55 protein-coding genes and 2 pseudogenes are annotated in these 53552 nt (G+C 65.5%); 24 read left to right on the top strand and 33 right to left on the bottom strand.

What is annotated here, in order from left to right:
* Positions 1-117 precede the first annotated feature (117 nt).
* Together M9978_RS17425 and M9978_RS17420 are read left to right on the top strand one after the other, a co-directional pair.
* Positions 118-396 (top strand): annotated as a pseudogene (locus tag M9978_RS17425) (HEPN domain-containing protein); the annotation flags it as partial.
* A gap of 45 nt (positions 397-441) precedes the next feature.
* Positions 442-864, top strand: coding sequence for a hypothetical protein (locus tag M9978_RS17420; protein ID WP_254295426.1), 423 nt, complete (start codon positions 442-444; stop codon positions 862-864).
* Here M9978_RS17420 and M9978_RS17415 read toward each other — a convergent pair.
* From M9978_RS17415 to M9978_RS17405, 3 genes are read right to left on the bottom strand one after another with little or no spacing between them, the layout of a single operon-like run.
* Positions 861-4604 carry a conjugal transfer protein TraG N-terminal domain-containing protein gene (locus M9978_RS17415; RefSeq protein ID WP_254295424.1) on the bottom strand — a complete coding sequence of 1248 codons (3744 nt, stop codon included), beginning with the start codon at positions 4602-4604 and terminating at the stop codon, positions 861-863. The two genes, M9978_RS17420 and M9978_RS17415, sit on opposite strands and share 4 nt — an antisense overlap.
* Positions 4605-4618: 14 nt before the next feature.
* Positions 4619-6046, bottom strand: coding sequence for a conjugal transfer protein TraH (locus M9978_RS17410; RefSeq protein WP_254295422.1), 1428 nt, complete (start codon positions 6044-6046; stop codon positions 4619-4621).
* Between the two features lie 49 nt (positions 6047-6095).
* Complete coding sequence (locus M9978_RS17405; RefSeq protein ID WP_367305119.1) at positions 6096-6758, bottom strand: hypothetical protein; 663 nt, start codon at positions 6756-6758, stop codon at positions 6096-6098.
* On the opposite strand from M9978_RS17405, the gene M9978_RS17400 reads away from it, so the two are divergent.
* Both M9978_RS17400 and M9978_RS17395 read left to right on the top strand, forming a co-directional pair.
* Entirely contained in the window at positions 6742-6993 is a 252-nt protein-coding gene (locus M9978_RS17400) for an AbrB/MazE/SpoVT family DNA-binding domain-containing protein (protein ID WP_254295420.1), read from the top strand. The genes M9978_RS17405 and M9978_RS17400 overlap by 17 nt on opposite strands.
* Complete coding sequence (locus M9978_RS17395) at positions 6990-7388, top strand: type II toxin-antitoxin system VapC family toxin (protein ID WP_254295418.1); 399 nt, start codon at positions 6990-6992, stop codon at positions 7386-7388. The genes M9978_RS17400 and M9978_RS17395 overlap by 4 nt, the downstream gene beginning before the upstream one ends.
* 47 nt (positions 7389-7435) lie before the next feature.
* Here the strand turns inward: M9978_RS17395 and M9978_RS17390 are convergent, their stop codons facing one another.
* The gene (locus tag M9978_RS17390; protein ID WP_254295416.1) at positions 7436-8290 is read right to left on the bottom strand and encodes a conjugal transfer protein TraF; all 855 of its coding nucleotides are present in this window, start codon (positions 8288-8290) and stop codon (positions 7436-7438) included.
* A gap of 238 nt (positions 8291-8528) precedes the next feature.
* On the opposite strand from M9978_RS17390, the gene M9978_RS17385 reads away from it, so the two are divergent.
* Positions 8529-8972, top strand: a complete 444-nt coding sequence (locus M9978_RS17385; protein WP_254295414.1) for an antitoxin Xre-like helix-turn-helix domain-containing protein — start codon at positions 8529-8531, stop codon at positions 8970-8972.
* A gap of 43 nt (positions 8973-9015) precedes the next feature.
* Here the strand turns inward: M9978_RS17385 and M9978_RS17380 are convergent, their stop codons facing one another.
* From M9978_RS17380 to M9978_RS17295, 19 genes and pseudogenes are all read right to left on the bottom strand, one after another.
* Entirely contained in the window at positions 9016-10023 is a 1008-nt protein-coding gene (locus tag M9978_RS17380) for a GSU2403 family nucleotidyltransferase fold protein (RefSeq protein ID WP_254295412.1), read from the bottom strand.
* A gap of 144 nt (positions 10024-10167) precedes the next feature.
* A complete protein-coding gene (locus M9978_RS17375) occupies positions 10168-10761 on the bottom strand; it encodes a S26 family signal peptidase (RefSeq protein ID WP_254295409.1) in 594 nt (197 codons plus the stop codon).
* Entirely contained in the window at positions 10733-11467 is a 735-nt protein-coding gene (locus tag M9978_RS17370; protein WP_254295408.1) for a type-F conjugative transfer system pilin assembly protein TrbC, read from the bottom strand. Before M9978_RS17370 ends, M9978_RS17375 begins: the two co-directional genes overlap by 29 nt.
* 88 nt (positions 11468-11555) lie before the next feature.
* Entirely contained in the window at positions 11556-12899 is a 1344-nt protein-coding gene (traN, locus tag M9978_RS17365) for a conjugal transfer protein TraN (RefSeq protein WP_254295405.1), read from the bottom strand.
* Entirely contained in the window at positions 12896-13291 is a 396-nt protein-coding gene (locus M9978_RS23425; protein WP_367305118.1) for a hypothetical protein, read from the bottom strand. The genes traN and M9978_RS23425 overlap by 4 nt, the downstream gene beginning before the upstream one ends.
* Positions 13288-14808 carry a hypothetical protein gene (locus M9978_RS17360; protein WP_367305117.1) on the bottom strand — a complete coding sequence of 507 codons (1521 nt, stop codon included), beginning with the start codon at positions 14806-14808 and terminating at the stop codon, positions 13288-13290. Before M9978_RS17360 ends, M9978_RS23425 begins: the two co-directional genes overlap by 4 nt.
* Positions 14809-15020: 212 nt before the next feature.
* A complete protein-coding gene (locus tag M9978_RS17355) occupies positions 15021-16037 on the bottom strand; it encodes a TraU family protein (protein WP_254295403.1) in 1017 nt (338 codons plus the stop codon).
* Positions 16034-16714 carry a conjugal transfer protein TraW gene (locus tag M9978_RS17350; protein WP_436977201.1) on the bottom strand — a complete coding sequence of 227 codons (681 nt, stop codon included), beginning with the start codon at positions 16712-16714 and terminating at the stop codon, positions 16034-16036. The genes M9978_RS17355 and M9978_RS17350 overlap by 4 nt, the downstream gene beginning before the upstream one ends.
* Positions 16704-16931, bottom strand: coding sequence for a hypothetical protein (locus tag M9978_RS17345; protein WP_254295401.1), 228 nt, complete (start codon positions 16929-16931; stop codon positions 16704-16706). The genes M9978_RS17350 and M9978_RS17345 overlap by 11 nt, the downstream gene beginning before the upstream one ends.
* Positions 16928-17263 (bottom strand): hypothetical protein, encoded by a 336-nt coding sequence (locus M9978_RS17340; RefSeq protein ID WP_367305116.1) that lies wholly within the window; start codon positions 17261-17263, stop codon positions 16928-16930. Before M9978_RS17340 ends, M9978_RS17345 begins: the two co-directional genes overlap by 4 nt.
* A pseudogene (locus tag M9978_RS17335) lies at positions 17260-19771 on the bottom strand (TraC family protein). Before M9978_RS17335 ends, M9978_RS17340 begins: the two are co-directional and overlap by 4 nt.
* Positions 19768-20382, bottom strand: a complete 615-nt coding sequence (locus M9978_RS17330) for a TraV family lipoprotein (protein WP_254295399.1) — start codon at positions 20380-20382, stop codon at positions 19768-19770. The pseudogene M9978_RS17335 and the gene M9978_RS17330 overlap by 4 nt, the downstream one beginning before the upstream one ends.
* 32 nt (positions 20383-20414) lie before the next feature.
* Positions 20415-21713: a TraB/VirB10 family protein gene (locus tag M9978_RS17325; protein ID WP_254295397.1), complete on the bottom strand. Its 1299-nt coding sequence runs from the start codon at positions 21711-21713 to the stop codon at positions 20415-20417.
* The gene (locus M9978_RS17320; RefSeq protein ID WP_254295395.1) at positions 21710-22483 is read right to left on the bottom strand and encodes a type-F conjugative transfer system secretin TraK; all 774 of its coding nucleotides are present in this window, start codon (positions 22481-22483) and stop codon (positions 21710-21712) included. Before M9978_RS17320 ends, M9978_RS17325 begins: the two co-directional genes overlap by 4 nt.
* On the bottom strand, positions 22467-23102 hold the full coding sequence (locus tag M9978_RS17315) for a TraE/TraK family type IV conjugative transfer system protein (protein ID WP_254295393.1): 636 nt from the start codon (positions 23100-23102) through the stop codon (positions 22467-22469). Before M9978_RS17315 ends, M9978_RS17320 begins: the two co-directional genes overlap by 17 nt.
* A 6-nt stretch (positions 23103-23108) precedes the next feature.
* Positions 23109-23375, bottom strand: coding sequence for a type IV conjugative transfer system protein TraL (locus M9978_RS17310; RefSeq protein WP_069319539.1), 267 nt, complete (start codon positions 23373-23375; stop codon positions 23109-23111).
* A gap of 104 nt (positions 23376-23479) precedes the next feature.
* Positions 23480-23797: a hypothetical protein gene (locus M9978_RS17305; RefSeq protein WP_254295390.1), complete on the bottom strand. Its 318-nt coding sequence runs from the start codon at positions 23795-23797 to the stop codon at positions 23480-23482.
* Between the two features lie 223 nt (positions 23798-24020).
* On the bottom strand, positions 24021-24803 hold the full coding sequence (locus tag M9978_RS17300) for a DsbC family protein (protein ID WP_254295388.1): 783 nt from the start codon (positions 24801-24803) through the stop codon (positions 24021-24023).
* Complete coding sequence (locus tag M9978_RS17295; protein ID WP_254295386.1) at positions 24787-25044, bottom strand: hypothetical protein; 258 nt, start codon at positions 25042-25044, stop codon at positions 24787-24789. The genes M9978_RS17300 and M9978_RS17295 overlap by 17 nt, the downstream gene beginning before the upstream one ends.
* 412 nt (positions 25045-25456) lie before the next feature.
* Here M9978_RS17295 and M9978_RS17290 point away from each other — a divergent pair, with 412 nt between their 5' ends.
* From M9978_RS17290 to M9978_RS17270, 6 genes are all read left to right on the top strand, one after another.
* Positions 25457-25834, top strand: a complete 378-nt coding sequence (locus M9978_RS17290) for a hypothetical protein (RefSeq protein ID WP_254295384.1) — start codon at positions 25457-25459, stop codon at positions 25832-25834.
* 131 nt (positions 25835-25965) lie between these two features.
* On the top strand, positions 25966-26373 hold the full coding sequence (locus M9978_RS17285) for a helix-turn-helix domain-containing protein (RefSeq protein ID WP_254295382.1): 408 nt from the start codon (positions 25966-25968) through the stop codon (positions 26371-26373).
* Positions 26343-27002 carry a GntR family transcriptional regulator gene (locus M9978_RS17280; RefSeq protein ID WP_254295380.1) on the top strand — a complete coding sequence of 220 codons (660 nt, stop codon included), beginning with the start codon at positions 26343-26345 and terminating at the stop codon, positions 27000-27002. The genes M9978_RS17285 and M9978_RS17280 overlap by 31 nt, the downstream gene beginning before the upstream one ends.
* Positions 27003-27152: 150 nt before the next feature.
* On the top strand, positions 27153-27272 hold the full coding sequence (locus tag M9978_RS23555; RefSeq protein WP_436977200.1) for a hypothetical protein: 120 nt from the start codon (positions 27153-27155) through the stop codon (positions 27270-27272).
* A gap of 52 nt (positions 27273-27324) precedes the next feature.
* Positions 27325-27969 (top strand): lasso peptide biosynthesis B2 protein, encoded by a 645-nt coding sequence (locus M9978_RS17275; RefSeq protein ID WP_254295378.1) that lies wholly within the window; start codon positions 27325-27327, stop codon positions 27967-27969.
* Entirely contained in the window at positions 27969-29714 is a 1746-nt protein-coding gene (locus M9978_RS17270; protein ID WP_367305121.1) for an asparagine synthase-related protein, read from the top strand. The genes M9978_RS17275 and M9978_RS17270 overlap by 1 nt, the downstream gene beginning before the upstream one ends.
* Before the next feature lie 22 nt (positions 29715-29736).
* Here M9978_RS17270 and M9978_RS17265 read toward each other — a convergent pair whose 3' ends face one another.
* The 10 genes from M9978_RS17265 to M9978_RS17220 all read right to left on the bottom strand — a co-directional run bounded on the left by M9978_RS17265 (position 29737) and on the right by M9978_RS17220 (position 39891).
* Positions 29737-30069, bottom strand: a complete 333-nt coding sequence (locus tag M9978_RS17265; protein WP_254295377.1) for a helix-turn-helix domain-containing protein — start codon at positions 30067-30069, stop codon at positions 29737-29739.
* Positions 30053-30433, bottom strand: coding sequence for a type II toxin-antitoxin system RelE/ParE family toxin (locus tag M9978_RS17260; protein WP_254295375.1), 381 nt, complete (start codon positions 30431-30433; stop codon positions 30053-30055). The genes M9978_RS17265 and M9978_RS17260 overlap by 17 nt, the downstream gene beginning before the upstream one ends.
* 74 nt (positions 30434-30507) lie before the next feature.
* A complete protein-coding gene (locus M9978_RS17255; protein WP_254295373.1) occupies positions 30508-32586 on the bottom strand; it encodes an Atxe2 family lasso peptide isopeptidase in 2079 nt (692 codons plus the stop codon).
* A 32-nt stretch (positions 32587-32618) separates the two neighbouring features.
* A complete protein-coding gene (locus M9978_RS17250; RefSeq protein ID WP_254295371.1) occupies positions 32619-35210 on the bottom strand; it encodes a TonB-dependent receptor in 2592 nt (863 codons plus the stop codon).
* 106 nt (positions 35211-35316) lie between these two features.
* On the bottom strand, positions 35317-36372 hold the full coding sequence (locus tag M9978_RS17245) for a FecR family protein (protein WP_254295369.1): 1056 nt from the start codon (positions 36370-36372) through the stop codon (positions 35317-35319).
* A complete protein-coding gene (locus M9978_RS17240) occupies positions 36369-36902 on the bottom strand; it encodes an RNA polymerase sigma factor (protein ID WP_254295367.1) in 534 nt (177 codons plus the stop codon). Before M9978_RS17240 ends, M9978_RS17245 begins: the two co-directional genes overlap by 4 nt.
* 236 nt (positions 36903-37138) lie before the next feature.
* Complete coding sequence (locus M9978_RS17235) at positions 37139-37492, bottom strand: MarR family winged helix-turn-helix transcriptional regulator (RefSeq protein WP_254295365.1); 354 nt, start codon at positions 37490-37492, stop codon at positions 37139-37141.
* A 19-nt stretch (positions 37493-37511) separates the two neighbouring features.
* Positions 37512-38426 carry a phytanoyl-CoA dioxygenase family protein gene (locus M9978_RS17230; RefSeq protein WP_254295362.1) on the bottom strand — a complete coding sequence of 305 codons (915 nt, stop codon included), beginning with the start codon at positions 38424-38426 and terminating at the stop codon, positions 37512-37514.
* Positions 38427-38437: 11 nt separating this feature from the next.
* On the bottom strand, positions 38438-39061 hold the full coding sequence (locus M9978_RS17225) for an acyl-homoserine-lactone synthase (RefSeq protein ID WP_254295360.1): 624 nt from the start codon (positions 39059-39061) through the stop codon (positions 38438-38440).
* A gap of 77 nt (positions 39062-39138) precedes the next feature.
* Positions 39139-39891 (bottom strand): helix-turn-helix transcriptional regulator, encoded by a 753-nt coding sequence (locus tag M9978_RS17220; protein WP_254295357.1) that lies wholly within the window; start codon positions 39889-39891, stop codon positions 39139-39141.
* 158 nt (positions 39892-40049) lie between these two features.
* Between M9978_RS17220 and M9978_RS17215 the strand changes: the two genes are divergently transcribed.
* The 13 genes from M9978_RS17215 to M9978_RS17155 all read left to right on the top strand — a co-directional run bounded on the left by M9978_RS17215 (position 40050) and on the right by M9978_RS17155 (position 53400).
* Positions 40050-40964, top strand: a complete 915-nt coding sequence (locus M9978_RS17215) for a DUF7146 domain-containing protein (RefSeq protein WP_254295354.1) — start codon at positions 40050-40052, stop codon at positions 40962-40964.
* Positions 40965-40996: 32 nt separating this feature from the next.
* Positions 40997-43051 (top strand): ParB/RepB/Spo0J family partition protein, encoded by a 2055-nt coding sequence (locus tag M9978_RS17210; protein WP_254295351.1) that lies wholly within the window; start codon positions 40997-40999, stop codon positions 43049-43051.
* Positions 43052-43253: 202 nt separating this feature from the next.
* The gene (locus tag M9978_RS17205) at positions 43254-47561 is read left to right on the top strand and encodes a strawberry notch family protein (protein WP_254295349.1); all 4308 of its coding nucleotides are present in this window, start codon (positions 43254-43256) and stop codon (positions 47559-47561) included.
* A 185-nt stretch (positions 47562-47746) separates the two neighbouring features.
* Positions 47747-48208, top strand: coding sequence for a hypothetical protein (locus M9978_RS17200; protein ID WP_254295346.1), 462 nt, complete (start codon positions 47747-47749; stop codon positions 48206-48208).
* On the top strand, positions 48201-48698 hold the full coding sequence (locus M9978_RS17195; RefSeq protein ID WP_254295344.1) for a hypothetical protein: 498 nt from the start codon (positions 48201-48203) through the stop codon (positions 48696-48698). Before M9978_RS17200 ends, M9978_RS17195 begins: the two co-directional genes overlap by 8 nt.
* An 80-nt stretch (positions 48699-48778) precedes the next feature.
* The gene (locus tag M9978_RS17190; protein WP_254295342.1) at positions 48779-49267 is read left to right on the top strand and encodes a hypothetical protein; all 489 of its coding nucleotides are present in this window, start codon (positions 48779-48781) and stop codon (positions 49265-49267) included.
* Positions 49268-49582: 315 nt separating this feature from the next.
* Positions 49583-49843 (top strand): type II toxin-antitoxin system Phd/YefM family antitoxin, encoded by a 261-nt coding sequence (locus M9978_RS17185; protein WP_254295340.1) that lies wholly within the window; start codon positions 49583-49585, stop codon positions 49841-49843.
* On the top strand, positions 49818-50249 hold the full coding sequence (locus tag M9978_RS17180; RefSeq protein ID WP_254295339.1) for a hypothetical protein: 432 nt from the start codon (positions 49818-49820) through the stop codon (positions 50247-50249). Before M9978_RS17185 ends, M9978_RS17180 begins: the two co-directional genes overlap by 26 nt.
* Before the next feature lie 125 nt (positions 50250-50374).
* On the top strand, positions 50375-51565 hold the full coding sequence (locus M9978_RS17175) for a DUF932 domain-containing protein (RefSeq protein ID WP_254295338.1): 1191 nt from the start codon (positions 50375-50377) through the stop codon (positions 51563-51565).
* A 177-nt stretch (positions 51566-51742) separates the two neighbouring features.
* Positions 51743-52024, top strand: coding sequence for a DUF5983 family protein (locus tag M9978_RS17170; RefSeq protein WP_254295337.1), 282 nt, complete (start codon positions 51743-51745; stop codon positions 52022-52024).
* Positions 52018-52239 carry a sigma factor-like helix-turn-helix DNA-binding protein gene (locus M9978_RS17165; RefSeq protein ID WP_254295336.1) on the top strand — a complete coding sequence of 74 codons (222 nt, stop codon included), beginning with the start codon at positions 52018-52020 and terminating at the stop codon, positions 52237-52239. The genes M9978_RS17170 and M9978_RS17165 overlap by 7 nt, the downstream gene beginning before the upstream one ends.
* A 34-nt stretch (positions 52240-52273) precedes the next feature.
* Entirely contained in the window at positions 52274-52462 is a 189-nt protein-coding gene (locus M9978_RS17160) for a hypothetical protein (protein ID WP_254295335.1), read from the top strand.
* A gap of 29 nt (positions 52463-52491) precedes the next feature.
* Entirely contained in the window at positions 52492-53400 is a 909-nt protein-coding gene (locus M9978_RS17155) for a hypothetical protein (RefSeq protein WP_367305115.1), read from the top strand.
* Positions 53401-53552: the final 152 nt, after the last annotated feature.

Genomic DNA, 53552 nt, shown 5'->3' with positions numbered 1-53552 from the left:
TCCTTCGGCGATGGGTGCCTGGAAGGACGGTAAAACTATGCCGAGCCGGCTACCTCAAAACCCTGGGAAAACCGCGCGATCCTGCGTCCGCTCGGCATAGTCAGGCGCTCGGCATAAACCCCCCATGTGCACAATCTCGCGTTTTTACGTTCTCAAGCCGAGCGTCTTGATCGTCGATTGTATGGAGTTTGGCCCGTAGGCACTCGTCGAGAGCGCGCGACGTTTGAGAAGCTCAAGGATGCTTACGTAAAAGCGCGCTATTCCAAGCATTATCGGATCAGTTCGGACGAACTGGAATGGCTGACCGTCCAAATTGAGGCCTTAGGACGCGTCGTTCATACGATTTGCGGCGAGCGGATCAACGAACTTGAGACGGCTGCCAACGTCGCGGAATAGCCGCTTAGACCGCGCTCACGCGTCATTCTTGAGTGGAGATGTTGCATGAAAGCCAGCGACAGCCCCGACGCAGTCGTCAAAGCTGAAGTCGTTCACCCCGCAGCAGCCCCACTACATATCGCCGACTACCTTTGGCGACCATGGTACGCCAAAGCTTGGTGGGCTGCGATCCTGCTGTATTGGCTACCGGCAGTTACGGAGTGGGGCCTCACCATGCAAAGATTCTACATGAGCGGATTTGGTGTCATCACCAATATCCTGTTTATGCCGATCACCGCGGGCTTGGTACTCGGTTTTGGCTATCTTCGCCGGCTGCTTAAGGAAGGCAAACCCGTCAGCACATGGTTTGATCACGATGTCGGAGAATACCGCCAACCGGGCATGTCCCATCCCGGCATGGATGAAACAAATCCGCGATCTGGTCCGCAGTGGATCGGCTACTCGTTCCGGGACGAGGACCAGCGCTAATCCCTGCGCGTGCGATACTCTGGATCACCGTCGCCTCGGCTGCGGTCTAAGTCAGTTAGGTGGCGGCCACTTCCCAGTACCGAGGATTGCTCCACCGAAGTAACAGGCGATGAGAAGTCCCACGTTCCGCGCGCGGAGGCGCCGTCTTTGAGATACCGATTGCGCAGCCCGTCCCCCCCGAGGATTTGATTTGATAGCTCGCGCGAGAATGTTGACGCGGGGTCATTCGACTTTGCGGCAGCAGCCTCAGCCGATGCGATTGCGCTCCGCACGTCGTAGTTTGCAATGTCGAGCGAGGACCGCGCGGACGACCCGATAATCCCGCTGTCGCGGCTCTCAAACCCCAGTTGGCCGCCCACTCGTCCGAGGGCACCGCGCTTTTGCTGAGGAGCGGAGCCACGGCCCCGTCCCGTATCATTGTCGTCTTCTCCTGCTGATGCACTTGCACCGACGTTGAGACCGAAATTGCTTGTCATGGTTGTCTGTTTATCGGCGCTACGGCTCAGTGACCGTTGCCAGCCCGTCTGGGCCATGATGGCGCTGACGTCGCGCTGCAGGGTATCGGCGATCTGAGGGGTAAGCCGCCATTCGCCCTTGCGGTCCATCTCAAACCCGCCCTTGAGCCAGTTGGCCATGGCCTGTTGGCCAGCTTCGCCACCACCCATGAAATGCTCGATCGTGTCCGGGCCGGCCTGCTTGCCGGCTTCGAACCGGGTGCTGGTGTCGTTGCGCGCGGATTGCTGGAACGCGCTGCTGCTGGAAACAAGCATGTCGTTGGCGGCGAAGCTGAAACGCGCCTGGCCGCCTTGGGCGATAGCGCCGAGCTGGGCGTCGTTGATGAGCCCGGCCTGGTGAAGTTGCTGCGCGACCTGAGGCGACACGTTGAGGGCGAGGTCGCCATTCTGGGCGAGCGCGAGGTCGCGTTTCGACATGCTGATGCCGTTGGCGCGAAGCAGCCCCTGCATGCGGCTGAGGCGTTCATTTTCGACGATGCGGGTCGTGCGCTCGTTGCGGGCACGGTCGGCGATGCCGGCGGCACCGCCACTTGCCATATCGACCTGATTGCCGGCGGTCTGGCTGAGCGTCTTGATGAAGCTGTCGAGCCGGGCGGCTTCGCGGGTTGAGACGCCCGCTGCCGCTGCGCCCTCCGCGAACCCGAAATTGTCGGCCTGGCGGCGCTGCTCGCCGATACGGGCGGCTGCGCGGGTGCCGCTCGTGCCGACCTCGCGCTGGGCGTCGAGCTTGCCCGAGCGTTCGGCGAAGTCGTAGCCGGCGGCCTCGCGAGTGCGAGCGTAAACGCTGGTGCCTTCGCGCGCCGCCTCGGCGGTGGCGCCGTCGGCGGTTCCGAGGCTGGTCGAAGCGTTGTAGGTCTCGATCGCTTTGAGAACCTGCGCCTCGTTGCGCCCGGTGGCGTGGCTGAGTTGCGAGATCGCCGAGGATCTGGCTTCCCCCGAGAGCGCGTTGATGAACCCGATGCGGCGCGACATCTCCTGCGGCGCGATGCCGAGCATCGCCGCCGCGTCGCGCTGGCCTTGGTTGGTTCCGGTGCGGGTCGCCTGTTCGATCGCGACATTGCTGCGTTCGATCCGAGCGACCTGGTCGCCGGCGAAGTCGCGGCGGCCCTGCATTGCGCCAGCGGTGACCTGCGCGCCGGTCAGATCATTACGCAGCATCTGCTCCTGGTCATAGCTGTTGGCGATGAGCTTGGCGAAGGTCGGGTCGCTCCGCGCTTCGCCGATCACGCCGCTGGCCTTTAGTGATGCGTCCTTCGCGCTGTAGCCCTGCCGCTCGAAATGCCGCTGCGCGCCTTGCAGCATCATGTCATAGGCACGCTGATCGCCGAACGCGCGCCATTGAACGAGGTTCTGGCTGAATGCCGCGAAGGCGCGCTCACCGGACTGGCCTGCGCCGAAATAACTCGTGCCGAGTTTGCGGAGCGCGTCCTTTTCGGCGAACTGATGGATCGCGGTAGTCGCGGCATTTGCCTGCACGTCGCGAGCGACCTGCGGATCGGCGAGATCCTTGGCCTTGAGCGCGGGGGCGAGGGCGCCCATCTGGCGCGCACCCTCGATCCCGCCGAGCGCGAACGCGGTGCCGCCCGCCGTCCCTGGGCGCTCGCCGATAATATGACCGGCCTCGCCGAAGCTGCGGTTGGCGTTGAAGCTGCTGCGTTCGCCGAAATCGCCGAAGCTCGATGCGGCGCTTGCGCGGCTGCGCGTGCCGAGCGCGGACGCCTGCGCCTCCAGCGCCGAGGCATAGCCCTCGCTGGTGGTGACCGGCGCGGCGGCGGCGCTGGCCTGGCTGGTGACGCCGAGCGCGCTGCCGGTGAACGAGCTGAACACATTGCCGCTGAACCGGAAGACGGTGAATACGAACGCGCCGGCGATGCCGGCCGCCGCCGTACGGAAACTGCCGAACACGGCGAGCGCCTTGGTCGCCGCGGAAGGCGCGAGCAGCCAGCTGTTAGCACCGAGCGCGCTCGCCTGCAGCTCGGCCATCACCGCCGACGCGCGCCCCAGGGTGAGTTGATAGATGCCGGCATCAATGACCCCCCAGAGCGCGACGAACACGAACAGCCCGAGCGCGAAGCTTGCCACCCGCAGGTTGATTGGGGTCAGGATGAACAGGAGCGCGACGGGTACCATGAACAGCATGATGCCGAACACCGTCGCGCGGATGGTCGGCATCCATTCATTGGCGACCGACATGGTGGTGAGCCCACTGGTCACCACCGCGCGGTTGGCCATGACCCGGGCGGCACTGGCTGGGCTGTCTTCGAACAATACGTCGCCCACCGTTTGGCCGAGCATGACATGGGTCATCAGGCTTTGCTGGGTGAGCGGGCGGCTGAGCATCGTCGTGCCGAGTGCGCCCAGCTGCTCGCGGCAGCGCGCGAGTTGTGCGGCGTCATCGATGCGGTAGCCGCTGCGTCGGCAGACCTGACGGGTGTAATCCTCGAACAGGTTCGGATCGTTGAGACGCGCCGCGATATGGGTCCAGGCCTCCTCGCAACTGACTGTGGTGCCGCCTTTGTCGGTGGCGGTGTAGACGGTCGAGAAGGTCGCGGGGCCGGCCATGGCGGCGAAGGCCGCGGGCAGGTCGGTTGCGGTTCGGAACAGCTTGTCGTCATCGACGCCGTAGGCGGCCGAGACGCGCGCGACCGGATAGCATTGCCGGACATAGTCCTTGATCGTCGCGTCGAGGAACGTGTCGGTCATTGGGCCGCGCGGGCTGGTCGCGTTGAGAAACAGGTCGAACGCCTGGCCGCCACCGCCGAAGCTGTATTTGGTGGTGGGATCGGGTGTGTTGTCGTCGATCGTCTCGACCATCGCGCGCTCGATCATGTTCGTCGTTCCCGCGATCACGACGAGCAGCACGGGCACGCCGCCGACCGCCTGATGGGCGTTCTTTACCCGGTCGTAGACATGCACCGTGCCGGTGTTGGCGACGAGGCCGACGAACAGCCCGACCCCGACCAGGATCTGGAAGCCGAACGCGATGAGGCCGATGCCGGACCCGCGCGCGCTGGCGAGCAGCGCGCCCAGCGCGATGCCGACCGTTGCCATGATCAGCACCAGCGTCTCGTAGCGAGGATCGGCGAAGATCAGCGAGACGGTGCGGAACGCGTCCACCGTCTCCTGGAACCCGTTATAGGTGTGGAAGCTCGTGTCGAACGCCGCCGCCGGCGTTGCGATCAGCACGGTGGGCGCGGCGGCGAGCAGGCTGCGGTAGTGGCGCATCGGACAGGCGCCGCTCACTGGTTGCGCGCGGCGGCGGTGCCGGCGGCATCGCGTGCATCGCGGTCGCGCTCGCGCAGCAGCCCGGCATAGCTGGTCGAGAGGTTAGCGGTGCCGAGCGCCGCCATATAGGACTGGCGCATCTGCGCGCGCTGGCGCTGCACTTCATCGCGCAGGTCGCGCAGCTGCTCGATCCCCTTGGCGAGGATGCGGGTCTGGCAGACATTCTTGCTGGCTCCATCGGTCACCCCGGCCGCGCTCACGCCGCGTTCGGCATTTCCGACCGCAAAGTCGATGGTGCGGGTAAGGTCGTTGAGCATCTGATAGGCGAGGCTCAACGCCACCAGTTCGTCGGTATCGCCGATGACCGAGTCTACGACGCCTTGCCGCACGCCCCATTCCAGAAGGCGATAAACGGGCAGGGTGCGGACATTGGCGACGAACTGGCGTTCCTCGGCGCTGAGCGCGGCACGGGTGCGGATTTTGGTCGCAATCGTCTGCATCCTTTCGCGCGCCAGCACCAACGCGCCGCGCCCGCCGCCATCCTGCGCGCAATCGGCCCCGGTCGGCGGCAGGCTGAGGCCGCGGCGCTGGACGCGACCGGTCAGGAAGTCCTGGGGACTCTCGGTGTCCTGCGCGGCGCAGGTGGGGATCGCCGAGAAGAGCGGGACCTTGTCGGTGGCGTTCCAGCGCATGTATACGTCGCCGACGCGGGCGCGCATCACCGAGGCCCAGTTGCTCGCGCCGACGCGCGCGGCGGCATTGGCGAGCAGGGAGCCGGTGCGGAAGATCTCGGTGACCTCGGGCGGACAGTTCTCGAGTGCTTCCTTCAGATCCTCGGTCGGATTGTTGTTGTTCGCCTCGATCCTCTCGCGCGACTGCTGGTAGCTCTTGGCAAACCCCTGCTTGACCGAGCGATAACCGGTCATCTCCTCGATGATGCCCGACATATTGTCGTCGCCCTTGGCGATCTGAACCATGCGGTTGGCGCGGCGGCAGTCATTGACTTGGATCGAATTGAGGAAGTTGGTCGCCGCTTCCATCTTCGAGATGATGTTGCCCATCTTCTCGTCGAGCGTCTCGAGCAGATACTGGAACGCGACCGCGGGGGCAGCCTGGAGGATGCTCTCGAGCTTCTGCACGAGATAGTCGGGGTCGAGGAACGACATGCCGCCCAGAAACATGTCGATGCCGCCGCAGCCCGCGCGCACCTTTGGCAGGGTCACGGACATGAGATAGTCGTTATGGACATCGACCCGGCCCGAGATGCCGCCCGCGGTCACATAGCCGCGCGTCTGGTCCTCGAAGCTGCCGGCGCTCGAATAGGTGACATTGTCGAACCAGCTCTCGGCCCAGCTCTGCGCGCTTGCGGGCGAAGCCGTCAGCAGCGTCGTTGCGGCAATGCCCAATGCGAGCGACAGGCGAAGGCGAGCAAGACGGCGCATGGCGGCAGACTTTCCTGATCGAGGGGAGGGGAGGCTGAGCCCGCCATGCTCAGCGCTTCTTGGCAGCAGGCGCCGGCGATCTGACGATGCCCGTGAACTTCGACATGGCGCGGACCGCGACCGCCGGACGCACGCCGGTCAGCATCTTCGCCGACAGATAGAGGTTGCGCACGAGATTCGGCGCGTGATCGGTGCCGATCGCGATGGGGATCATTCGTGCCGGATCGCTGTGCGGCCGCACCCACGCGACCGGATGGCCCACCCATGGCAGACCGAGCCGACCCGAGCGCAGCAATGCTTCCTGTCCGGAGAGCGTACGAACCTGCCAGCCATAGCGCGCCCGCAGCTCATTGAGCCGTGTCCAGAGGTCGGCGCAGGGCAGGCAGCCAGGCGCGGTCGTCATCTCGATCACATAGAGCGAGGATTGAGCGCGCAGGGTCGTCGGTAGGTCGGGCGGAAATTCGCGGGTCACGGGAACTCGGGCGAGCCAGCGACGCATTGAACCCACATCTGTCACCGGATGAATGGCGGCGGCCTGAGCTCGCTCGCGAGTCACTCTTTGCGCTGCTGCAGACGCCGGGATGAGGTTTGCTGCGAACAAACCGAGCAGCGAACCCTGAACGATCCTCTGGCGAATCGACTGCTTGAAAGTAAGGAAAAATTCTCTTACTTTTGCGGTAAAGTGAGGTGCGGCGATGAACGCGATTACCATCAGTGCCAAAGGCCAGGTGACGCTCAGGAAGGAGCTTCTCCAGCATCTGGGCGTCAGGCCGGGTGATAAGATCAGCCTGGACCGCCTTCCGAATGGCGAACTGCGAGTTCGGGCCGTGCGGCCATTGGGAAAGATTGATGGCTTTTTCGGGTCTCTGAAGCGGGAAGGCCAGCGCTCGATCTCGATCGAAGAGATGAACGAAGTGATCGCCAAGGGTTGGGCCGGCGAACTGTGAAAATCGTCGCCGATACCAATGTGCTGGTTCGGGCCGCGACGCAGGATGACCCCGTCCAAGGTCCGTTGGCTCGAAAGCTCATGTCCGGCGCGGAACTGGTCGCCGTCACCTTGCCAGCGCTGTGCGAATTCTGCTGGGTGCTTGGCCGTCTTTATCGATACGAGCCACAGCAGATCGCTGCTTCGCTTCGATTTTTGCTCGATGCTGCCAATGTTGAGATGGATCGAAACGCGGTCGAAGCTGGCCTCGCCGTCTTCGAAGCGGGTGGCGATTTCGCTGACGGCGTGATCGCACATGATGGTCGTTGGCTCGGTGGCGAGACCTTCGTCAGTTTCGACAAAAAGGCCGTGCGGCTTCTCACCGAGCGCGGCGAGCAGGCGCGCATATTGGCGTGATTTGAACGGCGCAGACCGGGGTCTGCGGCCGAATTGCCCGCGGCCTGTCATCGCTCAGGCTCTGGGGCAGGCGGAACCAGGTCGCCGCCGAGCGCGCGCGGATCCGTCGCCGAAACCGGGCCATTTGCGAGCGCATCGAAAAAGCCGTCTTCCTCGCCTGGCCCAGTCATGAACTGTTCGGGTCGAATGTCGCCGCTGAGCAGTCTGGTGGCCTGATACGCCATCTGCGCGAGATTGGGGTAGGTTTCGACGCCGCTCGCGACCACCATCCGTTGCGCGCTACCGCGGCGGATCAGCATCGTGGTCGGCGTGATCTCGACGCCATAGCGCGCGGCGAGATCCGGGCGGCGATCCAGGTCCATCAGAGTGACCTGCCAGCTCATCTCCTCTTGGAAACGCTGTACGATCGGCCACTGCACCCGGCAATAGCCGCAGGTCGAGCGCGAGAACATGACCAGCGCGAACTCGTTTGCCTTGGCGCGCAGATAGCCGCGGCGGATCGCGTCCTTCTGCGCGGTGAGATCGGCGCGGGCGTGGCCGACCATTGGATTGGCCGACTTCGAATTGAGCTCGGGATGCTGCAGCATGGCGAGCTGCGTCACGCCGGCGAATGCCCGCGCCTTTCGCCGGGCGAAGTCCTGCAGGCGCCAGAAATCCGCGACCGCTTCGACCGTCAGCACGGTCGCGGCGTAATCGCGCTGCTGCTCGATCAGCTTGCGGATGCGCGGCGGCGTCCAGGTCGCGAGCTGGGCCATCGGCGGGATCGCTGGCTTGACGAGTTCGTCCGCCGCTTCGGCCGGCTGGGGCGGGGGAGGCGCCTCGTACCACCAATAGCCTTGCTTGGGCTTCGCACTGCCTGAGCCTTCTGGCGTTTGCGCCAATGCGAGGTTGGATGAGAACATCCACGCGAATGCGGCGACTCCAGCGAGCAGACGCCTGACCGTTCGATTGTCCAGACGTCTCCGCAGGCCTGCCTGCTTTCTGCGTCGAGCGGCGAGGAGATGGAAGACGGACACGAGCCAACTGTCCGGCCGATCACGTGCTCGGGCAATGCTGAGGGCATTAACGTGCCGCAAGGGGGCATGACGTACCGTTTGAAGTCAGGTGGCGTCTGTCCGATCGCGCCCGATTCTTGTACTCATGCTCCACCGTGAGAGCTGGAGAACGGTCTTCCCCGAAGCACGTCAAATTGAAGCGGTGCCGCCAGCGTCTGACGCCGATCTCGTCACACCCGACGAGGCCGCTGCCATGTTCCGTGCTGTGCTCAATCTGTTCGAGAAGTGGGATCTAACCGATCCCCAGGCGGCCGCCTTGTTGGGCATGCCGGTAAACCGGTATCGCCGATGGAGGGCCCAAGGTGGCGGGCGCCACTCCAGCGACGGATGCGCGCGGCTGTCCAACTTGATAAGTATCCATCGGGCGCTTCGGGTGATCTTTCCCGAGTCGCGATGCAGATATCATTGGATCAGGGCCGCGAATGAAGTCTTTGGCGGCGCGAGCGCACTGGAGGTCATGCTGGGCGGAGAACTCACCGGCATCATGCGCGTGCGACGCTATCTCGATGCCGAAATGTGTTTCCTATGAGTAGACGCCGATCGATGACGGATTTCGTGCGATATGCCGGCAATCACCAGGCCGAGGGCGTGCGCGACTGCCGCTGTTCTGCCCAGCGAACGAAGTAGGGCGCCAGCTCGCCGGGAAGCGACCGCTCGAAATCGTCGTTCAACGGATAGAGTGGCATCGCCTCGGCCACCGCATTGAGCAGCAGCATCCCCTGCTTGGCATCCTTGCCCCGCTTCAGGGCGTTGCGCTTGGGCTGATCGGCCATCCAGAGCTTCTGGAGCGCAAACCACCGCGGATCTGGCGCGACGATCCGGGCCGGACTTCCGTCGCGGCAGATGACGACATGATCGACCGGGCACCCCTCGAGCAGCCATTCCTGCTCTGGCAGCGGGACCGGTTTGGGCCGGTCGGTGCGGGACATCGTCGCGACTCGCGAGGGCGCGACGAGGATCTCGACTTCATAGGCTTTGGCGTTGCGCGCCTGGAAGGTGCGCTCGGTGTTGACGGTAAATGTCCGGTCGACTGCCTTGAGCATTTGCCACAGGACTTGCTCGCCATCGCTGGCTTCCGTTTCGGCCCAGGCGAGATCGAAATCGGCGGTCTCGTCTGGAAGCTCCCGGATCAGGCCGCCAGCCTCGATCGAATAGGCGGGAACCGCGTTCGTTCCGACCACAAGCAACGCGCCATCGAGAAGACCGCGGCGGTCGGCCTCGCGCAGGATCGGACCTGCCTCGTTCGCGACCATTGGCAACTGCAATGCTCGGCCGAGGCGTCCTGTTTCTTCGAGGGGCGTTCGGCTGCCATCCCTGCGGGTCTTGGCATCGCTTTTTTGCGCGCGATAAGCTTCGAGTCGCACCGCATGCTCGTCGGACCACGCGCCCAGGCTCTTGCCGTTCCCGCTGCGATCCTTGATTTCATAGAGATACGAGCGGCCGCCAACTTCCTTGCGACGCAGGTCATAGGGCAGACCGGCCAAGGTGCGCTCTGCCTCCATCCAGACCTCGTAGCGCTGGCGTAGATTCACCAGTGCGCGAGCCTGTTCTTCGGAGAAGGGCTTGACCACGCTCGCCATTTATTATCCCACAATCTCTATGTTTTATTATATGTGGGATAACCTCAAGATTGCAACATATTTGCGCCTAGCTCGGCCTAGAAAAATCAATTATCCCACAGAATGTAATATCACAAAAATGTGGGATAGATCCTTGAGGCCGTGTCAGAACAGCCGCTCCATCCGCCGGAGCCGCTCGATTCGCACCAGCCCGAAATAGCGGCTGTCGAACCCATGTGGATGGTGCGAGCCGACATAGACAAAGTCGGGAGGGATGACGCCGCCGATGTTGGCCGGGCTCAGCTTCATGCCGCCGCGGCCCATGGCGAGGCTCGTGCCCAGCGAAGCGTCGCTGCAGAAGAATGCGGCGGTAACGTGCTTCGCTTGATCGGGTGGGCGCAGGGCGACCCGGACCTGCTCGCCGGGCATGCACAGCGCATATTTGGTCACGCTCACTGGCTTGGGTCCGGCGACCGGATGGGAGAGGGTGAACTGAACCAGATCGCCCTTGCGGATCGGTCCGGGCGCCGACCGAACCGCCCAGGCTTCGATCGACGGGCTCATCACGAGCGTGACCCGCGGCATCGCCCAAGAAGCGGCAAGCCCGGCCGAGGAGGCGAGCGCGATAGCCCAGAGCAGCCGTCTGGAACTGGCGTCGTTTCCGGGATTGAGCGCCTGTGCGGCCCGGCGCGGGAGGCGGCCAAGCTCGCGCAGCAGCCGGGTAGCCAGCTCAAGGAGCAGACAGACGAGCCTGAACATCCTTGACCTCCATGGCGCCTCCGAGGCGCCGATATTCGTCAATGAGACCGGACAGCGCGGCGTCGCCATAGACCAGGTGGCTGGCGCGCGGACTCTCATCCTCGCGTTCGCAATAGGGCTGGGTGGGATCGCCGGGGATCATCGCCAGCGCGGGCACGCGCGCGACACCATGCTGCCGGAACACGAGCGGATCGACGATGATCTGGACGTCACGCATGACGCACGACGGACCCTCGCAACCCGGATCGAGCCGCAGGATCTGTGCGGTGAGTTCGGCCATCGGGCCGATCCGGGTGAGCCCACCAGGCACACCGCGAAACGCCATCACGCCACGAACCCGCGCGAGTTGCTCGGCATAGGTGCGCAGCACCGGCACCGGCATCGAGGAGGATATGAACAGCACTGGCACCCAGCCCGTTGGGGTCGGGGCTACGTTTTTGGCGATGTCCGTGACCTCGCCGGGCTCGAGCCCGAGCGATTGCCGAAGGCGCTTCGCCATCGCCTCGCGCCGGGCCGCGAGCTGCGCTTCGCCGGCGGCGGCAGCGGCTCGGGCGCGTCGATCAAGCTCCGGCGAACTGTGCTGCTTGCGCAGCGCTTCAAACGCGCGCCGGCGAAGTTGCGGGGCTGGCTCGCCGGGCAGACGCGGGATGGCTGCATCACGCTCGGCTGGCTTGGCCCGCGCCATTGCGTCCTTCAGCCGCTTCATGGCAGGCTCGCCTTGGCGCTCAATCCCCTCCTTGGCGCTGTCCTGAGCCAGCGCCGAAGTGGCGAGAATCGCGAGCGCCGCGGCGAGACTATTCGCCGACCGCGTTGAGATACGCATCGATCTTGTCCTTCATATCGATCTGGATTTGCGACGCCGCGCGGCTTTCGATGTCCGCATAATATTCGCTCAGATCCATCTTTGCGAAATCGAGCGCCTGAAACTCCTCGGGCGTGAAGCCGCGGCACCTCGGCTTGCGTGGCGTGCCCCAGCCGACGCCGTTGAACGATTTGAGCTGCGGGCGACCCTGTTCCTGGATGATGCGGCCGAGCTTGGTGTTGAAGCAGCAATGGCCCTTGGCCTTTTGCAGGCAGATCCCGAGGAAACTCGCCGTGCAGTAGCTGCCGACCTCGTGGCACATGCCCGACCCGCGCAGCATCGCGGTTTCCATATCCTGCTGGTCGCAGCCCGAGAACAGCAGCTCGACCATGAAGTTGATGGCGAGGCTGATCGCGATCGAGGTGGGATCGAAACCGAGGATCAGCGCATTGGCGCCCGCGCTCGCCGCCTGGTTCGCCGTGGCGCCTGCCTTGAACGCGGCAAATGCCGCGCTCATGCCGTTGAACACGCCCTTCACCACCGCGATCTTGGTGCCGATCGACGTAATCGATGAACCCATCCCATCCTTGATGATCCTGCCCTTGTCCTTGCAGCAATTCTTGAAGGTCACGCCGAGCCCCGGCGGCCGGCAGCGCATGCCGCGGCCGCTGAAGATCTCGATCCGGCCAAGGCAATTGCCCTCGGCATCGACACCGCCATCGGCCGGGGTGCCGGCATCGTCGATCGGTGGCACTTGCTCGACCGGATTGGCCGCGGGATCGGCGCAGAGATTGGGCGAGCAGCTCGGCGCGCCGCCGCCGAGCGGGACCGCGCAACCATGCTGGTCGCCTAGCGGGCAGCTAAACTGCCCGTCCGGTTGAGCCTCGCAGGCCATTTGCTGCAACGGACAGAGCCAGCCAGGCGCGCTGGCGGTCGGCATACAGGCCGCGACCTCGCCGCTGTCGGCGGCATCGCCATTGCCGTTGAGATCGGCGGCGCACAGCTGCGCCGGGGCCGGATCGAACGGCGTGCCGGCGGGCGGCGGCGGTGGCGGCTCGCTGGGCGGCGGCACCGGTTCTTCGGGGAGCGGGGGTGCCGGTGGCAAACCCGGATCGGGCGGCTGCATCGGCGGTTCGACCTGGCCGGGTAGCGGCACCGGCTCGGTCGGCCCAGTTTCGTCTGGCAGCTGCGGGAGGACTTGCGCGGTCCCGGGCGCGGACGACACTAGTTCACCAAAGGCTCGGGCCGACGCCGTCTGCGTGACGATCAGGAAGGTCAGCAAGGCGGCCAGCAGCAGCGCCACCTTTGACGGCGGGAACCAGCTGCGCTCGCTCATTGCGGTGCCGCCGTGCAGGTGAGGTCGGCGCCGGCAAGGCGGACGGTCTGCATCATCACGACCGCCTCCGGGAAATCGTCGAGGCAGCCGCACGCCGAGACCAGCTCCTCGCCGGGGCCGAGCGGACAGACATTGGCGGTGCCGCAGCTATGGTAGAAGGTGTCGAACGAGGCTGGATCATTTTGCTGGGTTCCGATCACGCCCTGCAGGGCGGTTTGGGTGTTGATCTTGGGCGCGCGCGTCTTGCAGATCGGCTCGCACGCCGGCACCGAGCCGCGGTCGGGCAGCGAGAAGGGTCTGGTGGTTTCGGCCGTGCCGCCGGCGGCGGTGCGCGTGCGGTCCGCGAGCAGCGTCTCGGTCGAGCGGCCGAGGATATAAGCCCCGCGGCTCAAGTCCGGTGTGCGGGAACCGCGCTGCTGTCGATCTCGCAGCGATAAATGCGGTCGCGCTGGAAGAAGTCCCGTTGCAGTGTCACCGCGCAGGCCGAGGCGCCGAACTGACGGACTTGTGGCAGCGGGCGCAGGCCCGTGTTGATGCCGTTGCGGAAGGTCTGGACGCCATCGACGAACTCGTCCGAGATGCGGCACTTGGTGTCGCGGTCGAGGATGCCGCACTGGTCGACGATCTGCTCGCGCGTGCGGCAGCTGTCATCGATCTCGATTCCGACCCGGGCGCGCGCCTCACCGCCATCGGCGACCGCGACGCGCAGCCAGATTTCATGATCGCCTTTGGTCAGCCAGGGCTTGAGGTCGAGATTGGGGCTGGCATGAAACGCGCCAGAGCGCTCGCACTTGCCGGGCGGCAGGCCTTGCGAACTCCATGGCGCCGGGCCGGAGGCGACCAGCGTGCCATCGACACGGATCTGCGCCCAGTCATCGGCATAATAGTCGAGTAGGCGCGCGCCAGTGATGCGATCGGGGTCCTCGACCCGGAGCGTCATGCGGAAGTCGATCAGGCTGCAATTGCCACCACGCAGCGAATTGTCCCCGGGCGAGCCCATCAGATATTCGATGGTGTTGCCGGTGCGCGTGGTCGCGTAGCCGCCCAACACGCGCTGCACGATGGCGTCGAGGTCAGCGCCTTCGACCGTGACCTGGCGCTCGATCGTGCAATGGCGCACCTGCTGCGCCTTGCCGAGTCCAGCGGGTGAGCCTGAAAGGGTCTGGAACAGGCCGCTGTTGGCGGCCGCAGCCGCGGCGTCTGCCGCGATGATTTGGGGGTTCGCGCGATAGCTGCTTTGCGGCAGCGCGGGGCTGGCGGTGCAGGCGGTGGTCTGCGCGCCGGTATAGCGGATGACCGGCCCCTCGATGACCGCCTGCGCCACGCCGAGCCGGGGATCGGCTGTGGTGAGCGCACCGATCATCCCGCCGCCAAGATCGCGCAGCACGCCAGCGAGGTTGCCCCAGGCGAGGTTCGTTCCGCAGCTGTTGTTGATGCAATAGCAGCCGGCAAGCTCGGTCAGCGGCGCCGCGCTGAGCTTGAGGTTGCGGTCCGCATCTACGTCCCAGCGGAACGGCTTGCATTGCGTCCAGGTGCCGGGATCGCAAGCGATCACGCCATTGGCGCACAGGCCCGACACGGGAACCGGCAGCGTCGAGCGGCTGTCGACCGCGCCGTCGAGATCGGTGTCGCGCGCGATCTGGACGTGCATCAAATCGCCGGTCGCGCCAGGCTGCGCGATGATCTCGAGCAAGGTCGCGGTCTTCTGACAGGCGAGGCTGGAGTTGAAGTTGCGCTTGCCATCGATCGTCGCGATCGGCTGTCCGGCGAGACCCGGCGTCACATAGTTGCGCTGGATCGCCTCGCTGTCGCTTGACCGGGCGCGCGACGCCGCGGCGGCTGCCTGCGCGCGATCCTCAACGCTCTGCGTCTCGGGTTGTTGCTGCGCCTGAGCTTGTGCGTGAAGCACAATAAAGACCAGCGCGGCCGCAACGGGGCGGGCCTGGGAGAGGAACGCGCTCCGTCGGAGGGGCGCGGCCGCGCTGGCCAGGGGTGGAGCGGCGCCGCGGGGGCGATGCGGCGCCGCTCCTGTCTCGCGCACCAGCCAGCGGCCATCCAGGCCTTGGCGGGCAGACCGAACAACACCGGCCGGATGCGCGCGACATGGGGGAAGCGATCGGCTCATGGCACCGGGATTCCGGCGCAGCAGATCACCTTTTCGAAGAGCATGAATTGGGCGTTGTCCTGGCCCGGGGCGTGCTTGCCGCTCGTCCAGAGCGCGCCGGGCCGGCCGATATTGACGCACTTGCCGCCCTTGACCGGCTCCATCAGCTGGAGCTTGTAGCGCGACTTGGTCCAGATCGGGCTTGGACGGAACGAGCAGCCATCGCTCGAGCTGATCGTGAGCGCGCCCAAGCGCCCCATCATGAAGGTGCCGCGCGCCGCCAGCCCCGCCCACGCCTCGACGCTGTCGCCGAAATGGATGTCGCCCGCGATCGGATAGGTCGATCCCCAGCTCCCCATGCACCAGAAGAGCGGATCGATGACCTTGCCGGCGGCCGCCGCCGCGCTGTCGGCCATGCAGGCGAGCCCGGCGGCGGGATTGCCGAACAGGATCGCCTCGGGCTGGATGATCGCGCCCAAGGTACCCGACTGCCAGGTCGGCAGCACTTCGGTGATCAGGGCGACGTCGAAGCCGTCATCCTCGATGCACGGCAGGTCGGTGAACATGTCGAGCATCTTCCAGACCGGCGAGATGTAATAATGCATTTGAGCGAACATCTTGCGCGTGTTTGTTCCATCGGAAATCGAACTCTGGCTGCCCTGCAGCTTGCCGTCAGTCGCCATGATGTCGGCGCCAAGCGCCATCATGCAGCCGGGCTCGGTCACGACATCGACCATCCGGTTGGGCGACCAGAAGGAGACTTTGACGCCGAACCAGAATTGCGCGCCCTTGCGGCAGGCGCAGAGCGGTGCCGAAGCCGATTGCGCGTCGAGCGCCTTGTCGAGCTTGTCATGGCTGCCGATGCGCACCCCGCCGATGGTGATCGGGAAGATGCAGTTCCAGCGTACCTTGGTGATCGGGTTGAACATCGTGCTGGTCGGGCATTTCGAGGCCTGTGCAGGCTGCGCAACGAAGAGCGGCGCGGCGACGCCGAGTGTCAGTGCCGAGAGCAGGAGGCGGGCGCGGCGGATCATTTGACGGTGCCTGCCTTGAGGGTGGCGGCACGGCTGCGCGGGCCGAACTCGGTCAGGACGAGCTTGTGGCCCGACTGGGCGACGATCACCGGAGCGACCGTGAGCCCGAGCCGGTCCTTCATCCGCTCTTCGAGCAGGTAGATCGCGCGGCCGGTACGTTCGCCAAGCTCGATCGCATCGCCGGCGGTGACGATTACGAAGTCCGATGGCCGTGCGGCCTCGAGCGCCCAGGCGAGATCGCGTGGATGCGCGATCACCAGCCGCTGCGGCAGCTTGACATAGGTCAGCGGATTGAAGCTGTAGCCCTTGGGATAGAGCATGCGCCCGTCGGGCAGCTTCACGTCGAAGTCGAGCGTGTAGAAGGGCACCACGGTGCGGACCCGGTCGGCAGGCGCGGGATCGAGCGCGGCGGCGCGAAGTGCCGACCAGTTGTTGCGCGGCCCGAACTGCGCGCGCATATCCCTGGGTTGCTTCGCGACCCTGGCGGCGATCTCGGCCATCGCGTCGGGTTCGGCGATCGGCCAGGTGCGGCCGATGGTCGAAGTTGATGCGGGTTGATGCTGCGCCGGGGCGGCGGCAGCACCGGCCACGCCGATCAGCATGGCGCCGGCGAGCAGCGCGGCGATGGTGCAGCCTTGCGCTATGACGATCCAGCGCGGTGCGGCGTCAGCGTTCATCGCCGCCTCCGAAATCTTCCGGACGGGGCAGGCCGCACAGCGCGATCATGAACGAGGCGCCCGAGACGAAGGTGACCAGCCAGACGATCCAGCGCAGGTCGAGCGCGAGGTCCGGCCGCAGCATGGCGAGATAGAGCTCGACGAACAGCAGCACATAGCTGCCGACCGCGAGCCGCAGCGCGGCGGGCGAGGGCTCGGGCGAGACGAGACCGTTCATTGCGGCCTCCCGCGGCGCAGCCGCGCGAACAGGCGCGTGCCGGAGAAGGACAGGCCAAGCAGGAGCATGCCCGCTGCGAAGCAGGAGGCGCCGACCAGGACTGCGGCCCGCACTACAGTGTGGATAGGCTGGCCCAGCGCGAGACCAGCCATGAGCACGAGGCTGGCGAGCAGCAGCGTCTCGATCATCACAATACGCAACCGCCAGCGAAACGCCTCGGCCTCGAACCGCTGCGCGACGCGGCGTTCAATCAGCCGCTCGAGCTCGGCCTGGCTGTCGAATTGCAGCGGCAGCTGGCCGGGATGGACATGGGATTTCTGGCGCATGGTCATGCCCTCCCGATGTTGAGCTGATGGCTGGTGCCGAGGATCGTGGCGGGATCGACCCCGGCCAGCGCGCAGACCGATTCGAGCGGGGAGAGCCCCTGCCGGATCAGCGCGTCGAACGCGGCGACTTCCTCGGGCGCCGAGGTGTTGATCCAGTAGGAGAAGGGATCGACCACGAGCCGCGCGATGCCGAGGCCCAGCGGGGAGTCGATGAACACCTCGCTGTAATTGGGCTTGGAATTGCGGACCGATTTCAGGAGTTCGAGGACGAAGCCCGAATAGTCGAGGATCTTGTTCTCGACCGCCTTGTCATAGGTCGAGCCCTGCAGCAGAAACCGGGTCGCGGCATTTTCGAGGATGACCTGACCCGTGCCGCCGAACAGCTGGAGGTCGTTCATCGACTGCAGCACGATGCCGAACGAGCCGCGATATTTACGGGCGCGGCGATAGCCTTGGCCGAACGCCTCGGCGAGCCTCGAGAGGTCCTGGCCATCGGTGCGGGTCATGAACTGCGCTGCCTCGTCGCACAGCACGAAGCGCGGGCGGTCGCGTCCGGAAAGATAAAGTTCCTGGGTGACCGCGTTTACCACCACCATCACGATGACGTTGAATAGGTCCGGCATCGATTTCAGGCGCTCGAGTTCGAGCACGACGAACTCGTCGTTGCGGATGTCGAAGGTCGAGGCGCCGTTGAAGAAATGGCCATAGGCGCCGTCCGACCCGAAATCGCGCAGGTTGAAGGCAAGCTCGCGCGCCAGCGGGACGAGATGGTCGACACGGTCGAGCTCGCTGCTGGTGTTGGCCGGATAGGTGCCGAGCCATTGACGCACCGCATCGACGCCATAATCGGCGCGGCCGGTATAGATCGTCCATTGCACCGCGGATTTGAGCAGGTTCCACTCGGAGGTGGTCACGCCCTTGCGCGTCGAGGCGTTGGCCATCTCGGCGACGATCGCCACGGCCATAGTGATGGCGGACTGCTTGTCGTCGCCATCGAGCGCGAGCCCCATGTCGAACGGGTTCAGCACCATCCGCTCCTCGCCGATATCGATATAGCGGCCCGAGCAGAGCGTGCAGAGCTTACGGTAGCTGCCGCCGATATCGATGATCCGGATCAGCGCCGAGCAGGCATAATATTGCTGGCAGAGATTGTTGAGCAGGAAGCTCTTGCCTGCGCCGCTCTCGGCCGAGACGATGAAGTTGTAATTGTTGATGCGCGGGTCGAACAGGTCGAGCGTGACGAGCTGGCCCTTGCGGCCGGTGTAGAGCAGCGCCGGCCGGCCGCCGCCGCGAAAATCGGTCTGGATCGGCGCCATCAGCACCGCTGCCTTGACCGGCATGCGGAAATCGCGCTCGAGCATGCGCAGCGTGGTGCGGTCGGCATAGAGGCCGAACGGCAGGCTCATCACCAGCAGCGTCGGGTTGAGATAGCTCTCCTCCTGCATCGAGAAGGGCAGCGGCTCGCTTTCCCAGAGCCGCTTGGCGCGCGCGGCGAGTTCGCGCGCATGATGGCGGTCGCGACCGAACACCCAGAGGCACGGGATGACTCGCACGAACTTGGAGTTGCCGGCCTCATCCAGAATCCAGCCGATCTCTTCGATCTGCTTGCCGACCTCGACCGCGAACGAGCCCGCCGCCTTTTGCGCCGAGAGGATTTGCGCGCGCTTGTGGATCTCGAACTGCGAGTGATCGAACAGGATGTTGAGCGTGTAGAGGAACGGGCCGCCGATCTGGTCGCTGTCCTCGGCGCTGCCGCGCATCCCGCCGAGCAGCCGGTTGGCGCGCTCCGCCGTGATCCGGCGCGCTGGCGCCTTGGGCGTCAGGCAGCGCGCGACCTGGTTGCCGAGAAAGACCTCCGGGCCCTCGAACGCGAGATCGGGTCCGGCATCGATGATCTGCTTGGAGATCGGCGGCGCGTCGAGCGTGGCGCCATCGGCGAACACGCCGGGCGCGGCCTCGCTGACCCCGTTGAACACGCGCCGATAGAAGGCGATCATCTCCTCGGGCGCGAGCCGGCGGATGCCGAGCTTGGCGAGCTGCTCCTCGACCTGGCGCCGCAGATCCTCGTCGAGCGGGCGGCGCGTCTTGATCGAGAGGAAGGTGCGGAAGTTGCGCACCGGGATGTCGTGAAGCGCCTTGAGCCCGTCGCGGCCCGCGCTCAAATAGGCGCGCGTCTGCCGCGCCGAAGCCTGGATCAGCGGATCGTCGCGGGTCTTGAGATCAAGGAACGCGTCGAGCGTATCGTCGATCAGCGGGTCGGCGAAAAGTGTGCAGCTGCAGCACCGTCCCGTCGGGGAAATGCACGTTGAGCAGGCCCTGCAGCGCGCCCTGCACATGCGCGAACATGTAGGCGCTGGGGATGATCTCCCAGCCATGTCCCCAGCAATCGTCGACGCACAGAAACGCCTCGCTCGCTTCGTCCCAGGCGATCAGCGGCAGGAAGTCCGAGAAGCTGTCGCGCCGCACGCTGTTGCGCAGCCGGGCATAGCTGAGGCTCGAGGCGCGGGCGCTCATCGTTGCGGCTCCAGACCCTGAATGGCGGGGCTGGCGGGGTTGGCCACGTCGGGCGCGTCGTCACCCTGCTCGCGCACCTGACCGAGGATCGGCGCCTGCGCGGCGCGCGAGGGCGAGGAGATGAGCGTGCCGCCGACCACCCAGGCGGGCCTGTCGAGGATCGAATAGATGTAACGCGGCATATAGAGCCGGTCGGGCCGCTGGCGGTCGGCATAGGGAAGGACCAGGGTCCGCACCGTGCGCGCGGGCTTGAGCATCGGCGTGACCGGCGCTTCGAGCAGGCCCTTCAGTTCGCGATAGACGCTGTCGCGATAGCTGCCGAACGCGGTCGGGGCGGCCTTGCGGCGCTCGCCGGGTAGGGTGGGCGAACCCTGCTTTCTGAGTATTGCCGGGTCGTTGGTCACAGCCGGGTCTGACTTCGACGCGATCCCGGCAACGGCATCGTCGTGCGCCCGTTCGGGATGGATGCACTGGCCGTGATCGTCATTCTTGCAGCTGAACTTTTCAGAATAGGGCGACATTACTGAGCCGAGCGTGGCGCAGGCCGGGGTGAGCAGCGCCGCTGCCAGTGCGGTCATGCAGCGGGTTCGGGCGGCGAGCTTGGGGCGCATGATACAGGTTCCAATGGGAAGATGGGCGGGCATCAGAATTTGCTTCCGACGGTCGGCTTGATCTCGAGCGCGAGGCCTTCCTGGATCACCACGACGACATCCTTGGCGGCGCCGACCTCGACGACGGGGCCAGCCTGACGGGCGAGGTCGAGATAGAATTCGGTCAGCTTGTCGGAGGAGCGGGCGAAGCCGCCCGCGATCCCGGCCTTGGCGGCGTCCGCCGGATCGAGCGAACGCACCGAGCCCAGCGCCGAGGTCGAGACATCGCCGACGCTGCTCTCGACGGTCTGCGCGATGCCGGCGATCGTGCCGGCGATGAAGGTACGCGCGAGCGTGGCGCCGGCGCGGGTGACGACCTTGCCGGATAGGCCTTTCTTGCCGTCGGCATCGACGAAGAAGCCCTTGATCGGCTGATCGACGACCGCGCGCTCCTCGAAATCGATGCACGAGATCGACACGAGTTGGACCTCGACACGCTCCTTGGCGAGGCTGCCGGTGGCGTTGCCGACGACGAAGCAGCCGGCAAGGTTGGCCTTGACCTCATTGGGGAGCACGGCGGGGGCCTGCACACGCGCGATGATCGGCTCGGGATTGCTGGTCGCATCCTTGCTCGCCAGCGCGTCGATCCCGGTGAGCAGCCGGGCTTTCATGAAACCAGGTGGCAAATAGATCGTGCGCAGCTTTTTTTTTGAGCCTTCGGCGCCCCCGCCGTTCTGCGGCGCCACCACTGCGGTGGTGGCCGCGCCGATCGCGCCGACCTGACGCTCGACCGGCGGGGCGGGCGGCGCTTCGGGGGCCGATGGCATGGGCGGGATCGGCGGCGCATTGTCGCCCGCCGGGGCGTCGGGCGGCTGCGGCGGAAAAGCCGGAATGTCGCCGGGGAATGCTGACGGGAGAGGACCGGGCTCGCCGGCCTTCGTTCCGCCAGCTGTCGTTGGGCTCACCTTGCCTTCCTCGATCGCGGTCACGCGGTCGCCGAGCAGGCCCTGTCCCTCGAGGATCTTCTTGAGGTCGCCGCGCAGCTTGACCTCGAGGCTGTCGCCGCGCAGCCCTGCGCCCATGTCGAGCTTGGTCGCCTTGGCCGCGGTCTCCACTGGCTCGGACGAGCCTGAGCTCGCGGTGTAGAGCGCGAAGCCGGCGACGCCGATCATGCCCGCGATCCCGACCTGCTTGGCGCGCAGCTTCTGGTCGGAGGTCAGCCGCTGCCACTGCTTGCGGAAGTCGAGCAGCGCGGGGCGCTCGCTTGTCACAGGCTCACCTGCATATTCGCCGCGGTGGGGACGGCTGCGGTCATAGGCGGGCTTGGGCTTGGGATCCTCGCCGGCGGTCACAGCCCGGCACTCCGGCGGATCACGACGAGCCGGGCAGCATCGCCCGCGGCGAGGGTCAGGCGGTCGAGCGTGACCGCGAAGATGTCCGCGCCAAGCGTGGTGTCGAGAAAGGCGCGTTCGTCGAGCGTCACCGCTGCCGGCGAGGTCACCAGATATTCGCTGGCGGTGAGGCCCGCGCCCTCGATGGCGAGGCGGCGGCGCTCCTCGACGACGATGCCGGGCAGGTCGGCGATGGCGAGCCGGGCGCGGCCCGGCGCGATCTCGGTGAAGCTGCCGGGCACGCGGTCCTGCAGCAGCGCGAGCGCGATCGACACGGCGCGCTCTTCCTCGACCAGCGGGCCGAGCAGCGCCTCGTTGCTGCGCGCGCGCTGGGCAGTGCCCGGCACGAGCGTCACCGTCTGCGCCGGAATGTCGGCGGGCTCGGCATAGAGTGGGTAGATCGCCCCGTTGCACGACACATAGAATTCGGCGGGCTGCGTTACGAAGCTGCGCGTCTTCATGCCGGCTTCGTCGACTTCCCTGACAAGGAACTTGATCCAGGCGTCCGACCCGCCGCGTTCGACCGCAATGCCTTTCTCGGCCGAGAATTTGACGTCCTCGATCTCGCCGCCGACGCACACGAGGTGATTGACGTCGCGGTTCGAGAGCCGAAGCCGGCTCGTCTGGTCGGGTAGCGCCGCGATCGACTGGGCAAGGACAGGAGCGGGGAGTGCGGCGCACAGCGCCGCCAGGCCCGAGGCAAGCCTCGAGCGCTTACCGGGGATCGGCATTGAAATCTTCCTCCTGGAGGGCGGTCAGCCAGAAGCGGCCATTGTCGATGAAATATTTGATGCGCAGCGTGCCCTGGAACTTGCGGATCACGCCGCCGATCACGCGGACCTTCTCGACTGGCACCACGATTTCCGTGGTGGTGAACGTCACCGGTTTGTCGTTGCGCACATAGCTGGCGATCGACAGCGTCGGGTTGCGCGAGAGCTCGTCCAGCAACTCGCTCAAACTGTCGCGCAGGCCGTTATAGGCCGAGGGGTGGACGAGGCTCAGCAGCTCCTGGAACTGCTGGTCGGCGGAATAGGCCGAATAGGTCCCTGACAGGCTGACGATGTTGCGCGTGATCGTGCGCAGATATGCGTCGGACGGCTTGTTGCCGGTGACATAGAGGTCGCCGCGCGCGCCGAATGGCACAATCACCGTGCGCTGGTTGAGGTTCGAGGTGTAGAGCAAGGTGCCCAGCACCGCGGTGATGCCGAACAGGCCGGCGATCGCGAATTTGAGCAGCCGGTTCTCGTCGAACAGATTGGCCGACCCCAGCAGATAGCGGTGGAGGTGCCAACTCGGCCTCGTGTCGCCGATTATGTCGGGGGGCGCCCTGCGCCGGAATGGATGTGACATGCGCCGCTACTCGTAGAAGCGGGTCTGGGTCGGACCCGGATAGTGACGGAAGCGCAGCAGGCCCCAGCGCCAGGCGGCATGCGGGATGAACCCGCGCGGTTTGGTGCGCTTCCACGGGATGAAGAGGAGAAGCGCGCCGATCAGCGCCCACCCGACCAGCCCGCCGACGATCACGGCGACAAAGATGGTCGACATCACGACGATGAACTCCTGGCTGTCGAACCAGAGGATCTGGACCGGCCGGTGCAGGAACTGTGGAAGACGCTCGTCCATGCCCTTCTCCCTTGCTTGTTGATGCGCTTGGTGGATTTCCGGGAGGCGACCCTTCGCCCCCCGGCGCTTCGCGGCCGCCGCTTGAGGCGCGGCGGCGCGCGCCTTCAGATCACCATCCCGAAGGTCTGCAGGATCGAGTCGGCCTTGATCAGGCAGACCGCCGCCACGATCGTCGGAATGCCGATCATGATGTTCGAGAACAGGCGCGAAACGCCGAACAGGAAGGCCGCCACGCCGCCGACAAAGCCGAGCGGACCCTTGACGCCCTGGTTCACGACGATGTTGTAGATGTCGTAACCCAGGTCGCCGACCTTGGGCTGGGCGAAGGCATGGGCCGCGCCGGCTCCGGCAACAAGCGCCAGGACCAGCAGCAAGGCGGCGTCCGCCGTCTTGAGGCCGCGCGCAAAAGTCAGTTTGAACATCGATGGTCTCCACGAAGATGGGAGCTGTCCGAAGCTATGCCTGCCGGCACGATGAGGATCGTTTCCGGCCGGCGGCGGCACTGGACGGCTCCCGCGGGGGGCGTCGCCGCCGGCATCCCGGTGCTCGTGTCGCCGGACGGACGCGTGGCGCGCCATGGCCGGGCAGGGCGCGAGACCCGCCAGATGGGTGGAGAAGTGGGATCGGCCCTGAGGCGCCGAACCCTTACGGCCGCGCATTGCCGGCCTGCTGCTTTGCGTCGAGAAAGGCCTCGATCTCGGCCTGCTGGAAACCGGAGATCAGCTTGCCGTCGGCGAACAGCGTGGGCGTGCCGGACACGCCAAGCTTGCGCACCATCTCGGCATGCGCCGCGACCTTCGTCGCGCCCTCTGCGCATTTGCCGAGCGTCTTCGGGACCGAACCCGAATAGACCGCTCGGAATGCAGCCTCGGGATCGGCGGCGCACAGGATATGCTCGGCCTTGGCCGCTGCCTGGGGATGGATGCCGCTCACGAAAAAGACGAGCCGCCGCACCTGTTTGCCCTCGGCCGCTTTCGACGACCAGAAGCGGTCGAGCGCCTGGCAATAGGGGCAATCGGGGTCGGTGAATTCGATCACCACCGGCGCGGATTGAGGGCCGATCGCCAGCGCCTTGCTGGTGTCGATCGCGCCGAGCCGTTTGCGCGCGCTGGCGTCCTGCGCCAGCGCCGTGACGTTGACGCCGTTGCGGTCATACACCGCGGCGAACAGCAGGTGGCCGCTCTCCGGCGCGAAATAGATCATTCTCCCGCCGGCATTGGCTTGATATAGCGGACCCTTCACAGGCGCCGGTCCGAAGTCCTCGAACTGCAGGTTCGTGAAGGTCTGGCGTAGAGCTTGTTGCGCGTCCCGTGCGGCTGCGGCGAGCGGTTCCTCGGAACTCGGCGAAGCGTCCTGCGCGAGGGCAGGCGCGGCGAGCAGCGATGCGCTGAGCGCCGCGCCGAGCGCCAGTTCAGCGAGGCGCCGCATCGGTCACCTCCGTGGCGCTGAGCGTGCCGTCGAGCAGGGCGCGGTCGACCTTCAGCGTCGCGCCGATCGCCACGCTGGCGGGCCGCGCCGCGCTGATTGCCGGGACCGGTTCGCGGCGCGGTTCGATCACGAAGCCCTGCTCGGTGGCGGCGACATCGAGAGGTACGCGCTTGCTGCACGGATAGCCTTCGGCGTCGGGGCGATAGCTCTGTGCCTGCGCCCAAGGCGTCAGGCATGGCACAGTTGGGAAAAGGGCAAGGGCAGCTATGCACCATGACCGCATCGGCATGACGTTGTTCTCCTGCTCGCGCAGGGCACTGCGCGCGGTTCGATTGGACCATCCGGCAAGCAAACCGTTCGTTCGGGCCGCCGGAGACAGGAGGGGGAATGCGGAAGGTGGCGGCGTTCGACAATCGTCAGGGCACTGAACAACCGGAGCGGCAGGCAATGCATCTCAAGTCCTTGCGGCGCCGCAGAAGCGCTCAATTGTTCATCTCGGGTCCGCGTCAGGTTGCGGGGGGCAGTGAAGTGCCTTCGATCCTTGTCGCGCTGGCTCATTCCGCCGCGAGCAGCGCGGCTGTGTTGGCACTTGGGGGGAGGGGCCGGTGACTCGCCAATCACGAACCTTCAAGCTGCAGCTCTCGCCCGCCGGGATGGACCTCCTGATCGAGGCGCACTGCCATTTGATCCGCTCGACGCGGCAGATGCTGGCTTGGGGCACGACGCTACAACTGGCCGTGCTGCATCTTGAGACGATCCCGACGGCCACGATTGCCGCGAAGCTCCGTCGGCTCCCGTCGGCTGGACTGAACGGCAGCGAAAAGTTCTTCCTGGGCGCGCCCAAGGGCCTGGGTGAGTGCGCGGCTGGTATCGCCGCGCAGATCAGCATCGATGGCGATCCGCCCACGATCGTCAGCATCTATCTGGTCGCGCTGCAGATCTCGCTCGATGCGGATCCGCCCGAATTGTTGGCGGCGCTGGAGCGAGCCCGTCGAACGACACCGGCCAGACTCGGTCCGAAACGGATGTAGTCGCTTAGGCGAACACGTTGTGAATTCTGGAAATACTTGCCGCAGTTCAGTTTGACCGAGGTGTGTTGCACACCCTACCACGCGTCGCATCAGCCCTTGGCGGGCGGACGCTCCAGGATGGAGACGCGTGCATGTCGCTCGACTGCGAAGAGCCCGACGCGGATGGTCCGCTTTGTTTCGTGAAGGAACGGTCCGGCCGGCGGATCGAGCAAACGCGCAAGCGCGAAGGGATTACCCAGCGCGAACTGGCGAAGTCGCTCGGCATCGGCGTGCGCTGGCTACGCGAGATCGAATCCGGCAATCCCAAGGTCCGGCTCGATGATCACCTGCGCTGCGCCTACCAGCTCGGCATGTCGACCGGACACATCCTGATCCCACTGATGTTCGCCAGCCAGAAGATGGCGTTCCCACGCCAGCTGGCTGGCGACCTGCGCGAATTCGAGCGCCTGTGCGTCGAGATCATCGCGAAGCATCAGCTGGAGCAACTGACTGCGGCCCTGACACCGAAGTGGCGCACGCCCTTCGCCGCTTCAGGCTGACCATGTCGGTTGAGACAAGCACGCAGGAACGGGTCTATCGAGCGCTCAAGGAAGAGTATCTCGATGGCGTGTTTCACGCTGGGATGCGCCTCGACCTCCATGCTGTCGCCGATCGGCATCGCGCGAGCACCACGCCGGTGCGCGAGGCGATACAGCGCATGGTCGGTGAGCAGCTGTTCGAGGCGCATCCGGATGGTGGAATCCGGGTCGTGCGCCCCGATATCGACGCGCTGGCCGGCCTGTATGTCTGGAACGCGCAGCACCTCCTGGGAACATTGCGCCTCGCGGACGCGGCCCTGCTGCGCGGCTCGCTACGATTATTTAGGGAACGAATGCCTGGCACCGCCCCCGGCGATCACGCGGCATTCACTGCGATCCTGTTCCGCGCGATCGGCGAAGCCACGGGAAATGCCGAGTTTTCCGATCAGATCCAGCGCATGAGCGAGCGGCTTCACTATACGCGACTCGCCGAAGCACGGCTGTTCGACGACCCCGATCGTGAGCTCCGGACATTCCTCCGCAACGGAAATATCGACGTGCGGACGAACCTGCGCAGGCGCATCATCGCCTATCACCGCCGTCGAATTGATCATGTCGGCTCCATTTCCGACGCGCTTTGGCAGCGATGAGCCGGGCTAGAGAGCATCCGATCGAGGGTTTACTTGGTAGCGATCGATATATTCGGCAAATCTTGCGCAGAATATCCCACGGCGGGTGACTTCCTGCCGACTTATACTTGCGGTGCCGACATTCCGTCGTGCCATGCAAGGAGAAGTACCATGCAGAAGGAAGTGCTCGAGCTGGGCATCGCCAGCCAGGAAACCAAGGGCGATCCGGTCATCGGCGAGCCGGACACGTTCGAGCTGCAGAAGCTCGTCTCCGGCCTGTCCGCCGACTGATCGAGCGGGCGCACGGCATCTGCCGTGCGCCCTCTTTCCGGAGCGCCCGCTTATGCATCTCACCAGTCCAGATGGTGTTTATTTCTGCCTGCTTGGCGAGCGCTCCATTTTCCTCGACGTCGAGCGCGATCGCTATTTCGCGGCTTCGCCTGAGACGACGCAGGCGCTGATACGCGCGATAGAGGGAACCTCCGTCTTGGGCTCCGACGAAGCCAAGCTTCAGCCGCTGCTCAACGAAGGCCTGCTGTCGGTAAGCCGCGATATCTCGCGGCCGCTCGGCGAGATCGTCGTAACTCCGGCAATGCGCGACCTGAGGGCGCAAGGCACGGCCCGCGCCGGGCTCGCCATGCTCGCGGTCCTGCTGCAAGTTCGCGCGCGACGCGAACTTCGCCGCTCCGGTTTGGCGGCCGTGATCGCCAGGCGCGCCCAGGCGAAGCCGCGCCACCGCCATCGCGAGATCGAAGCGATTGCCGCGGCGATGCGTTTCTCGAATCTCATTATTCCCGCGCACGAACGTTGCCTCATGAAATCGATCGGCCTGTTCGATCTCATGGTCGCAAGTGGACATCGGCCGACGCTGATATTGGGAGTCCGGGATTGCCCGTTCACGGCGCATGCCTGGGTCCAGCTCGACGCCCTGGTGATCGGCGACGAGCAGGAGCATGTCACGCGCTACCGACCGATCCTGGCGGTCTGATGGCCTTTCGCTTTCTCGCCGTCATCGAGCGCCGCAAGGGCACTGGCGCAGGGATCGAGACGCGGCGTCTGGCAGGGCTGGGCCTGGCGGCCGTCCCGACCATTGGGCAGTTGGCCATCTGGGCGAATGAGCCGGCGCGGGTGATGACCGCTCCTTCGGGCCGGGCGCATCTGCTTGGCCGATTGTTCACGCGCTCGGACCGGCCTGTCCGGGTGACGGCGCTGGAACCGCAGTTCGATCGGCACAGCGAGGTGCCGGCGATCCTGACGAACCGCTTCTGGGGCCAGTATGTCGCCATTTCGCAATGCCCGCTCGGCTCGGTGCAGGTCTATCGCGACCCAAGTGGCGCGCTCCCCTGTTATGTGCGCGAAACCGCCGATGCGATCTTTCTCCTTTCGGATCTCGATCTCGGTATTGCGGCGGGCCTGATTGATCCGGAAATTGACTGGGATGCGATGGCCGCCGCGCTATTGCGACCCGCGCTTCGGCGCACCGAGACGGTGCTGCGGGATGTCTATGAGGTTCCGCAGGGCTGGATCCTCGGCATCAGCGGCGCGCGCTACACCGGATTGACGCAGCATTGGTCACCCTGGGACTATGTGCGGCCGAGCCGCCTTGCTCCCGCGGAATTGCGTGAGGCGCTGCGGGCAACGGTGGTGAGCACGGTCCGCGCGCTCGCCAGCGATTTCGGGCGCGTTCAACTCTGTCTGTCGGGCGGCCTTGATTCCTCCATCGTCGCGGCGGCGCTTGCTGACACGAGCACGACCTGTCTCAATCTGGTCTCGCCGGGACCCGAAGGCGACGAGCGCGGGTTTGCGAGGCTCGTCGCCGATCATGTCGGGCTGGAGCTGGTCGATCGAGATTACCGGCTGGACGATATCGTGATCGGCACCTCTAGCGCGCTGCACCTGCCGCGGCCGGTAGGGGCGCCGGGACGGCAGGCGCTCGACCAGGCCAACCGCCGCGTCGCGAGCGAGATTTCGGCCGAGGCGATGTTTTCCGGCAATGGCGGGGACAATGTGTTCTGTTTCACGCAATCGGCCGCACCAATCGCCGACCGCATCAAGTCGAGACGCCAGCGGATCTCGGCTTGGCGCACGGTCGCTGACGTCTGCGAGCTGACCGGGTGCAGTGCCTGGGAGGCTTTGTCGCGAGCGATCCGCAAATTGCCGAGGGGTGCTGCTCGCCATCGCTGGCCGAGCGACCTGCGCTTTATTCATCCCGACCTGACGGAGGCGATAGGATCGGCCGAGGCAGAACATAGCTGGTTGGAGGTCCCCGACCATGGCTTGCCTGGACGGGCGGCGCATATCGCGGCACTGCTTCGGCCGCAGAATTTCAGCGAGGGCTTTGCGCGCGACGAGCCGCTCGAGTTGATCACGCCGCTGCTGGCGCAGCCGATTGTCGAGCTCTGCTTGTCGATCCAGACTTGGCAGTGGATCGAGGGTGGCCGCGATCGTGCGGTCGCCCGAAATGCCTTTGCCGGGCAACTCCCGCACGCGATCGCAAGGCGTCGGACGAAAGGCGGACCAGGGGCGTTCTATCGCCAGATCGTCGAGCACAATCGGGCGGCGATCATGCAGAATCTGCTCGAAGGGGAGCTGAGCGCGCGGAAGCTTATCGATCGCACAGCGGTCGAGGCGTTTTTTCAGCGCCCGGTGGATGCACAAGGCGACGCCTACGTGCGGATCCTTACGCTGAGCGATGCCGAAGCCTGGGCGCACGCACGAGGAACAGGCTACTGACGCCCTCAGCGTGAGACCTAAATCAGGCGATGGCCTGCAGCCCCTTGCGCTGAACGATCGAAAGCAGTCGAAGCGCGGGACCGCCCGGCCGCTTCACATTGCGCTCCCAGTCCGAGACCAGGTTGCGCGACACATTGAAGTAGGCCGCAAATACGGGTTGTGAAACGCGCTCGCGTTCGCGCAAAGCGCGGATTTCCGCGCCTTCAATGACGGGAATGGGCGCAAGGCATGCCTTGTCGAAACTGCGCAAAGTCTCGAGCGAAACAACGCCCGCCTCATGGGCGCCGCTGATCATCTCATGCACAGCGCCGGCAATCTCGCTGCGATAGGTCTTGGCCTCAGCTTTCTTCGTCATCGTCCATCTCCACCAGTGCGCCAGAGCGCACCAACGCGTCTAGATCTTCTTGCTGCCATCCCAACACCTCGCTCGCGGTCTGCTTCAGCAGTGCAAGGTCGGCCTTGGAAATATTGTCCCGGGCCGACTTTGCGAACCCGAACAGGAAAACAGCCCGGTCGCCACTGCGGAAAACGATGATCGAGCGATATCCGCCCGATTTGCCGCCACCCGGCCGGGCGATGCGCTGTTTGATAAGGCCGCCGCCCAGATCGGCGTCGATCAGGCCCGCGTCCGCCTGTTTGACAGCAGTGATCAACACCTCGTTGTTCAATCGCTCCTTTCGCGCAAAGCGCTCGAACCAGCCGTTCTTGAAAATTCGCAACGGCCCGGTCTCCTTGGTCTGGAGATATCACACAAGGTGTTATGTATCAATTGCCCGCACGAATGCTCCCGCCGCTATGGCGCAGGTTGGCGACGAGATGCGGATCGCAGCGTAGCCCATCGCCCGAGGTCCGAGGGCATCGCGTCCGGTGATGAGCTACCCTTGAGCCAGAAGCTGAACCAGGCGATGTTGCGGCGATAGACGGCAAGCCGGTGAGCAGGTTGCCATTTCGTATGATGCTCGTCCGGAAAGACGATCAGGTCGATCGGCGCCCCGGCTTCGCGAAGTGAGGTGAAGGTTTCCAGGCTGGCGAGATATTCATCGTCCGATGACTGCACAAGTAAGGGCGTGCGGAACCGCTTGGCGTTGGTAGCGATCGAATAGGGTTCCCAGAATTCCGGTTTGTCTTCGGTGTAGGCTGGGTAAAGATAGGTGCGAAGCCGGGCTGACCCGGTCAGTCCCAGCAGGGGCGCAAGCGTCTTGGGTTCCTCGCAGCAGCCGCTCAGGGCTGCGGCGGCGAACAGCGAGCTGTTCACCAACGCGAACTGCGCCGAGACACTGCCATCGCTGAGGCCCGTGATGCCAACCCGCGCCGGATCGATGAGGCCACGCCGGTCGAGCAGCGCGACTCCGGTCGCATAAGCCGACAGCACGCTCCTGCGGTCAGCCCAGCCGCCATAATTAAGCTTGGCTCGTTCCGCGAAATTCGTGCCCGGGGTTAGGCTCGATACATAGTCCGGCCGTTCGAGGCTGAGCACGGCGAACCCTTGGGCGGCAAGCGCGAAGATTGGATATTCGTCGCCCGTGCCGCCGCGAAGGAAGCCACGTGTGCGGTACTGTACGATGATGAGCGGCACCCGTTCGCCAGGCTTGCGCGTCGGTGGTAGGACCAGATCGCCATAGATCTCGATGCCTCGATCATTCGTCCACTGGAGCCGCTCGACGGGGCCGAGCCGGAAGCCTGCGAATTCGGGATTGGGGTCGAAAATCTCGCTGATCTCGCCTGTTTTCGTGTCGACGCTCACGATTCGGCGGGGCCGCGCGGACTGCTCGAGCGCGCAGACGAGTCGCGTCCGGGCAGGGCGGCAGCCCAGCAATTCGTCGCGCGTGGTCAGGAGATGACGCGGCGAGCTGTGGCCGGGTTGCCAGCTGTAGAGCGAGATCTGGCTATTGCCCCAGCCGGTACGGCGCAGAAACCAGACTTCCCTTTCGTCACGGCTCCACCAGAGGGCCGTGAACTGCCCCGCACAGGCCGCTGCGGTGCAGGTAATTTGCTGCCGGCCGGTGCGACGAACCCGCAACCGGCCATCGTTCCAGGGGCTGCTCGGGTCATCGGGCGCGATCCAGGCAACGGCAATAGGGGATGCCGCCGTCCAGATCGCGCCCTCAGGCACGGCTTCATGCCGACCGAGCGCCTCGCGCTCGTCCCCGTCGGCGGGCCGCACCTGTCCGATGAGGTCGATTCGCTCGACCAGCGTTGCGGTCGGCTCTCGATGTGAGGGCCGATTTCGAGCGAGCGGTGACCAACGCTCGTCGAAGACGAGACCGGATCCGCCCTCGTCGTCGATCGCCTGCAGCGCCTCACGCCGCTGCGGCCGGGTGCGAAACAGGATCGCGCCGTCGCTCGTCCAGTCGAACGCCTCCACATCGGCATCGGCGTGGGTCAATTGTCGGCTGCCCGAGCCATCCGCCGCCGCGACCCAGACCTGAGTTCGGCCGGCGATGCGCTTGAGAAACCCGATATGGCGGCCGTCCGGCGACCAGATTGGCGTAATGAGCTGTGGTTCTCCGCTCGGATAGTTGGACAGCGGGCCGCGCTGGAAATGCACGCGGATCAACTCGCCCCCGCGATCGACCACAATCTGCTTCGCTGGTGCATCCGGCTCGATGACCAGCACGGCGTGACAATGGCTGTTCGTGCCAGGATCCGCACGCCGTGCCTGAAACGCGATCTGCTTGCCGTCGGGAGATACCCCGATTGGGCTCCGGTTCAGGAACGTGACCGCGCCGGGCCCGATATCGCGAAGGCGCGCGAGATCGATAGGCTCGATGTCCCGCGAGTCGCGCGCGCCGGCCGGATCGGCGGGCACCACGTCCTCGCAGGATGCCCGCGCCGAGGTCGTGGCCAGCACGATCGCGGCGAGCGAAATCATGCCGCCCTTGGCAATCCGGCGCGGGCATCTGCTCACCATTGCTTGCGGATCGTGAAGCTGAAGAATCGGCCGACCGGCGAATAGTTGGTCGAGTCATAGGTCGGATCGGTGGCGAGCGAGTTGCGGATCGTATCGGGCGGCGCATTGAGCAGGTTCGACGCTGCCAGCGACAGCTCGAGCCGATGGAAGGGCGAGCCTTGCGCCTCGACCCGGTAGGTGATCGCCGCGTCGAGCGTGGTGAACGATCCCACATCGACAAATGGCGAGACGCGCCGGTCTTCGGTGCCGCCGACATAGTTGAGGTACGAGGTGACGGTCAGTCCGCCTTCTTGCCAGCTCACGCCGCCGCGCGCGCGCCAGTGCGGCGCCCGGAAGATCGTACCTGCCAGCTGGACCGTGGGCTGGCCTGCCACCAGCACCTGCTCGCTCTCGATATAGCTGCCGCTACCGAGCAGGGTCAGCGTGCCCGTAGCCCCGACGCCGAACGCATAGCGCAGGCTGAGATCGATACCCTTGATTGCCTGGCGCGACGAATTGCGCTGCCGGTTGTCGACGATGGCCACCACGCGGGACGCGTCGAACGGAACGCCGGCCTGGTTCGACAGGCCCGTCGGCGCATTCGCCAATGCCGCGGCGATCTGCTCTGGGGTCGGGGTGCGCGTGATCAAATGCGCATAGACCGGATCGGCGAAAAGGCCGAGCGTGGAGCTGATCGGCGCGACGATCCGGTCCTTGTAAGCGACATCGAAATAGCTGGCATCGATGATCGCTCCGGGCAGGAAGCCTGGCCGCCAGGCCAACGCGAGTGTGAGGTTTTCGGCACGCTCGGGCTGGAGGCCGTCAGGGTTGCCGCCTGACAGGTGCAGCACGGTCGATCCGGCCGGGAAGGTGGACGTGCCGTATGCTGTCGCCAGGCGCAGCGCGACGGACTTGTACTGGAACTCCTGATACAGCGTCGGCGACTTGAACGATCGCCCCCAGCTGGCTTTCAGGTCGAGATCGCGCACCGGCGAATAGAGGATGCCGAATTTGGGCGTCGCGACCCCGCCGAGCACGTCATAATGCTCGTATCGAACCGCACCGCTGAGCGTCAGCCGATGGATCAGCGGCGTCGAATTTTCGGGCTCGATAAGCGGTGCGCGGACTTCGGCGAACCCGTAGCGGCTATCCCGCGCCCGAGCGAAATCGCCCGACACGCGCAGTGTCCCGCCCGTGATCGAGCGGGTGAATAAGTCGAGCGTGTTCGATCGATAGCCCCCGCCCAACGCGACCCTCAGCGTGCCGCCGGGCAGCGATGCCAGCGAGCCTGTGATGCCCGCCTCGCCGGTCTTGAGGATGTTGTTGTAATCGACGAGCGCCGTCAGCGCCAAGGCGCCTGCCGAATAGAGCCGGGTCTGCACGCCGGTGCGGCTCTCGCCATAGGTGCCTTCGAGATAGGCTTCCCAGCCCGGCGCAACGTCGATCGCCAGTGACGGCGACACCGAAAAGCTACTGATTTTGGGCTCGGCTGTCGCGCCATTGGTTAGATAGCTTGCCGTGGTCGACGAGGCCAATTGGAGGCGTGACTCACGGCGCATATATGTCGCGTCGATTTCGAGACGCGCGGCACTTCCGAGTTCCTGATAGCCGCTCAGGATCGTGGTATATTGCTTGAGCTTTGGAACGAGCGTCGCCGTCGGGTGAAGGGTCCGCGTGACCTTTCGGTCGCCGGCCAGAATCGCGGTCGAGCGGCTGAAATCCCCGGTCACGAGGAATCCGCCCGACTGCCAGTCGGTGCCCGCTGCCAGCGAATATTGCTGCTGTTCATTGCCGCCATCGGTGGACAGGCCGAACCGGGCGGACGTCTGGACGCCCTCGAAGCTTCGCTTGAGAATGATGTTCGCGACACCGGCGACCGCGTCCGAACCGTAGATGGCCGACGCGCCGTCGGTGACGATCTCGATCCGGTCGATCGCGGCCAGCGGGATGGCCGAGATGTCGACGCCCTGGGCGACGGCGTCATAGGGCAGCCGGTGACCGTTCAGGAGCGTCAGGGTCGCATCGGGACCGAGGCCGCGCAGATTGAGCGTTGAAGACGATGTCGTGTTCTGGTTGGTCCCGCCCTGATTGCCGCCGCCGGCGACGGTCGGGTTCTGCCCGCCCGAATAATTCTGCGGGATCGAGCGGATCAGATCACCCAGGTTCGAGAAGCCCGCATCGGCGATCTCGCGCTGCTTCAGCACGATCGTCGGCGAAATGGGCGTCGGTCCCGCGATGCGAGAGCCGGTCACGACGATGCCGTCATTCTCCGTCGGGCGGTCGTCTACTTCGCCCGACGCCTGCGCTCGCCCCTCGATCAGGATCCCGCCATTGTCATAGCGGGCGACGAGACCCGTGCCGCGCAGCATGCGGTCCACCGCTTGCTCGAGGGTGAAGCTGCCGCGCAGCGGCGCGGTACGCTTGCCTTCGACCGCGGCCGCCGCGAACACCACCTCCTTGCCCGACTGACGCGCGAGTTCCTTGAGCGCGACACCCAGATCCTGCGCGGCGATGCCGTAGGTCTGGCGTTGGCCGCTTTGTGCCGCCGCAGCCGTGCCCGTCAGAATCAGCGCATAGGCCGCGCCAGTCAGCAGACGACGCCGCATCGAGTGATTTGCCATTCCAGCCCCCTCATTCGCGAGCCACGGCGGCTCGCTTCAGAGGACAGGACGCGAAATTTCCTCGACTACGGGGTGGGCCCTGAAAATTTATTCAGCGGGCCGACAGCGTGATCTGCTTGGGATCGCTGCGGTCGGCGCGCAGATCGAGCACCTGGGCAAGCCGCCCTGCGAGCTTTTCCGTGTCGTCGATTCGGAAGCTGCCCGACACGCGCATATTGCCGAGACGTGGCTCGGCGAGACGGATCGGCACCGGGCCATAGCGGTTGGCTTCGGCCGCAAGATCGGCGAGCCGAACGCCGGTGAAGTCGCGCAGCGCGGACGTGGGTTCGATAGCAGTTGTGGCAGAGACCGATGGCGCGTCCGCGATGGTGGCGGCGCCCGGCGCGAGCTGCGCGACCATGATCGACTGGCCGGGCCGGAGCCGCATCGTCGTAGCCTTGGCCGAACCGCGGGCGGGTGTCGTCACATCGACCGCGCCGCGCAGCAAGTTCACCGCTACGCGGTCCTCCGGCGTAATCTCGACGTCGAACACCGTTCCCCGCGCGACGACCTGCGTACCATTGGCGATCACGGTGAAGGGCCGCGCCTCATGCGCCACCTCGAAGCGGGCGCGGCCCTTGATAAGCCAAAGCGTACGCCGGGCCGCTTCGAGCCGGACGTTCAACCGGGTGTTCGGACTCAGCGTGAGTTTCGAGCCATCGACGAGCGTCTCGACCTCGGGGGATGTTTCGGCGGCGAGTTCGAGCACCGCCAGTGGTAGCGGTGCGGCCTGATCACCCGCGCGTCCGGCAATGTCAGATCGCGATGTCGGTGCGGTAAGCAAGCCTGTCTGCCAGGCAATTGCTCCGGCCGTAGCAATCGCGATGGCGGCGAGGCCGGCGAGCGCGCCTTTGCGCGCCGTCGATGGGCTACCGCGCTCGTCGTGCGCGGACTCTGCCCCGGGTTCCGCTTCGAGAAACTTGCCCATGCTGAAGATTTCTGCGGCGCGGTTGTAGGCGCGTCTGTGAAGCGCGCCGCGGGCGAGCCATGAGTCGAATTCGGGTCGGTGTGCTTCGGCCTCGGGCCCGCGCATCCGCGCGAACCACATTGCAGCTTCCTCGGTCAGCTGTCCGGCGGGCCGGTCGTGAGGTTGGGATGAGTCGGTCATGGTCGGTCGAGCGCCTCGCCAATCTTGAGGATCGCCTGGGCGACATGCCATTCGACGGTCCGCGTGCTGATGTCCAGATCGGCTGCAATGTCCTTCATGCTTTGGCCCTCCACGCGATGGAGCAGGAACACCTGCCGCGTGCGGGGCGGCAATGCGTCCACGACGGTCCGATACCGCGTCTGCAACTGCGCTAACTCGATGCCATCGGTCTGGTCGGCCCGGATCTGCGGCTCATGATCCTCCAGATCGACAAGCTGCGGCCTGACCGCGGCGCGGCGCTTCCGGTCGATGAGGAGATTGCGGATGATCCGCTTGAGATAGGCTTCGGGATTTTGCAGTGTCGCGAGCGAGCCACGCCGCGCCAGCCGTGCGAACGCGTCATGCACGAGGTCTTCGCCATCGGATCCGCGAAGCCGGGACCGCAGATAGCGGGTGAGCTGCGGCGCCCGTTCGCGATAGATGGCGGCGAGGCGCCGGTGACTGTCTTCATCCTGCGTGACGCCGCATGCCGGCCCGAATGGATCGAGCATGGCGTCACGCGCCGCCACGGCGGATAAGGACGTCGATTTGCGCGACGTCGAACGACGAAAGAAACACGAGCCCAGCATCCTCGGGATGCCGACATAGAAGCCGATGCTTGCGGCGAACCTTCGCGGTTCAGCGCTCGTGATGCCTGGCGGAAAATATCCGGGAAGCGGCCGCCGGCAGAACCCGCTTCGTGTAACAAATCTGCCTCAGAGATTTGAAAGAGGCAAGCCCGGCGGCGTCACCGCCACCGGTCCTGCCATAGGATCGCCCGCAGATCGGCGCAGCAGGCGTCGAGCAGTTCGATCCCCGCCGTCGACAGGCGGATATGAACGCGGCGCCCGTCATCGGGGTCGGGCGAACGATCGAGCAAGCCGCGCTCGACCATCCGGTTGATGGTGTTGAGCGCGGTGCGCGGCGGGACCGAGGCGGCGCCGCACAGGCTCGTCAGCGAGATCGGTTGCCGGTCTTCCTGCACATAGAGGTCGAGCAGCATGTCGAGCGCGGGCGCGGAGAATAGCTCGCGGCCGAGCTGCCCGCCGATCGCCGCGTGCATGCGCAGCGTCAGACGGGCGATCGTGCGAAGCGCATCCATTTGCGCGGTTGCCGGCCCGTCATTCGCGGCCGGATTTGGGAGGCCCATTGCGCCCTCCATCGAACATGCCCGCATAATATTGCTCGATCAGCGCCTCATGCTCCGGGCGTAAGGCGTCGACAGCGCCCTTCGGCGTTTCGTCGCACTCAAGCAGGTCGGACGCGCAGCGTCCCTCGAACGTGCCGAGATTGGGGCGATGCGATCGGTAGCCGGCCAGCTTGGCGAGCTCGCGCGGGAAGGTCCGGGCGATCTCGGGTGGATAGGCGAGCCAGGGCAGTTCATAGGGCTTGAGCCATCCCAGGCTGTAGCTGACGATCATTCCGCGCCGCGACTGGCATGTGCGGTTCGCGCCGCCGGCATGAAGCGTCGAGCCGAGAAACAGCAGGGCTGATCCGGGCGGCATCTCCGCGATAATCGCGTCAGCGGGGTCGAGCACGATCTCTTCCTGCCGCAAATGGCTGCCGGGCCAGACAATCGTCGCCCCATTTTCCGCGGTGTAGCGCGTGAATGGCCACATCACATTGACCAGATACTCAAGCCCCGGCTGGCGGACGGGCCACATATCCTGGTCCCGGTGCGGCGGCTGCTCGCGTCCGCCCGGCAGGATCTCGATCGCCTGGGTCAGGTTGAGCTGGATCATCTCGCAGCCCGGCAGCAAGATCTCTTCGGCGATCGACAGGATAAGCGGGTCGCGCACAAAATGGTCCATCTCTGCCGACCGTCCCAGCAAGCCGTGGAACCGCTTGGTCCAGGAGCCGTAGAAGGGGCCGATGGCCATCGGCGTGTTCTCGAACGCGCCGGCGAAATCGGACGATATCGTCTCGACCGCCGCAACGTCGATGGCGTCGGGAATGATGCAATAGCCATCGCGCCGTAGCGTCTGCGACCAGTGCATGACGGCTTCGGGCGAGAAGCGCTGCTGCTGGAGGGTCATGGTGCCGCGCCTCAAGCCGCGAGCGGCGCGGCGGCCGCGTCGACCAGCTCGCCCGGGACATAGGTCCCTGCCTGCCGCAGGATGTCGACGGTCCGCGGTTCGATATCGATCCGCAGTGCGCCGGTCGCCACGCCCGCGATTGATCGTGGCATGCCGAGCAGCTGACAGTCCCAGCCCATCGAGAGGATTTGCGTTAGCCAGCCGGAGTCGGCGACACAGGTGAAGGCGGAGATGCCATTGCCCAGTGCATAATCGACTGCGGCGCTGATCAGCCGGTTGCGTAATTTCAGCCGTTCGGCTGCTCGCAACTGGGGCGAAAGGCAGCCACGGGTGATCTCGAGAATATCGGGGCCGGTGGGAACGGGGCCGTCGCAAAGTTCTGCGAAGAGATCGCCGAGCAGATGCGGGCGATCGGTCGGGAGCAGCCGGAAAGAGCCGAGATGCGTTGCATCCTTCCTGGTTTCGACAAGATAGATCGCGCCATCCGTGTCGAACTGGTCACGCTCGAACTTCCCGTCGATCACCGGAACGTCCCATTCGAGCAGATCGACGAACACACGTTTGCGTGCCCGGTGCATATTGTCGAGGATCGGCGAGGTGCCGGGTTCGCGGCTCCCCTGAATAATCTGGATCATCTCTTGCTCCCGCCATGTGGCGGCAGCTCAGTTCCAGCAGATCGCGATGTCGCGACACCCTCTGATCAGAGGGTTGATCAGCGTCGAAGCACCTCGCTGAACGAGATTTGCCCGTCGAACAGGGCGCGGACGACGAGGAAGGGCCGCTGCGCGTTGCCGTAGAGGCGGCGGACATTCTCGACATGCTCGTGGGCGGTCGCGGGCGAAATGCCGAGCAATGTCGCAATCTCGGGGTCGGCCTTGCCGCGTGCCACCAGAACCAGCGTGTCACGCTGACGATCCGTGAGCATGGGAACGTCAGCGCTTGGCTCAGCCGTGCGCCGTTGCACGCGCAGGATCCGCCGCCCGGCTTCGAACGCATAGCTGCTGATCATGCTCGCGACAGGCAGCGCGCCGCGCGCCAGATGGTCGAGCGAGGTCGTGCCGAACGAGCAGGTGCCCCGATATTCGCCCGGGACATGGACCGGCACGGTGAACCCGTCGCCAAGGCCATGACTGCTGGCTGCTTTCAAAATGTCGCGATCGCGCCTGGTCAGGCGAATGAGCGAGCTGACCTCCGACCAGAGAAAGCCGGTCGCTGTCCTTGTGCTGGCGCGATGGATCGGGTCGTTGGCATAATAGCGCTCGGATAGCGAGCGCTCGATCCACTCCGTCGGGTAGTTGGAGAGCCGGAGCGCGTCCTCGGGCGAGCCGCGCAGATCGACATGGTGGCCCATCGCATACCATTTGAACCCGAGGTCGTGCGTGGCTGCCTCGAGCCGTTCCTGGAGCTGGTCACTGTCGTGAGCGGAGAGGAAGCGGTTGATTTCTTCGTGAAGGTTACTGTGCATCGGATGGCCTCGTGCCTCAGGCGGCAAACTACCTCCTCTCCAGCCCAGTCCGTTTACACTAGCACGTCCTGCAAACTATTGAGACACGATATCCTTCCATTTTGGGTAGTATCGAACCGGTAAACGGGGAGGGGGGGAGTGATGGCGAGGAGCCATCCATGCCCACGAACGCTATCAAAACCAGTCTCGAGGCCGCAGCGGAACGGATCGTGCAGCAGCTTGGTGGTCAATGGCGCCGTCACGGCGCCATGTGTCACTGCCCTGCGCACGACGACCGCAAGCCGAGCCTCTCGGTGCGGCTTGGCCGCACCAGCCTATTGTTCAAATGCTTCGCCGGCTGCGACACGATCGATGTCCTGCGAAGCCTGAGGCTGTTGCGGCTTTCAGTACCGGTCGATCAACCTGGGAACGCCGTCTGTTCCGCATCGCGCGCTTCAAGCGGCTTTGCGGCGCCTGCTCGCGAAATCTGGGAGAATGCCCGACCGATCGCGCATACCCGTGCCGAACGCTATCTCGTCAGCCGTGGCATCGTCACCTTTTCTTCCGCGCTCCGCTATCATCCCGCGACACCGCTCGGTCGAGGCAGGGCGGTGCGTTTCCGACCGGCGCTGATCGCAGCAGTTCGCCAGGGCCATGAGATCGTTTCGATCCAGCGCCTATTCCTGGATTGCGCCGGTGCCGCGCTTGCGCCCGATCTGGTCAAGGCCAAGCTGACGCTCGGACGTCCGTTGCGCGGCGCGGTTCAGCTGTTCGATGCCGGCGCAACGCTTGGACTCGCGGAGGGCGTCGAGTCCGCACTTTCGGCGGCGGACCTGCTCGGCATTCCCGTCTGGGCAACGCTCGGGGCCGAGCGGCTTACGCATATCGACATTCCCAATGGCGTCCGTCGTCTGGTGCTGTTGCCGGACGCCGACCGCAGCGGGCGGCTGGCCGAGGAGAAGGCGCGCGCGGTCTATGGAGGGCGCGATCTGGAACTCGAGACGCAATGGCCCTGGGCCGGTGCCAAGGACTGGAACATCGTGATCAAGCGGGCAGGAGGGAGGGGGAGCGGCGGGGTGCGGCATGCGGCCTGACGGTCAGGCCGTCCGCGCTGGAGATCAGACCCATGTCCGATATCATTTTCGTCAAGGCGGCAAATTGCACGAAGTCGCCGTCCAACGTCCGCAAATCCTCCGATCCCGAGGCGGACGCGCAACTCGCCGCCAACATCGCGGCACGAGGGATCATTCAGAATCTCGTGGCGCTGCCCGTCGCCCGCAAGAAAGGCCACTACCGGATATGTGCCGGCGGCCGCCGACTGGATGGCGTCCACGCCAACATGGCGGCGGGCGTCTTTCCCGCGGACTATGAAATCCCGGTCAAGGTCCTGACCGACGCGAGCGACGTGCTGGAGATCAGCCTCTCGGAGAATTTCTTCAACCTCGAGATGAACCCGGCCGATGCCTGCCGGGCCTTCCAGGACATCATCGAGATCGAGAAAAAGACCCCCGCCGACATCGCCAAGCGCTTCGGGCTGACCGAGCGGTTCGTGCGCGGCCGCCTGCGGCTCGCCAATCTCGCCGAGCCGGTGTTCGAAGCGCTGCGGGAGAACGCGATCACGCTCGATGTCGCGATCGCCTATGCCAGCACGTCGGACACGTCGCGCCAGGCGAGCGTGTTCGAGCAGCTTGCCGGCAGCTATTCCGCCGGTAACCTCAACGAGATCCGCCGCCAGCTCGCCGTCGGCGGCTATAAGGGCAGCGATCCCAAGGCGGTGCTGGTGGGCCGGGAGGCCTATGAAGCGGCCGGCGGGCGGATCGATGGCGACCTGTTCACCGACGCTTCGAGCGAAATGTGGCTTGACGGCGATATCGTCGACCAGCTGGCCGAAGCCGCGCTGGCAGCCGCCGCGGCGCAGCTGCGCGAGCGCGAGGGCTATGCCGAGGTTCGGGTCATATCCGCGGGACATGTCCCCTATATGGAAACGTGCAATCTCAACCGTGTGGTCGGTGAGCCCATCCCGCTCACGGTCGAGGCCGAGGGCCGCAAGACGGCGATCAACGCTGAACTCGAGGAGATCGAACGCGTCGCCGAGGAGGCCGGCGACTATAGCGAGGAGCAGTCCAGCCGAATCGAGGCGCTGGAGGACGAACTCGAGTCGCTGCTCGATACCGGCGAACTAGTCAGTGAGGCCGATCGGGCAGCCGCGATCGCGTTCGTCGTGATCGGCAGCGATGGTCAGCCGCACGTTCACGAGCAGCTCTATCGCGAGCCGGCCGAACCCGAGCATGAGGTCGACGACGGGGACTCCGATGACGTGGACGGCGAGCGGGACGCGGAGCCGGACGACAACGCCGGACCGAAGTACAGCCACAAACTACTCGACGAGCTGGCGATGATGAAGACCGAGCTGCTCGCGGTGCACGTCGCGAGTGACCCGCATTTTGCGCTGGATCTCGCAACCTTCATCATGGTCGATCGGGCGATCCCGACCGCAGGGTATGACCGTCCGCCAAGCGAATTGCGCGCCTCCGCGCCGAGCCCGCGCGTGCATGGCTTCGAGAGCGGCGCACCTGCGGCCGAAGCCTGGGCGAAACTTGAACAGGCGCTCGACCGCAGCTGGAGCGAGCACAAGACGCTCGAGGCGCGATATGACGCGTTTTGTGCGCTCGGCGACGAGGTCCGCGCCGCGTGGCTCGGCTGGGCGGTGGCGCGCACGCTCGAGGCGGTGCCCGATGGCTGCTCCGGAAGCTCGTTCCTCAGCCATCTCGGGACCAAGCTCGGCATCGAGGTTGCGGCCTGGTGGCGGCCGACCGCGAGGAACTTCTTCGACCGCATCACCAAGCCGGGCATCCTCAAGCTGTTCGAGGCGATCGGCGGGCTGGAACTCAAGAGCCGCTATGCAGCCTCGCGCAAGTTCGACCTCGCCGCGGCGGCGGAGAAGCTCTTCAGCGGTCAGGTCATCGTCGAGAATGAGGTCAAGGAGCGGGCGCTCGTCTGGCTGCCCGATGCGATGCGGTTCGCGCCGGAGACGCAGATCGGCGATCCGATCGCGGATGACCAGGGTGGTCACGGCGGCGGCTCGATCGGAGAACGGTCCGACGATGTCGGCGCCGATGCCGAATCCGGCGCGACGGGTGAGGGTGATCGGGTCGAGCTGAGCCTGTCCGAAGCCGCCTGAGCCTGATCGGAACGGGGCCGTGCTTCGGCATGGCCCCGTTACTAGCCCACCCTCATGCCTCCAACAGCGCCGGTGAGACGCGGCAGCTTCCTCCGAGCCTGCGTCACCCGTCCGGGCGGCTCGGACCCATTTGGGGGCAGGAGGGAGGGGGAAGCGAGGCGCGAGGGCAATCGCTCTCGATCAAGCCATTGGAGGTTCCTTCATGCTCCAGACCATTCTTGCCGCGCCCGCGCCGGGCGCCGGCACCACTTCGATTGATCCTGGCAAGATCGCATCGCTGACAGCGATCGCATCCGGCCTGGTGCCGCGGATCGTCCGCCTTGGCGGGGTTTCGCGGCGTTCGCTGACCTCGCTGATGATCGACCAGTTCGGCGGCACCGACGCCACCGGCAGATGGTCGATGCGCGATGCCTATGACGCGCTCGAGCTCGCGCAGGTTATGATGGTCGCCGACTCCGGCCAGCTCGAGCTCGACAACGATCCCTATCGAACACTGGAGCTGCTGGAGCGCATCGCAGGATCGCTTCCGACCCAGAGCTATCGCAGCGAGCAGCAGGTCGAGCTGCAGCAATTCTCGACGCCGTTGCCGCTTGCATGGCTCGCCGCACGCGCCGCTGCGCTGCGCGCCGGCGACGTCGTGCTCGAGCCGTCGGCGGGAACCGGCATGCTCGCGGCCCATGGGCACCGGCGAGGATGCGCGATGGCGCTGAACGAGCGCGACCCGCAGCGTGCCGCGTTACTGGAGGCCGCGATCGGGCGTCCGGTGTCGCGCCATGACGCCGAGTTCATCGACGATGCCTTGCCGGCGGATGCCGCGCCGACGGTGGTGCTGATCAATCCGCCATTCTCCCGCAGCGAACAGCGCGGCCGTGATCGCCATGCCGGCGCGCGGCATTTGCGCTCGGCGCTGCAGCGTCTGGCGCTGGGTGGGCGTTGCGTGGCGATCATGTCGCCTGCCTTTGCGCCCGATGCGGCCGGCGCGTCCGGCTATGAGGCCGTGGCGAAGGTGGTTCAGCCGCGAGCCGAAATCACGATCACCGGTCAGCCTTACGCCAAACATGGCACGTCGATCTCGGTGCGGCTGTGTGTGTTCGACAAGGGTTGGTTCGGCGCGACGGACCGCGCGACGGTCACCAGCCTCGACAAGGCGCTCGATCTGGTGCTGGCGCTGCCGCCCCGGCTGGATGAACCGACGCCGCCCGGTACCGCAGTGGCGCTATCGCCTACCGCTCCGCCGCGCCGGACGAAGAGGCTGTTCGGATCGGTGAGCCGCGGCCGGCTCTCGGCGCCGGCGATCGAAGCGCTGGTCGACGGCACGCCCCGGTTGCTCGACTATGAGATTTTCGAAGCGCCGCCCGCCGCGGGCGAGCAGATCGGCATCTATGTGCCGTGGCGGCTCACGCGCATGGCGATCCCGGGCGCTTCGCCGCATCCTGATCAGCTCGTCGAATCCGTCGCGATGTCATCGATCGCACCGCCGGCGCCCCACTACCGGCCGTTGTTACCGCGGGCGGCGGTCGCCGCACTCTCGGACGCCCAGCTCGAGACGGTGATCTATGCGGGGCAGGCATTCGGACGCGACCTGCCGGGACGGCACCTTCCCAACAATGCCGGCACGCTGCTCGAACAGAGCGAAGCTGGTCATGCCTATCGCATGGGGTTCATGCTCGGCGACGGCACCGGCGTGGGCAAGGGCCAGCAAGTGGCGGCCTGCATCCTCGACCGCTGGTGTCAGGGGCATCGCCGGGCGGTCTGGATCTCCAAGAGCAGCGCGCTGATCGAGGATGCCCGGCGCGACTGGGCTGCGCTCGGCGGTCTCGCGATCGACATTCAGCCGCTCGACGCATTTCCCTTCGGATCGCCGATAACGATGGCAGGTGGTATCCTCTTCACGACCTATGCGACGCTTCGTTCGCAGCGCGACGATGCGCAATCGCGCCTGCAGCAGGTGATCGACTGGCTCGGTGCCGAGTTCGAAGGCGTGATCGCGTTCGACGAGGCGCATGAACTTGCCAATGCGGCGGGCACCCAGACTCGTCACGGGACTCAGCGGGGCTCTGAACAGGGGCTTGCCGGCGTCCGGCTGCAGAATCTACTGCCGCGCGCCTGCGTGCTGTACATCTCCGCGACGGGCGCGACCGATCCCGCCAATCTCTGCTATGCCACGCGGCTCGGCCTCTGGGGGCCGGGCAGTGCGTTCGAGAGCCGCGACGCCTTCATGGCCGCGATCGCCAGCGGCGGCATCGCGGCGATGGAGATCGTCGCCCGAGACCTCAAGGCGCTCGGTCTCTACACCTCGCGGGCGCTGACCTTTCGCGGCGTCGAATATGCCCCGCTCGAGCATCGGCTGACCGAGGACCAGATTGCGGTCTATGACGCCTATGCCGACGCGTGGAGTATCATCCACCAGAATCTCGACGCAGTGCTGGAAGCGACCAACATCGTCGACCGCATGACCGGCAGATCGCTCAATGCCCAGGCCAAGGGTGCGGCGCTGTCGCGGTTCGAGAGCGCGAAGCAACGCTTCTTCGGTCAGGTGCTGATCGCGATGAAGCTGCCGACGCTGATCGAGGCGATCGAGGCGCACCGCGCGGACGGACAGCATGCCATCGTCCAGCTGGTCACCACGGCGGAAGCGATGCTCGACCGCAGGCTTGCCAGCCTCGACGCCGACGAGCGCGCGCGGTTGGATATCGAGCTTTCACCCCGCGAATATATGATCGACTATCTGATGACCGCCTTCCCGACACGGATGCTGCAGGTCTTCATCGGCACCGATGGCGAGCCGCGCTCGGAGCTGATGGTCGACGATTCCGGACATCCGGTTCACTCGAATGAGGCACTGCGCGCGCGGGACGAGCTGGTCGAACGGCTCTGCGCCATGCCTGCGATCCCGTGCGCGCTCGATGAGATCATCCGGCATTTCGGGGTGGAAGAGGTCGCCGAGGTGACGGGGCGGACGCGGCGGCTGTTGACCGACACGGAAAGCCGCCAGCGCATCGAACGGCGCAGCGTCCGATCGAACCTCGTCGAGGCAGATGCCTTCATGGCCGGCCGCAAGCAGATCCTGCTGTTCTCGGACGCAGGCGGCACCGGGCGCAGCTATCATGCCGACCGCAATTGCGGGTCGGCGGACCGCCGGCGCGTGCATTTCCTGCTCGAACCGGGCTGGCGCGCGTCGAGCGCGATCCAAGGATTAGGCCGCTCCAATCGCACGAATCAGACCAGCGCCCCGATCTTCCGCCCGGTGACGACCGATTGCCGGGGCGAGCGGCGCTTCATCAGCACGATTGCGCGCCGTCTCGACAGTCTCGGCGCGCTCACCCGGGGACAGCGCCAGACCGGTGGGCAGAATCTGTTTGATCCGGCCGATAATCTCGAAAGCGACTATGCCCGTGACGCGCTCGCTCAATGGTACCATCTGCTCTACCGCGGAAAGCTCAAGAGCACGTCGCTCGACGCGTTCACGCGCATGACCGGTCTCAGACTGACCGCCGAGGATGGCGGCTTGCTCGAATCGCTGCCGCCGATCCAGCGCTGGCTCAATCGGCTGCTCGCGTTGCGGATCGCGACACAGAATGCGATTTTCGAGGAATATCTAGCGCTGATCGAGGCGCGGATCGACGAGGCGCGCGAGGCCGGCACGCTCGATGTCGGCGTCGAGACGATCAGCGCCGAGCGGGTTGAACTGCTCGAAGAGCAGGTGCTGCGGCGCGATCCGGTGACCGGGGCTGAGACGAAGCTGTGCCGCCTGGAGCTTCATCATCGCCGTCGAGCGCTGCCCCTGGCGAGGCTGCTCGCGGATTGGGCACGCAGTTCATTGACGGCGTTCCTGCGCAACAGCCGCTCGGGCCGCGTCGCGCTCAAGGTGCCATCATGGCCGATCCTGGACGATGAAGGGCGATCGATCCCGGTCTGGCAGCTCGTGCGTCCGGCGGCGAGCGACCGTATTCGCGAGGGACGCCTCGCCGAAAGCCTTTGGCACCCGGTCGATGAGGCGGTCTTCCGGCGGCTCTGGCAGGCGGAATGTGACGAAATCGTAGGTCGACTCGACATCGAGACCATCAACTTGGCGACTGGGCTGCTCCTGCCGGTTTGGAACCGGCTGCCCGATGATGACATGCGCGTCTGGCGGATCGCGGATCAGAGCGGCACCGCCATCCTCGGGCGGATCGTGTCGCCCGCCGGGTTCGAGAAGCTTGCCTCGGCGTTTGGCGTGTCGGTGGCGATCGCGCTCTCGCCTGGCGAGGTTGTCGAAGCAGCGCGATCACGGCAGGGAGTGCCGCTTCCAGGGCTTGAACCTGCTCGCCTGGCCCGCGCTCGTGTCAATGACGATGTCCGGTTCGAGATTCGGGATTTTCCGCCGACCCGACTCGAATGGCTGAAGTCGCTCGGCTGCTTCACGGAGATCATTGCCTACAAGACCCGCGTGTTCGTGCCGGTCAGCAGAGCCGAGGGGATCGTCGCTGCGATTGGCCAAAGCGCTGGTGCGCCGTTGGGCTCGGCCTGACGGAGTGGCGGGGGTCCTTCCCGGGCTCAAGGCTGAGGGGGGAGGGGGCGGGGTGAGTGACTGGGCTTGGCGGTTCGGTGTTGATGAAAGCCCTTATGCCCGATCCGGCGCCCGATCGGCCCTGCTGTCGCCTGACCGCAACCGACCACTCCATTTTCCCAATTCACTCAACACAGGAGGCCATGATGGCTGACCGCGCTTCTGCATCGATTCGCTTGGGGGGCGCTCTGCGGCATAGTCGCACCCCCGAACTGTGCCGGATCATCACAGCGGAAGGCCTCTCGACTGAATGGGACGGGGCACCGTTCGAGATCGACGAGATCCCGGCAGATCGTCCGCTCGAATTGATGGCGGATCAGGTGCGCGGCGGCACGTTCGAGGAGCTCGAGGCGTTTTGCGTCGAAAATGGTCTTCCGTTCTCGCGCAGTTGCGATCCCTATGTCGGCGGCTGGGACGGCGAACGGCTGGTGTTCGACGGCGTGGGCGATCCCCGGTCCTACCGCATCACGTCGAACGACAATGTGGTGATGACTTTCGCTGAGCTGTGCGACCTGGGGACGATGGAGGCGATCGCATCTCATTTCGCTGCGGCCGAGATCGTCATCCCTCCGCTCAGCTTCGTGGGCGGGGAGGCCGATCATGGCTGACACTTACATCCAGGCGTGTTTCGTCTTCTCTTGTACTGCCGCCGAATGGTCGCTGCTTCAGGAAGCGTTCACGCTCAGCTTGGATCTCTGCGCTGAACTCACGCCCGAGCCACGCAGCGCGGCGTTCATGGCGCTATTTCCGGCGAGCGGCAGCGATCCGTGGGCCGGGTTCAGCGCGCTATTCGGGGGTTCAAGTCTTCCCGACTTTGGGTGCGACCTTGCCGGAGGCGCCGAAATGGAAGGCACTCGGTGGCAGGCGATCATCTCGGCGGAAACGAGCTTTGAGCCCGATGCGGTTGCGCAACTCATTCAGCGCTGTTGTAACGAAACGCTTGCGCAGGGGCCGATCGGCTTCGAGTGGAGCGTTTCGTGTTCCCGGCAGCGCATCGACGAGTTCGGCGGTGGATGGTGCGCGGTGTTCGCCGATCGCATCGTGCTGCGTTGGACTCGCGACCAGCTGCGATCGGCGATGGCCGAAGCGTCGTCTTGAGGCACCGAAATGGCGCAGATCATCAGGGCCGAAGCCCGTCGCCAAAGCCTGCCCCTGTCTGTCTGAGTGAAGGACAAATCGTGGACGAGCCCACGCTCGATATGTGGCGCGCGTTGATCGACTTCCGTGCCCGTCATGGACGTTATTGGAAGCAGGCGCTTAGCTTGAAGTGGATGGAGGGCTCCGACGAACACGAGCATTTCTCGGCTTCACTGCGCGCCGTGCGCAATCACCTGGGTCCGACCTGGCTCTACAAGCTACGCCCGGCGACGCTCGACGTGCAGGCGAAGCGCATCGCGCTGCTCGATCGTCTTCCGGTAATGTGTGCGACCATCAATGTTGAAACAGGCCAGGCGATCGTGCTCAAACGCGGCGAATCCGGTTACTGGCCGGTGCCCGAAGGGACGACCGTCGAGCAGTTCAATGCCGCCCTTGCCGCGACGGCTGCTCAGGTGGCCGCAATGGAGATCGGGTCGGTCTTTGGCTGGGATGTACCGGGTGCCGATCCTACGAGCTATGACGGCAACGGTCGCCCGCTCTCCGGCGCGGCGCGGGGCGAACCTGGTTGATTGGAGCGCCGCGCTTTGCCGGAGACGTTCCGCATAAGCGCCGATTGCGTGTCTGTCTGTTCACCGTCGTCCCAAGGATTCCGCCTTGGCGGAAGACTTGCGGAATTTCCGGAAAATCCCTATTTACTGGATTATCTGGTTCTTTCAGGAAGCCGTGGCGCCTGAACTGGACCGTTGAAGCTCCAAAACCCACCAAAACCGCGAAACCCGACAGACCGAAACTCCGAAACCAGACCTCCGATCCAGAAACCAGCGAATCCGAATTCGAGAACCTGCGAAAACCGAGAACTGGAGCACCCGCTCATGGCAAAAAGCATGGAAATCGTAGCCTCCGGCGAACTGCAGAAGCAGTTCGGTCGCTATTCCGACGAGGCGATGATTCGCCCGGTTGGCGTTAGCAGGAACGGCCGCGTGCGCTTCGTCATGGTCCCTGTCGAAGAATATGAGCGCTTGCGCCGCCGTGAGCGAGTCGCAGGACGCACGGAGGATCTGGATGACGAAACCCTCGAAGCCATCCGCGCCGTCGAGCCCGCCCCCGAGTGCTTCGACGTTGAAGCCAAGCTCGGCGCTTCCTAAGCCTGGCGAGGTCATCAACTACAGCTATCTTTGGGAATATGAGTATCGTGGCGGCCGCGATGAAGGCGTGAAGGATCGCCCTGTCGCGGTGGTGATCGTCACCAGGTCCGCCGACGGGTTCGACCAGCTGTTCGTCGTGCCGTTCACGACCAGTCCGCCTTCCCGGGATCAGACGGCGATCGAGGTGCCGCCCGCGGTCCGCGCGCAGCTGCGGCTCAAGGCCGAGCGCTCGTGGATCGTTGTATCGGAGTGGAACCGATTCACCTGGCCCGGCTACGATATCCGGCCGGTGCGCAAGGGCGCGCCGGGCGTGAGCTATGGCTTCTTGCCCGCCGGGCTGTTCGAGCGCGTGCGAAAAGCCATCCTGGCCGTCGGCGTCGGGCGACCGGTCGACCGCGACGATTGAGCGCCGATCCGGGTATGCGGTGTTTTCGTGCCCGGGCGGCTTGGCCGTCCCAGCTGAGTGGAGAGGAGGGAGCGAGGGAGGGCGAGGTCCGATGAGCGGATCTTGCAGCGTCCAGGAGACCCTCCATGAACATGCTCGCTACCGTCGACCGGCCCGTGCCGGCCGGCTTCAAGGTCGATATCAGCCGCGGCCGCAATATCAGCCGCGTCTCGTCCGAATGGTTCAGCCGTCCGGATGACGAACGCTTCCTTTCGCTCGATGCGCTCTACGCGCACGTCCGCGCCCGCGCCGAGGGTGCCACCACCCGAATCGTCGAGAGCCGCGCGATCCGCGTTCAGGCCAGCAGCGACAATGCCGAGCGGCTGCAACTGCTCGTTCCCGATTCCGACGAACCGGTCGTACCCACGCACTGGTCGTTCGGACAACTTGCCAGTCTGGTCGGCGCGCCGGCGGGCTATCTCCGCGAGCTGCCTGCGGCGCTTGCCGGCATCAACATGCAACACGGCCTGATCGCGCATCGCGGGGAGCATGTGAAACTGCTCGAAACCAGTGATGGCCGCACCGAGCTTCGCGCCGTCACCGGTCCCGATTATGGCCGCATCTGGGATCATGAGCTGGTCGAGGCCGTGATGCGCTTTGCCGGCAATGGCACCGGCGATACACGCTGGAAGGTACCCGGCGTGCTCGACTGGGGGTCGATGGTCTACAATCCCTATGTCGATGTGAGCACCGAGACCACGACCCTCTACGCGTCCGATCGCGATGTCTTCCTGTTCCTGGTCGACGACACCCATCCGATCGAAGCCGGGCGGCTGCCGAACGGCGATCCCGACCTCTATTTTCGCGGCTTCTATTGCTGGAACAGCGAGGTCGGCAAGACCACGCTCGGCATCGCGACCTTCTATCTCCGCGCGGTGTGCATGAACCGCAATCTGTGGGGCGTCGAGAATTTCGAGGAGATCAGCATCCGCCACTCGAAGTTCGCCGCCAACCGCTTCGCCCAGCAGGCCGCGCCGGCGTTGACCCATTTTGCCGACTCCTCGCCGAAGGATTTCGTCCGCGGGATCGAGGCCGCGCGTGAGCGGATTATCGCCCGCAAGGACGAGGACCGCGAGACATTCCTGCGCGCGCAGGGTTTCTCCAAGGCGGATACCGGCAAGATCATCGCCACGGTGCTGGCCGAGGAAGGCCGCCCGCCGGAATCGGTGTTCGACTTCGTGCAGGGCATCACCGCCGTGGCCCGCGCCAAGACCAATCAGGATGCCCGCCTGGAGCTCGAGAGCAAGGCAAAGCGTCTGTTCCAGAAGCTCAACTGACCCTGTTCGGCGCCGGGCGGCCGCGCCCGGTGCCGTTCCATTCCAGTTTCAGGAGCAATGCGATGCCTCATTCTTCGCAGCAGACGATGCGCGCCTGTCCTGTGCTCGACCGCGCGCGACGTTGCTACGATGTCACCGCGCTGCCGCTGCTCAAACTTGCCGCCTGAGGAGGCCGTCATGGAGTTCGGACGATATGTCGTGCTCAGCACAGCGCATATTCGCTGTTCGACGGCCGAAGAATTGACCCGATGGGCTGCGTTGGCGCCTGATCTGCAGCCAGCAGCTGTGTCACTGACGCCCTACGGCTGGTTCGTCGCGACGCGGACGGGTGCGGAATCTGCCGCTTTACCTGCCGAACTACGTGCGATCCTCGCATTTGGCGGGACCCATGACTGCGATTATGTCCTGCTCGACTGCGACGGGGATAAAGTCGCCGAACTTGCGGTGTTCCCGTGGTAGCGCGGGCCGGCGACACAGCGGACCTGAAGCGGCGCTACCGGTCCGCGGTCGGGCAGCTTCCCGAGCGGCAGCGTGAGGTGTTCCAACGTCATCGGGTGGCGGGCCAGCCGCTCGATGTTATCGCCGAGGCGCTGGGACTGCCGAGCGCCGAGGTCGAGCATCTCCTCGCTTTGGCGCTGGTCGCGATTTCCGATGCCCTGGACGCGCCGCGCTGAGGCGCGCCTTCACCTCTTCACGGGGCTTTCCGTCATGTCACAGCTTTCACCCAAGCGGGCGCGGCTCGCTTCCTTCGAACATGCCTATGCCGTGGCGACGCGATTGCGGGGCGCGACGGGCCGGGATCAGTTCGTCATCCGCACCGGCGACCCGCTTCAGCCGGTGCGGGTGACTTCGGACCTGGATGCGGACGCCGGCCTGTTGCTGGCGCTGGTCCTGTGACGGCGCCACGGTCTTTTGCCGCGCCGGTCGTGGCCGCCTGGGGCGCCGGAGTCGATTCAACGGCGATGATCGTCGAGCTGGTCGCACGTGGCGAGCCGCCCGATGTCGTGCTGATGGCGGACACCGGGAGCGAGCGGCCTGAGACCGACGCGTTTGTCCCATTGTTCCGCAACTGGCTCGATGATCATGGTGTCGAGAACCATGTCGTCCGCTATGTGCCGCGCCGGTTCAAGCATTGGCCGCCCTATGCCAGCCTGCTCGAGAATTTGCTGACCAATGGCACGTTGCCTTCGATCAGCTTCGGGCGGCACAGCTGCTCGCAGAAATGGAAGATCGCGCCACAGGACCGCTGGACCGAAGCCTGGCCGCCCGCGATCGATGCCTGGCGGCGCGGCGAAAAGGTGGTGAAACTCATCGGCTATGATTGCTCGCCCGCCGATAACCGGCGCTATGCCGAGCGCGAGGGGTTTGACGATCCGCGATATGTGTTTCGTTACCCGCTGCGCGAATGGGGTTGGACCCGGCTCGACTGCGCGCGACGGATACGCGAGGCGGGGTTGCCGGTGCCCGTGAAGTCGTCCTGCTTCTTCTGCGTGGCGATGAAGCCGGACGAGCTGCGCTCCCTCCCGCCCGCTTATCTCCGGTTGATCGTGCTGATCGAGGCCCGCGCCGCACCCCGGCTTCGAACGGTCGAGGGATTGTGGCGATCGAGCGTGAAGGGACGGGGCGGCGCACAGCCCCGGCCCGGGTCGATGACTCGATTCATCCGCGACGAAGGGCTGCTGTCGCCACGGCAAGTCGACCGGATCGTGGCGACCGCGCCGACCGAACTGCTGCGTTTTCAGGCGGCGGCGGCGCGGGTGGAGCTGGCAGCGCGGCCTTCGATGCACGACTGGTTGGTGCGCTTCAACGCCGGCGTGCGGGACGAGGCCGCCTAGATTGAGCCGGAGCTGGCAGTGTGTGGCCTCGAATTTACCGCCTGAATGACGATGCTCAATCACAGGTGAGAGGCATTGTTGTGCCGCCCGGATTGACCGGCCGCGCATAGGCCTGCGATCCGTGCCGATATGTACGCCCTGATCGACGACCT

This window comes from Sphingomonas tagetis (assembly GCF_024211275.1).
GTDB classification, from domain to species: Bacteria; Pseudomonadota; Alphaproteobacteria; order Sphingomonadales; family Sphingomonadaceae; genus Sphingomonas; species Sphingomonas tagetis.
The sequence above is the reverse complement of the archived record's forward strand: the minus strand, read 5'-3'. Positions and strand labels throughout refer to the sequence as shown.

What these genes read in the sequence shown, in the direction of transcription:
- M9978_RS17355 (WP_254295403.1), bottom strand. Translation starts at nt 16,037, where the DNA reads ATGATCCGCCGCGCCCGCCTCCTGCTCTCGGCACTGACACTCGGCGTC.
- M9978_RS23555 (WP_436977200.1), top strand. Translation starts at nt 27,153, where the DNA reads ATGCAGAAGGAAGTGCTCGAGCTGGGCATCGCCAGCCAGGAAACCAAG.
- M9978_RS17265 (WP_254295377.1), bottom strand. Translation starts at nt 30,069, where the DNA reads ATGACGAAGAAAGCTGAGGCCAAGACCTATCGCAGCGAGATTGCCGGC.
- M9978_RS17300 (WP_254295388.1), bottom strand. Translation starts at nt 24,803, where the DNA reads ATGCGGCGCCTCGCTGAACTGGCGCTCGGCGCGGCGCTCAGCGCATCG.
- M9978_RS17195 (WP_254295344.1), top strand. Translation starts at nt 48,201, where the DNA reads ATGGCTGACACTTACATCCAGGCGTGTTTCGTCTTCTCTTGTACTGCC.
- M9978_RS17345 (WP_254295401.1), bottom strand. Translation starts at nt 16,931, where the DNA reads ATGAACGGTCTCGTCTCGCCCGAGCCCTCGCCCGCCGCGCTGCGGCTC.
- M9978_RS17310 (WP_069319539.1), bottom strand. Translation starts at nt 23,375, where the DNA reads ATGGACGAGCGTCTTCCACAGTTCCTGCACCGGCCGGTCCAGATCCTC.
- M9978_RS17410 (WP_254295422.1), bottom strand. Translation starts at nt 6,046, where the DNA reads ATGCGCCGTCTTGCTCGCCTTCGCCTGTCGCTCGCATTGGGCATTGCC.
- M9978_RS17235 (WP_254295365.1), bottom strand. Translation starts at nt 37,492, where the DNA reads ATGGATGCGCTTCGCACGATCGCCCGTCTGACGCTGCGCATGCACGCG.
- M9978_RS17405 (WP_367305119.1), bottom strand. Translation starts at nt 6,758, where the DNA reads ATGGTAATCGCGTTCATCGCCGCACCTCACTTTACCGCAAAAGTAAGA.
- M9978_RS17375 (WP_254295409.1), bottom strand. Translation starts at nt 10,761, where the DNA reads ATGTTCAGGCTCGTCTGTCTGCTCCTTGAGCTGGCTACCCGGCTGCTG.
- M9978_RS17160 (WP_254295335.1), top strand. Translation starts at nt 52,274, where the DNA reads ATGTCACAGCTTTCACCCAAGCGGGCGCGGCTCGCTTCCTTCGAACAT.
- M9978_RS17305 (WP_254295390.1), bottom strand. Translation starts at nt 23,797, where the DNA reads ATGTTCAAACTGACTTTTGCGCGCGGCCTCAAGACGGCGGACGCCGCC.
- M9978_RS17400 (WP_254295420.1), top strand. Translation starts at nt 6,742, where the DNA reads ATGAACGCGATTACCATCAGTGCCAAAGGCCAGGTGACGCTCAGGAAG.
- M9978_RS17315 (WP_254295393.1), bottom strand. Translation starts at nt 23,102, where the DNA reads ATGTCACATCCATTCCGGCGCAGGGCGCCCCCCGACATAATCGGCGAC.
- M9978_RS17330 (WP_254295399.1), bottom strand. Translation starts at nt 20,382, where the DNA reads ATGCGCCCCAAGCTCGCCGCCCGAACCCGCTGCATGACCGCACTGGCA.
- M9978_RS17370 (WP_254295408.1), bottom strand. Translation starts at nt 11,467, where the DNA reads ATGAAGCGGCTGAAGGACGCAATGGCGCGGGCCAAGCCAGCCGAGCGT.
- M9978_RS17255 (WP_254295373.1), bottom strand. Translation starts at nt 32,586, where the DNA reads ATGATTTCGCTCGCCGCGATCGTGCTGGCCACGACCTCGGCGCGGGCA.
- M9978_RS17230 (WP_254295362.1), bottom strand. Translation starts at nt 38,426, where the DNA reads ATGACCCTCCAGCAGCAGCGCTTCTCGCCCGAAGCCGTCATGCACTGG.
- M9978_RS17200 (WP_254295346.1), top strand. Translation starts at nt 47,747, where the DNA reads ATGGCTGACCGCGCTTCTGCATCGATTCGCTTGGGGGGCGCTCTGCGG.
- M9978_RS17250 (WP_254295371.1), bottom strand. Translation starts at nt 35,210, where the DNA reads ATGCGGCGTCGTCTGCTGACTGGCGCGGCCTATGCGCTGATTCTGACG.
- M9978_RS17320 (WP_254295395.1), bottom strand. Translation starts at nt 22,483, where the DNA reads ATGCCGATCCCCGGTAAGCGCTCGAGGCTTGCCTCGGGCCTGGCGGCG.
- M9978_RS17420 (WP_254295426.1), top strand. Translation starts at nt 442, where the DNA reads ATGAAAGCCAGCGACAGCCCCGACGCAGTCGTCAAAGCTGAAGTCGTT.
- M9978_RS17205 (WP_254295349.1), top strand. Translation starts at nt 43,254, where the DNA reads ATGCTCCAGACCATTCTTGCCGCGCCCGCGCCGGGCGCCGGCACCACT.
- M9978_RS17175 (WP_254295338.1), top strand. Translation starts at nt 50,375, where the DNA reads ATGAACATGCTCGCTACCGTCGACCGGCCCGTGCCGGCCGGCTTCAAG.
- M9978_RS17275 (WP_254295378.1), top strand. Translation starts at nt 27,325, where the DNA reads ATGCATCTCACCAGTCCAGATGGTGTTTATTTCTGCCTGCTTGGCGAG.
- M9978_RS17210 (WP_254295351.1), top strand. Translation starts at nt 40,997, where the DNA reads ATGTCCGATATCATTTTCGTCAAGGCGGCAAATTGCACGAAGTCGCCG.
- traN (WP_254295405.1), bottom strand. Translation starts at nt 12,899, where the DNA reads ATGAGCGAGCGCAGCTGGTTCCCGCCGTCAAAGGTGGCGCTGCTGCTG.
- M9978_RS17225 (WP_254295360.1), bottom strand. Translation starts at nt 39,061, where the DNA reads ATGATCCAGATTATTCAGGGGAGCCGCGAACCCGGCACCTCGCCGATC.
- M9978_RS17285 (WP_254295382.1), top strand. Translation starts at nt 25,966, where the DNA reads ATGTCGCTCGACTGCGAAGAGCCCGACGCGGATGGTCCGCTTTGTTTC.
- M9978_RS17170 (WP_254295337.1), top strand. Translation starts at nt 51,743, where the DNA reads ATGGAGTTCGGACGATATGTCGTGCTCAGCACAGCGCATATTCGCTGT.
- M9978_RS17220 (WP_254295357.1), bottom strand. Translation starts at nt 39,891, where the DNA reads ATGCACAGTAACCTTCACGAAGAAATCAACCGCTTCCTCTCCGCTCAC.
- M9978_RS17215 (WP_254295354.1), top strand. Translation starts at nt 40,050, where the DNA reads ATGCCCACGAACGCTATCAAAACCAGTCTCGAGGCCGCAGCGGAACGG.
- M9978_RS17380 (WP_254295412.1), bottom strand. Translation starts at nt 10,023, where the DNA reads ATGGCGAGCGTGGTCAAGCCCTTCTCCGAAGAACAGGCTCGCGCACTG.
- M9978_RS17270 (WP_367305121.1), top strand. Translation starts at nt 27,969, where the DNA reads ATGGCCTTTCGCTTTCTCGCCGTCATCGAGCGCCGCAAGGGCACTGGC.
- M9978_RS17245 (WP_254295369.1), bottom strand. Translation starts at nt 36,372, where the DNA reads ATGACCGACTCATCCCAACCTCACGACCGGCCCGCCGGACAGCTGACC.
- M9978_RS17290 (WP_254295384.1), top strand. Translation starts at nt 25,457, where the DNA reads ATGGACCTCCTGATCGAGGCGCACTGCCATTTGATCCGCTCGACGCGG.
- M9978_RS17350 (WP_436977201.1), bottom strand. Translation starts at nt 16,714, where the DNA reads ATGAACGCTGACGCCGCACCGCGCTGGATCGTCATAGCGCAAGGCTGC.
- M9978_RS17240 (WP_254295367.1), bottom strand. Translation starts at nt 36,902, where the DNA reads ATGCTCGATCCATTCGGGCCGGCATGCGGCGTCACGCAGGATGAAGAC.
- M9978_RS17385 (WP_254295414.1), top strand. Translation starts at nt 8,529, where the DNA reads ATGCTCCACCGTGAGAGCTGGAGAACGGTCTTCCCCGAAGCACGTCAA.
- M9978_RS17415 (WP_254295424.1), bottom strand. Translation starts at nt 4,604, where the DNA reads ATGCGCCACTACCGCAGCCTGCTCGCCGCCGCGCCCACCGTGCTGATC.
- M9978_RS17390 (WP_254295416.1), bottom strand. Translation starts at nt 8,290, where the DNA reads ATGTTCTCATCCAACCTCGCATTGGCGCAAACGCCAGAAGGCTCAGGC.
- M9978_RS17185 (WP_254295340.1), top strand. Translation starts at nt 49,583, where the DNA reads ATGGAAATCGTAGCCTCCGGCGAACTGCAGAAGCAGTTCGGTCGCTAT.
- M9978_RS17340 (WP_367305116.1), bottom strand. Translation starts at nt 17,263, where the DNA reads ATGACCATGCGCCAGAAATCCCATGTCCATCCCGGCCAGCTGCCGCTG.